This is a genomic window from Flavobacterium cerinum, from assembly GCF_004028155.1.
GTDB lineage: Bacteria > Bacteroidota > Bacteroidia > Flavobacteriales > Flavobacteriaceae > Flavobacterium > Flavobacterium cerinum.
The window spans coordinates 115,343-162,684 of record NZ_SBII01000011.1 but is presented as its reverse complement, the minus strand read 5'-3'; the positions used below and the strand labels follow the sequence as shown (position 1 = coordinate 162,684).

General features: G+C 37.7%; 36 protein-coding genes and 1 pseudogene (1 of these 37 cut by a window edge). 16 read left to right on the top strand and 21 right to left on the bottom strand.

Features of this window, described 5'->3' with window-relative positions; translation table 11 throughout:
* On the bottom strand, window positions 1-4,921 hold a 4,921-nt coding region (locus tag EPI11_RS15090; RefSeq protein ID WP_128390810.1), incomplete at its 3' end, for a choice-of-anchor L domain-containing protein.
* Between the two features lie 246 nt (window positions 4,922-5,167).
* On the opposite strand from EPI11_RS15090, the gene EPI11_RS15085 reads away from it, so the two are divergent.
* On the top strand, window positions 5,168-6,064 hold the full coding sequence (locus EPI11_RS15085) for a NifU family protein (RefSeq protein WP_128390809.1): 897 nt from the start codon (window positions 5,168-5,170) through the stop codon (window positions 6,062-6,064).
* A gap of 29 nt (window positions 6,065-6,093) precedes the next feature.
* Here EPI11_RS15085 and EPI11_RS15080 read toward each other — a convergent pair whose 3' ends face one another.
* Window positions 6,094-8,907: an AsmA family protein gene (locus EPI11_RS15080; protein WP_128390808.1), complete on the bottom strand. Its 2,814-nt coding sequence runs from the start codon at window positions 8,905-8,907 to the stop codon at window positions 6,094-6,096.
* Window positions 8,908-9,037: 130 nt separating this feature from the next.
* Here EPI11_RS15080 and EPI11_RS15075 point away from each other — a divergent pair, with 130 nt between their 5' ends.
* Window positions 9,038-11,194: a M3 family metallopeptidase gene (locus tag EPI11_RS15075; protein ID WP_128390807.1), complete on the top strand. Its 2,157-nt coding sequence runs from the start codon at window positions 9,038-9,040 to the stop codon at window positions 11,192-11,194.
* A gap of 90 nt (window positions 11,195-11,284) precedes the next feature.
* On the opposite strand, the gene EPI11_RS15070 is transcribed toward EPI11_RS15075, so the two are convergent.
* Genes EPI11_RS15070 through EPI11_RS15045 form a run of 6 tightly spaced genes read right to left on the bottom strand, consistent with a single transcriptional unit; the run spans window position 11,285 to window position 16,258 of the window.
* Window positions 11,285-11,647 carry a nuclear transport factor 2 family protein gene (locus EPI11_RS15070; RefSeq protein ID WP_241657642.1) on the bottom strand — a complete coding sequence of 121 codons (363 nt, stop codon included), beginning with the start codon at window positions 11,645-11,647 and terminating at the stop codon, window positions 11,285-11,287.
* Window positions 11,648-11,650: 3 nt separating this feature from the next.
* Window positions 11,651-12,682 carry a pseudouridine synthase gene (locus EPI11_RS15065; protein WP_128390806.1) on the bottom strand — a complete coding sequence of 344 codons (1,032 nt, stop codon included), beginning with the start codon at window positions 12,680-12,682 and terminating at the stop codon, window positions 11,651-11,653.
* Window positions 12,683-12,711: 29 nt separating this feature from the next.
* Window positions 12,712-13,632 (bottom strand): geranylgeranylglycerol-phosphate geranylgeranyltransferase, encoded by a 921-nt coding sequence (locus tag EPI11_RS15060; protein WP_128390805.1) that lies wholly within the window; start codon window positions 13,630-13,632, stop codon window positions 12,712-12,714.
* 2 nt (window positions 13,633-13,634) lie between these two features.
* The gene (locus tag EPI11_RS15055; protein ID WP_128390804.1) at window positions 13,635-14,177 is read right to left on the bottom strand and encodes a hypothetical protein; all 543 of its coding nucleotides are present in this window, start codon (window positions 14,175-14,177) and stop codon (window positions 13,635-13,637) included.
* 5 nt (window positions 14,178-14,182) lie between these two features.
* On the bottom strand, window positions 14,183-15,121 hold the full coding sequence (locus EPI11_RS15050) for a mevalonate kinase family protein (protein ID WP_128390803.1): 939 nt from the start codon (window positions 15,119-15,121) through the stop codon (window positions 14,183-14,185).
* 57 nt (window positions 15,122-15,178) lie between these two features.
* Window positions 15,179-16,258 (bottom strand): diphosphomevalonate/mevalonate 3,5-bisphosphate decarboxylase family protein, encoded by a 1,080-nt coding sequence (locus EPI11_RS15045; protein ID WP_128390802.1) that lies wholly within the window; start codon window positions 16,256-16,258, stop codon window positions 15,179-15,181.
* Window positions 16,259-16,451: 193 nt separating this feature from the next.
* Here EPI11_RS15045 and EPI11_RS15040 point away from each other — a divergent pair.
* A pseudogene (locus tag EPI11_RS15040) lies at window positions 16,452-16,910 on the top strand (TspO/MBR family protein).
* Between the two features lie 49 nt (window positions 16,911-16,959).
* Here the strand turns inward: EPI11_RS15040 and EPI11_RS15035 are convergent.
* The 12 genes from EPI11_RS15035 to EPI11_RS14980 all read right to left on the bottom strand — a co-directional run bounded on the left by EPI11_RS15035 (window position 16,960) and on the right by EPI11_RS14980 (window position 31,881).
* A complete protein-coding gene (locus tag EPI11_RS15035) occupies window positions 16,960-18,432 on the bottom strand; it encodes a nicotinate phosphoribosyltransferase (protein WP_128390801.1) in 1,473 nt (490 codons plus the stop codon).
* Between the two features lie 10 nt (window positions 18,433-18,442).
* Window positions 18,443-18,994 (bottom strand): NADAR family protein, encoded by a 552-nt coding sequence (locus EPI11_RS15030; RefSeq protein WP_128390800.1) that lies wholly within the window; start codon window positions 18,992-18,994, stop codon window positions 18,443-18,445.
* Window positions 18,991-19,821 carry a ribose-phosphate diphosphokinase gene (prs, locus tag EPI11_RS15025; protein ID WP_128390799.1) on the bottom strand — a complete coding sequence of 277 codons (831 nt, stop codon included), beginning with the start codon at window positions 19,819-19,821 and terminating at the stop codon, window positions 18,991-18,993. Before prs ends, EPI11_RS15030 begins: the two co-directional genes overlap by 4 nt.
* Before the next feature lie 74 nt (window positions 19,822-19,895).
* On the bottom strand, window positions 19,896-20,582 hold the full coding sequence (locus EPI11_RS15020; RefSeq protein WP_128390798.1) for an NUDIX hydrolase: 687 nt from the start codon (window positions 20,580-20,582) through the stop codon (window positions 19,896-19,898).
* Between the two features lie 265 nt (window positions 20,583-20,847).
* Entirely contained in the window at window positions 20,848-22,074 is a 1,227-nt protein-coding gene (locus EPI11_RS15015) for a BaiN/RdsA family NAD(P)/FAD-dependent oxidoreductase (RefSeq protein WP_128390797.1), read from the bottom strand.
* Window positions 22,071-22,757, bottom strand: coding sequence for a glycerophosphodiester phosphodiesterase (locus tag EPI11_RS15010; RefSeq protein ID WP_128390796.1), 687 nt, complete (start codon window positions 22,755-22,757; stop codon window positions 22,071-22,073). Before EPI11_RS15010 ends, EPI11_RS15015 begins: the two co-directional genes overlap by 4 nt.
* A gap of 145 nt (window positions 22,758-22,902) precedes the next feature.
* On the bottom strand, window positions 22,903-24,336 hold the full coding sequence (locus EPI11_RS15005) for an alpha-amylase family glycosyl hydrolase (protein ID WP_128390795.1): 1,434 nt from the start codon (window positions 24,334-24,336) through the stop codon (window positions 22,903-22,905).
* A 22-nt stretch (window positions 24,337-24,358) separates the two neighbouring features.
* The gene (locus EPI11_RS15000; protein ID WP_128390794.1) at window positions 24,359-26,197 is read right to left on the bottom strand and encodes a glycoside hydrolase family 13 protein; all 1,839 of its coding nucleotides are present in this window, start codon (window positions 26,195-26,197) and stop codon (window positions 24,359-24,361) included.
* A 113-nt stretch (window positions 26,198-26,310) separates the two neighbouring features.
* Window positions 26,311-28,620, bottom strand: coding sequence for a glycoside hydrolase family 65 protein (locus EPI11_RS14995; RefSeq protein ID WP_128390793.1), 2,310 nt, complete (start codon window positions 28,618-28,620; stop codon window positions 26,311-26,313).
* Between the two features lies 1 nt (window position 28,621).
* Entirely contained in the window at window positions 28,622-29,278 is a 657-nt protein-coding gene (pgmB, locus tag EPI11_RS14990; RefSeq protein WP_128390792.1) for a beta-phosphoglucomutase, read from the bottom strand.
* A gap of 11 nt (window positions 29,279-29,289) precedes the next feature.
* The gene (locus EPI11_RS14985) at window positions 29,290-30,648 is read right to left on the bottom strand and encodes an MFS transporter (RefSeq protein WP_128390791.1); all 1,359 of its coding nucleotides are present in this window, start codon (window positions 30,646-30,648) and stop codon (window positions 29,290-29,292) included.
* 201 nt (window positions 30,649-30,849) lie between these two features.
* Complete coding sequence (locus EPI11_RS14980; RefSeq protein WP_128390790.1) at window positions 30,850-31,881, bottom strand: LacI family DNA-binding transcriptional regulator; 1,032 nt, start codon at window positions 31,879-31,881, stop codon at window positions 30,850-30,852.
* A 226-nt stretch (window positions 31,882-32,107) separates the two neighbouring features.
* On the opposite strand from EPI11_RS14980, the gene EPI11_RS14975 reads away from it, so the two are divergent.
* The 13 genes from EPI11_RS14975 (at window position 32,108) to EPI11_RS14915 (ending at window position 46,684) form a co-directional block, all read left to right on the top strand.
* On the top strand, window positions 32,108-35,155 hold the full coding sequence (locus EPI11_RS14975) for a SusC/RagA family TonB-linked outer membrane protein (protein ID WP_241657641.1): 3,048 nt from the start codon (window positions 32,108-32,110) through the stop codon (window positions 35,153-35,155).
* A 13-nt stretch (window positions 35,156-35,168) separates the two neighbouring features.
* On the top strand, window positions 35,169-36,716 hold the full coding sequence (locus EPI11_RS14970) for a RagB/SusD family nutrient uptake outer membrane protein (RefSeq protein ID WP_128390789.1): 1,548 nt from the start codon (window positions 35,169-35,171) through the stop codon (window positions 36,714-36,716).
* An 18-nt stretch (window positions 36,717-36,734) separates the two neighbouring features.
* Complete coding sequence (locus EPI11_RS14965; protein ID WP_128390788.1) at window positions 36,735-37,838, top strand: SusE domain-containing protein; 1,104 nt, start codon at window positions 36,735-36,737, stop codon at window positions 37,836-37,838.
* A gap of 51 nt (window positions 37,839-37,889) precedes the next feature.
* Window positions 37,890-40,748: an alpha-amylase family glycosyl hydrolase gene (locus EPI11_RS14960; protein ID WP_128390787.1), complete on the top strand. Its 2,859-nt coding sequence runs from the start codon at window positions 37,890-37,892 to the stop codon at window positions 40,746-40,748.
* A gap of 188 nt (window positions 40,749-40,936) precedes the next feature.
* Window positions 40,937-41,413, top strand: a complete 477-nt coding sequence (locus EPI11_RS14955; protein WP_128390786.1) for a hypothetical protein — start codon at window positions 40,937-40,939, stop codon at window positions 41,411-41,413.
* 23 nt (window positions 41,414-41,436) lie between these two features.
* Window positions 41,437-41,718, top strand: coding sequence for a hypothetical protein (locus EPI11_RS14950; protein ID WP_128390785.1), 282 nt, complete (start codon window positions 41,437-41,439; stop codon window positions 41,716-41,718).
* 212 nt (window positions 41,719-41,930) lie between these two features.
* Window positions 41,931-42,386, top strand: a complete 456-nt coding sequence (gene rplM, locus EPI11_RS14945) for a 50S ribosomal protein L13 (protein WP_128390784.1) — start codon at window positions 41,931-41,933, stop codon at window positions 42,384-42,386.
* Window positions 42,386-42,772 (top strand): 30S ribosomal protein S9, encoded by a 387-nt coding sequence (gene rpsI / locus EPI11_RS14940; protein WP_128390783.1) that lies wholly within the window; start codon window positions 42,386-42,388, stop codon window positions 42,770-42,772. The genes rplM and rpsI overlap by 1 nt, the downstream gene beginning before the upstream one ends.
* Before the next feature lie 176 nt (window positions 42,773-42,948).
* Complete coding sequence (rpsB, locus tag EPI11_RS14935) at window positions 42,949-43,755, top strand: 30S ribosomal protein S2 (protein ID WP_128390782.1); 807 nt, start codon at window positions 42,949-42,951, stop codon at window positions 43,753-43,755.
* A gap of 102 nt (window positions 43,756-43,857) precedes the next feature.
* Window positions 43,858-44,682 (top strand): translation elongation factor Ts, encoded by an 825-nt coding sequence (gene tsf / locus EPI11_RS14930; RefSeq protein ID WP_128390781.1) that lies wholly within the window; start codon window positions 43,858-43,860, stop codon window positions 44,680-44,682.
* A 99-nt stretch (window positions 44,683-44,781) separates the two neighbouring features.
* On the top strand, window positions 44,782-45,387 hold the full coding sequence (locus EPI11_RS14925) for a hypothetical protein (RefSeq protein WP_128390780.1): 606 nt from the start codon (window positions 44,782-44,784) through the stop codon (window positions 45,385-45,387).
* A gap of 81 nt (window positions 45,388-45,468) precedes the next feature.
* On the top strand, window positions 45,469-46,131 hold the full coding sequence (locus EPI11_RS14920; RefSeq protein WP_128390779.1) for a queuosine precursor transporter: 663 nt from the start codon (window positions 45,469-45,471) through the stop codon (window positions 46,129-46,131).
* The gene (locus tag EPI11_RS14915) at window positions 46,124-46,684 is read left to right on the top strand and encodes a DNA-3-methyladenine glycosylase I (protein WP_128390778.1); all 561 of its coding nucleotides are present in this window, start codon (window positions 46,124-46,126) and stop codon (window positions 46,682-46,684) included. The genes EPI11_RS14920 and EPI11_RS14915 overlap by 8 nt, the downstream gene beginning before the upstream one ends.
* 115 nt (window positions 46,685-46,799) lie before the next feature.
* Here the strand turns inward: EPI11_RS14915 and ahcY are convergent, their stop codons facing one another.
* Window positions 46,800-47,342 carry the 3' end of an adenosylhomocysteinase gene (gene ahcY / locus EPI11_RS14910; protein WP_128390777.1) on the bottom strand. Its footprint extends 774 nt past the window's final position, so the window shows 543 of its 1,317 coding nt (coding positions 775-1,317); the start codon falls outside the window, past its right edge; it ends in the stop codon at window positions 46,800-46,802.

The window sequence follows — 47,342 nt, the reverse complement described above, 5'->3', positions numbered from 1 at the left end:
TAGCCCATACCGTTTGTGTATAAGCAACAGTATTCTGGAAATTCGTTACATCTGTCGTTATTGGAGTAGTACCAAAATCAGCGCCAATCTCGGTAAGGTGATACGTTATCGTTAAACCAGTCTGCCCATTTAAGATCTCATTACCTGCTGTAGTCAGATTGAAAAATGAAAATCCGTCAAAATTATTCGCACAAGCCTCCAAAGGTGTAGCAGGGGAAACAACAGGGGAAGCATTTATAGTTACCGTATAAGCATACTCATCTGTACACAGAACCAAGCCGGCTCCAGTCTGAGCATATATGTAAAATGTTTGTGTAGCCGTAATCTCAGTACCTGCCGGAACAATAACTCCTGCGCCTGCCGGTTGAGTGTAATAAGACCCCACATTTAGAGGCTCTAGTACAAATGAACCACATACCTGCACATTTGCAGGTTTATCGACAACTGGAGAGTTGTAAATAATAACTTCAAAACTATCTTCATCTGTACAAGTGTAAGGTGCAGTACCTTGAGTTGCATAAATGTAAATGGTTTGCGAAACTGAAATTAAAGTTCCAGAAGGAATTTGAGTACCTGTACCTCCTGGTCCGGTATAATAATTACCTGTCGTTAAAACAGGAAGTACGTAGCCTTGAGCACTACAAGCCTCTACATCAGCCACATCAGCCACATCAGGTTGAGACGTTACTATCAATGTTAACTGAGTTACAGCAAAAGCTTGTGCAATAGCATTATTTTGCGCTCTCATCCATACAACTTCAGAAGTACCGTTATAAGTTGTAGGAGCAACAATTTCATTGTCTGATGCTAATGCATCAGCTTGACTATTATAAAAGGTAAAAGTATATTGTGTAGGATCAAGACCCGGAGCCATTTCTGTTATATAAGAAGTAAGATCAAAAATTTCTTCTCCATCAAAAGGAGCAGGTTCACATACGTGCGCTGTGTATGGCTGTAAAATCACATTACAATCCTGAATAACTAACTGGAATGTTTTTACTGTAAAACAATCATTATCATATCCTCTTACGGCTAAGGCAATAGTTTCGCCATTTGTTCCCATATAAGTAGTAGGAGATACAATCGCAGCAACTCCATTCTGTACATCTTCAGCTGAATGATAATAGAACACTTCATAGAAGTCAGGATCTGGCAATGTAGCTAAAACTGCAGCATCATTATTTCTTAAATTAAAAACATGAGGTTGTGTTGGAGTTCCACATACTACTAGATCACTAGGCATACCAATTTCAATTTCAGGACGGAATTCAATTTTAATATCATCAGACAAGAAACAATCAGGAGCAGATGCAAAAGCTGCTAATAAAGTATATGTCCCAGGTTCAGTAACAGCAAGGGTAGGTGTTGAAACAGGGTTACCGGCACCATCTACTATTAATACTCCATCTTTTTTCCAACGTAAAATAAAGTTGGCATTTGCTCCTGTAGATGATTGAAGAAGGTATTCTCCTCCCGGACAAACCGCACCACCGTTAGCGATTGTTAAATCATCTGGAACTTTAGGTTGTCCAATATCAAACGATCCGGCTGCAATAAATACAGCAGTATCAAGAATAGTGTCATTATAATCTCCTACGGCTAACTTAATTCTATAACTATTTCCAGGAACTACAGTTGCAGATGCTTTCATAACTACAGTCTGCCCTATCATATTTATTGCAGAATTTGCAGAATTTGCAACAGTATTAAATTGTGCGAAAAGATTAGGATTGACAGACCCACAAGTTGTATTATAAGTAGTATTTCTTATAGTAAGAACCGAAATAGGCACAGGAGGCGCAGAGTTTGGAATAACAGCAATATTAATGGGAGCTCCACCAGTTGTTAAGTTAGTAAGAATAAAACCAAAAACATCGGCGAAACTACATTGATAGGTACCATATTCATTAGATGCAAAAAGGAAATCAAAACTCATGTTATTTGCAATAGGAACAAAGTCGAACTGTAAAAAGCTTACATCATTTATACTTCCAGTATTACCCTGAGCCTGGCTAATCGCTAATAATTGAGCATCTCCCAAATTAGAAGCTTGACTGCTAAGATCATTCCCTGTATATTTTCCCTGAGAAAAATCAGCATTACCATTTCTTATAATAATACCGTCTTTAATAGGGAAATTAGAATTGTTTTTTTCAAAATATTGAACACCAAAATTACCATTAAAATCACCTGCCTGCCATACAACATTTGATATACCAACGCAATCAAGATTAACAAGCACATCATTTACTAATTCAGGAACAGTATATTGATTTCTTGTTACAGTTACAAATCCAACACTAGGTGTATCTGTATCAGTACAGCCAGGACAAGCCGGTACAGGATCTGGTGTAACACTTTCTACAATAACTTTATTAATTAGCGGCCCAACAAATGATGGATAATTTTCAGGCACAAAAATAACAACCGTATATTGTATGCTCTCACCGGCAGCTAATACAGGTATAGTATTATTTAAAGCTCCCGATCCTCCAGTATTATTACCACTCCATGTCATTAAATCAACTCCAAAAGGCTTATTATCTTTTACGAGAATATTATGAGCATCACTTGGACCCGGGTTTGTTATTGTAATTGTATATGTTACCTGTTCATTAGCAACATAATGTGTTTGACCGTTGGTCTTTAAAGTAACAAGATTCGCTAATGGTTTAGGTGTTGCAGTATGTGTACAAGCTGTACAAGCCGGATTTGGATCTGGCGTGGTACTCGTTACAGCAACCTGATTCACAATATTAGCCGTTGTACTAAAATTGCTTGGCACAGGTATTTTTAATGTATACGTTACTGTTTCACCAACCGGAAGCGATGCGATAACATCGGTTAAATTTCCTGTCCCGCTTGTTCCGTTACTACCAGTCCATGTTGCAGTTGCAGGTGCTAATCCAGCAGGAATAACATCTGTAACAGAAACATTTTGAGCAGCTGTTGGTCCCTGGTTGTTAACCGTTATCGTATAAATTGCGTCAAGACCTGCTGTGTAAGTTGCACCTTGATTAAGTGTTTTTACAACAACTAAATCTGCAGAAGCAACATTATTATCTGTATCACTTGCAGAATTGTTTGTTGTAACTGGATCTGGAGTTACACTTGCTGCTGTGGCCGTACTGGTTAAAGCACCGGTGTGACCTGCAGGAACGCCCAAAGTAACAGTATATGTTACTGTAGCACCCATTGCAAGCGAAGGTATAGTATTATTCAAGGCAGTATTTGTACCCGATGAACCATTACTTCCTGTCCAGAAAAATGCAGTAATACCGGCTGGTATAGCATTAGCCACAACAACATTGGCTGCCGCTTGCGGACCGTTATTAGTAACTGTTACTGTATAAACAGAATTAGTACCCGGTGTATAAATATCAGTATTGTCAGTATTTGTTATAACAACATCAGCATTAGGAGTAGGATCTGCATCTACATCAATACATTGACTGCAAGTTGGGTTAGAGTCATTATCACTGGTCATTACAGTTGTACTAACAAGATCGCCTTCGTAGGCAGCAGGTACCTGAAGCGTAATCGTGTAAGTTACCGAAGCACCAGGTGCAAGAGAAGGAATTGTATTATCTAAAGCAATATTAGTACCTGTTGATGTATTACTGCCTACCCACGAAAAAGAAGTAATTCCGGCAGGGATAGCATTAGTTACATGTACATTTAACGCAGGATTTAAACCTGTGTTTGTTACCGTTACAGTATATACAGATGTACCACCAGCTGTATAAGTGGTTTGTCCATTTGTATTTACCACAACAACATCAGTAGCAGTTGCCGGATTAACATCGGTATCTATACATGTTGTACAGCCCGGATTTGGGTCCGGGTTATCTGCTGTAACTATTGTTTGACTGGTTATCGCAGGACTATTATAGCCTGCAGGAACACCAAGTGTTATTGTATAAGTAATTGTTTGGCCTACTGCTAAGGTAGGTATAGTATTAGCCAAACCAACATTAGTTCCTGTCGAACCATTGCTGCCTGTCCATGAAAATGCTGTGATTCCGGCAGGAATTGCATTATTTACTACTACATTGGTAGCTATAGCAGGACCATTATTTGTAACAGTAACCGTATATACTGAGTTAGCACCCGCAGTGTACATAAACTGACCGTCAGTATTTACAACAACAATATCTGCATTAAGTGCAGAAGTGTCAATATCTATACATTTAGCACAGCCCGGTACCGGATCTATTCCAACAAACGACGCTGATGCCTGACTTGTTAAAGGGCCAGTAAAACCTAAAGGCACATCTACCGTTATTGTATAAGTGACTGTTTGACCTACAGCCAAAGTATTTATAGTATTTGCTAAATTAACATTTGTACCAGATGAGCCATTACTACCTGTCCAGGAAAAACCTGTAATACCTGCAGGAATTACATTTGAAACATTAACCTTATCAGCTGCTTCAGGACCATTATTTTTCACAGTAACCGTATATACAGACTGTGTACCTGGAGTATAAGTTGTTTTATTATCTGTATTTACGACTTCAATATCTGCACGATGATCATAGGTTACCACTACATTATCAATAGGACCTGTGTAACCATCAGGAATCTTAATATTGATAGTATAAGTTATGGTTTGATTAACTGCTAACACCGGAGTGGTATTATCCATATCAAAATTCATACCTGATGAACCATTACTACCTGTCCACCAAAACTTCTGGATACCTGGAGGTATAGGCAATATAAAGGCAGGTCTTGCATAAAAAACTCTGACATTCGCTGCAGGCAGCGGGCCATTGTTTGTTACCATAACCGACCAGGTTAATGTTTCCCCATCAACATAAGCATTGGTAGGGTTTGTACTGAAAACAGAAATGTTTGACTGCGCATAAGAACTTAACATTCCTAGTAGCAAAAACAATGTGAGTAATAGTTTTCTCATATAGCAAAATTTAAATACGATCAAAACGTTAAATAATAGTAAACAAATATGTTAATTAAAAAAGCCAAATATAAATATTCATAGATACTAATCCGTTAAAATTTAAAAAAATCACAAAATCATCACATAATTATGATTTTAGTAATTCATAAAGTAAACAGCTTAAGACAGTAACAGATAGAATGATAATTCCCCTACCCTGTTTTTAAGATATTTTTATACTAATTTTGCATAAAATTAGAAATCATGGAAAGTATAACTATAAAGTCTACACAAAACCCATCTATTATAAAATTCGAATTCAGCGATTTCATTGCTAAAAACAATAATTATGAATTTAAGAATATAGATGAAACTGCAAATTCACCACTTGCAAAACAATTATTCTATCTGCCATTTGTAAAAACAGTTTATATTTCGGGCAATTTTATAGCTCTTGAAAAATATTCAATCGTAGAATGGGAAGATGTTCAGGATGATGTTGCTTCACAAATAGAAGAATTCGTCAACAAAGGCGGACAAATTGTTATTGAAGAAGAAAGCAAGAAAAAACAGCCTTCAACTATTTATGTTGAAGCTACACCTAACCCGTCTGTTTTAAAATTTGTTTCCAATAAGATCTTAACGAAGACGCCTGCCGAATTTAAGAACATCGACGAAACGATTGCCTCTCCCCTTGCTAAGGAATTGTTTAAATTCCCGTTTGTAAAAGAAGTTTTTATGGATGAAAACTACATCTCTATTACAAAATATGCTGTTACCGAATGGGATGAAGTTACTGCAGAAGTAAGAAGTTTTATCAAAGTATACATCGAGAATGGTAATACCGTAATAGATGAATCTCTTGTTCAGCAAATGCCGCAAAACGAAAAAAACCAGGAAGCTTATTTTGATTCACTTGACACAACATCACAGCGCATCATTAATATTCTTGAAGAGTATGTTAAGCCTGCCGTTCAGGCCGATGGTGGTAATATTGCTTTTGAATCGTATGATGAGACCGACAAACGCGTTAAAGTAATTCTTCAGGGTGCTTGCAGCGGATGTCCATCATCTACCTTTACATTAAAAAGCGGCATCGAGAACATGCTTAAAGACATGCTTAATGACAACGACATTAAGGTTGAAGCGGTAAACGCTTAAAAACAAAAACCGGCAATAGCCGGTTTTTTTTATTCTTTCTTTTCAGGCTCTTCCATTCTGGTTTCTTTCTTTATAACCTGATTGGTTTTCTCATTATACTCGGCTTCATCTATTTTATCACCGGTTTTACTGAATATCTTTATTTTTGGATTTTCCTGACTTCCAGTAACCACAATAGGCACACCTATTATTCCTAACGGAGGCAATCCAAGACGTATTCTTATATCAAGTAATCCATCAAAACTGGTTGTGCCTTTTATTTTGGGCCTGAAACCCGCTACTTTAAACACAAACTCTTCAATATGGATAAGGTTACGATCTATTGTTGTTTTTATATCAATATCTTTCATATCCGGATTTTTAAGACCGTCTGACCCCATTTTATCACCTACACCTCCAAAGAGTTTAAGTCCGGATACTTTAACATCCCTAACATTCACTGTTCCGCCTCCTGAAAGGGATGGATAAATAGGCCCCATGTTTCCATCAAGGTCTCCTTTTAATTTATAATCTACAGATATTATGCCTTCAGCCTTACCAGCAGAGGTTACCAATTCACGGAATAAAGGTATTTCTTTATATGCTCTTTTTACATTAAAATCTTTTGCTGTAAAATGTGCCGTAAAGTTGGCTGCCATAGGCGATTCATCATCGTAAGAAGCATCAAGCCCTACTCTACAGTCTATAATATTAAAATTACCATTTTGCAGGTGTAATTTACCTTTCTCAACACTTACTTTACCTCCAAGATTATTAAGTACAAGTCCGTTATATTCGACCTTATCGGCGTTTGCAGTTAATGACACATTAAGATTAGTAGGCAGTACCACCACCCCACTCATCTTTGGATGGGTTTCTTTTGCCTCTTCAACAGCAGGCTTCATGTCTTTGTTCTCTCCTTCTTTAAGCGCCATGAACTCATCAACATTGATAAGTTTCGACTTAACATTAAAACTACCCTTTAGTGTCGCTTTAGGTTCAAAGAAATAATTGATCGTATTTAAAAGATAACCATTTATCGCAAAATCTGATTTACCGTAGGCCGCATCAAATTTCTCAAACTTCAGCTTCTCATTATGAAAAGTAAAGTCACCTTCATGTATATAAAATGGTTTCGGGAAAAATTCCGATGTAGTTTTAATATCTTTTATAAGAAGCGTTCCTTTATTATTAAGTTTACTATATTGTCCGCTTGTGGCATAACTCTGCCTTCCTTTAAGTGAAAGATCTGCCTTAGCATAACCAGTCACTTCAAGCCCCTTTTGAGCAAACACTTTATAGATACGGCCAATATTCAGCTCCCCCTTTATTTTAGCATCATAATCCACATCTTCAAAATTAGAAACCGTAGCATTTACATATACCGGATTTCCTTCAAAAACAAAGGATGCCGGACTCACAACGATCTTAATATCATCAAATGTTCCTTTATCATTTTGCACATTTGCCACAAACATAATATCGGTTATAGGGTTTGGATAATGACTCGTTTTAAACCACCCATTCTGCAAATTCACCCCACCTTTAGTTTTTGGGAATAATTTTTTATCTGCATTATAAACACCATCAGCAACAATATCAGTTTTAAGAATTCCTTTTAGGTCTAAATTTTGCAGTCCTAATGTATTATCCAATTCCTTTAGATCCAGCGAACCTTTTATCTGGGCTTTAACCGCCATTTCGCTAAATCCTTTTATCTTAACAAATGCATTGAAAAAGTCTTTATTACCTAACCTGAAATCAAATTTTTTCAAGTCAACATTCAGTTTTTCAATATCCAGCCCCGGCATCATAGCATTAAGATCCATCTGAAGATTAGACATCGACACTGGAGCTTCTTTATAATTAATAAAACCATCTTTCACTGTAAAGTGAAAGCCTAGATCGGGCTGTTGATTTGTGGCAGCATTATATCTTCCTTTAAATGTAAAAAGCAGATCACTCTTACCTTCTATCTTAGTATTGTCCATCCAGGTGAGATACTGCGGAGGAAGTGCCGAGAATATATCTTTAAACTTAGTATTTGTAGAAGCTGCTTTCAAGTCAATATTATACCCTTCTTTAAGCATGGTAAACACTCCTGTAAATTCTACCGGAAGCCTGTTAATACGCAACTCATTCTTTTTTAATATAAACGATAAGGCATTGGTATTAATACGCGTAATAAGATCAGCGTGTATTTCTTTTTTCTCAAGGTAAGGTACCTTGTCATAGTAAAAATCGACAGCATCGATTTGAGCATCGGTACGCAGGTCAAAAACATCTTCGCTAAGATTGCCCCTGCCCACATAATTAAAGCCTTTAGCTTCTACAAAGGTCTTTGCCGATTTATCATTGTATTTTATATGGCAGTTTTTAAGATCTACCCTATCCAAACGAATAGCCGGACCGGTGGCAAGTGTATCTTTCGGCTGATTATCCTCAGAAATGTATACGTTATAGTTGGCCTGTCCGTTTTCATCAACTATTACATTGATAAGTGCATCAGAAACATAGATCTCATCGATCTTGATCTCATTATCAAATATCAGGCGTTTAAGGTTAATCCCAAAGGCCACTTCTTCTGCACTTAATAAAATTTCATCTTTAAATGGAGCTGATCCTTTCAATGATAATTTATCAAGGGAAACAGTAAGTGATGGGAAATGAGTAAAAAAGGAAAGTTTGGAGTTCGTGAAGTTGAGCTCTCCGTCTAGGCTTTTATTAGCAAACACCTTTACCTGCTGGGCAATAGTACCAGGAAAAACAAGTGGTATAAGAAACATTAACAGCAATATTGATGCTATAGCAATACCCCCCCATTTTAAAATACCCAAGCCTATTTTTTTGACCGGTGCTTTCATGATTTCAATATTTAAAACAGTACAAAAGTAGGCTTTTCCTGTTAATTCATTACTATTGTTTAACTTCCTATTTAATATGTTTTGATAATTAGCCAGTTTACGATAACTTTACTTTTTACAGCTTTTAACTATGAAAAATAATTTTATACTCATCCTAACAATTACCAGTACTTTATTTATGTCGTGTAACCAAACTAACAAAGCCGAGGCCATAGGCGAAGACAATCCGCTTTTAGCTGCTTACGATACACCCTATGACGCACCCCCGTTTGATAAAATAGAGAACCACCATTACAAACCGGCAATACTCGAAGCCATAAGGATTAACCAACAGGAAATCGATGCGATTTGTAACATTAAAGACAAGCCGACTTTTGCCAACACAATAGAAGCGCTTGAAAATTCGGGTACATTACTAAACCGTATCACTACCGTATTCTATAATTTAAATTCGGCCAATACAAACGACACATTACAGGCACTGGCACAGGAGTTGGCACCGGAATTATCCAAACACAGTGACAATATTTATCTTAACGAAAAATTATTTGCCCGTGTAAAAACAATATGGGACACCCAACTGGATTTTAAGCTGAATGCAGAGCAGGCAAAACTACTGGAGAAAAAATACAAAGCTTTCATCCGTAGTGGAGCGAATCTTAACAAAGAGCAAAAAGACAGATTAAGAAAGATTAATGAGGAGCTGTCTGTCGTATCGCTAAAATTTGGCGATAATGTACTGGCAGAAAACAATGCTTACCAATTAGTTATCGACAAAAAAGAAGATCTTGCCGGCCTGCCGGAAGAAGTAGTTATAACTGCCGCCGAAGATGCCAAAGCAGCAAACAAAGAAGGCAAGTGGTTGTTTACCCTGCACAATTCGAGTGTAATGCCATTCCTTCAATATGCAAGCAATCGCGAGCTTCGCAAAAAGCTATGGACAGCTTACAAAGATCGTGGAAACAACGGAAACGATTTAGACAATCGTGCCAATGTGGTACTAATGACAAACCTTAGAGCAGAAAAAGCAAAACTATTGGGTTACGACAGCCATGCGGCTTTTATACTTGAAGAGCGAATGGCTAAAAAACCTGCTGCCGTATATGAATTACTAAACGAGCTATGGAAACCTGCTCTTAAAAAAGCAAAAGCTGAAGAAGCAGACATTAAGAAAATGATGCTTGCTGACGGTATAAAAGATGACGTACAGCCGTATGACTGGCGATATTATACAGAAAAAATAAGAAAAGAACGCTATGATCTGGACGAGCAGGAGATCAAACCTTACTTTAGCCTTGAAAACGTACGTAACGGAATTTTTACCGTAACTCAAAACCTGTATGGTTTAAAATTCAAAGAACTTAAAGACGTACCTAAATACCACAACGATGTTACTGTTTGGGAAGTAACCGAAAAAGACGGCAAACACGTAGGGATATTATACATGGATTTCTTCCCTAGAGCTTCTAAAAAAGGAGGCGCCTGGATGACATCCTTCCGCAAGCAGCAAACCCTTAACGGTAAGCGTATCGCGCCGATAATCTCTATTGTGTGCAACTTCTCTAAACCTACAGGCACTAACCCTGCCCTATTGACTTTTGATGAGACGACAACCTTCTTCCATGAATTTGGACATGCCCTTCACGGATTATTAAGTAATGTAACTTACGAGAGCCTGTCAGGTACAAGCGTACCTACCGATTTTGTAGAACTGCCTTCGCAGATCATGGAAAACTGGGCTGCAGAACCGGAAGTATTAAAAATGTATGCCAAACATTACAAAACAGGTGAAGTTATCCCGGATGCGCTTATTAAAAAACTACAGGAATCTGCAACTTTCGATCAGGGGTTTGCTACTGTAGAATATCTGGCTGCTACTTACCTGGATCTGGATTACCATACCCGTAACCAGCCTTTAACAGAGAGTGTAATTCCGTTTGAAGAAGCTTCCATGAACAAGCTGGGACTTATAAAATCGATCATACCAAGATACAGAAGCACGTATTACAACCATATTTTCAATGGAGGATATTCTGCCGGATACTACAGTTATATATGGTCTGGTGTATTGGATACAGATGCCTTTGATGCTTTTAAATCCAAATCGTTATTTGACCCTGCAACAGCAAAATCATTCCGTACCAACATCCTTGAAAAAGGAGGCACTATTGATGCGATGCAGATGTACAAAAACTTCCGTGGAGCAGAGCCATCTATCCAGCCGCTTTTAAGAAAAAGAGGATTAGACAAAAAAGAAGTCATTTTAGATGACCGAATTAAAGGATAATCTCCATAAAGTATATTTACAAAAAAGCCTGATATCACTATCAGGCTTTTTTTATTTATGTCAGTTACTAGGAAACCTTAGCAATTGTCTTTATCCGTGAAAAACACGGGATGCTACTATCTTTCCATCTTTAACCTCAAGTACTTCGGCTACGTGCATGTCTTCTTCTCCCTGCACAGTGCGCGTATATTCCATGAATACACGGTACTCATTTGCAGTAAGCGTCTTTACATTATAGTGAAGCGTCGGAAGCCTGTCAAAAGCATCCTGCCACCACACCCGCATTGCCTCCCTGCCTTTTACAAGACCATGGGTTTCCGGCTGGCGGATTTTAAGTTTCGGACTAAAATGTTCGGCATCCTCAGTGTAAAGATTTAGCAGTTTATCCAGTTGTTTTGCATTAAATGCTTCAAACCATTGCATAGCAATGTACTGTATATCTCTCGGCTGCAAAACTTATATATTCTTAAGGTTGATTATTTCCTGTTCTGTTAGGTATCTGTAGTTACCTCGTGGTAAGTTTTTCTTAGTAAGACCTGCAAACGATACACGGTCTACTTTTAAAACATCATACCTGTAATGTTCAAAAATAGCACGTACCACTTTTACGTTTGGTGTTCTAAGTTTAATACCGATCTCTGTTTTTGCTTCTCCTTCAATGTAGCTTATCTCGTCTATAAATAGTTTGTGACCATCTAACATTACGCCGGCAGCAATTTTTTCAAGATCCTCATATTTCAGGTTTTTGTCTAGCGACACCTGGTATATTTTAAATGATTTCTGGTTAGGCAATGAAAATTTCCTTACCATATCAGTATCATTCGTGAATATCAACAATCCTGTAGTATTCTTATCCATCCTGCCTATTGGCTGAATTTTACCTTTTGCAGCACCACGCACAAGTTCAATAACATTACGCATGTCATTTTCATCTTCGCCCGATGTGGTAAAGTTTTTAGGCTTGTTAAGAAGTATGTATTCTTTTTTCTCCGGTGTAATCATAACACCATCAAAATCTACTTTATCGTTAATGCTTACAACATGGCCCATTTCGGTAACCACTTTGCCATTTACTTTTACATTACCCGACTGAATGTAGATATCTGCATCCCTACGGGAGCACATTCCCGAGTTTGCAATGTATTTATTTAAACGAAGCTCGTCTTCTCCTTTTTGTCTTTTAGGTTGTTTTTTTGCTGCAGGTTTTTTCTCAAAAGCAGGTTTTGCTCTTGGGTAACCATCTTTTTTAGCAAAAGTATCCTGACCTTTTTTAGGTGGAGCTGGTTTACGTGGTTTTGCAGAAGGGCCGGCTTTTGGAGCTTCAGCTGCTGGTTTTTCAGAAGCCGAAGGCTTGTCAAAAGATTTTGGCTTAGACGTAGCACCTGGTTTCCTTGCTTTATTTAAAGGCTTAGAAGGGCCGCTGCTTTTCTTTCTGTCACTTCCGCCTCTTCCTGAAGCACTGCCTTTCTTACTGTTACCGTTATTCATTTTTAATCAAATATTTTTGCAAAGATAGCTTAAATCATGGACAAAAGTTTCCTACCATGTACTAAAACAGACGGATCTATAAGTACAATGCAAAAAACGCCTGCTACAATAAGGAACTTTAAAATATTATGAAGCATCAAATACTCCTTTTGAGTTTCGGCTTTCCATAGTAAAATCAGGAAATAAATAATAACAATCATCCCTCCATACAGGTACATATCCATATAACCTACATCATACACTTCGATAAGTAAAAACACCGGTATTATAGTAAGGAATGTTAATCCCGTAATAATTATTTTAGATGTTTGCTCACCAAACATTACAGGTATCGTGCGGTAATCAGCCACAAGATCACCTTTAATATTCTCAAGGTCTTTAATAAGTTCACGGGTAAGGATCAAAAGGTATAAAAAAGTAGCATGTGCGAAAATCACCTGATAGAAATTCTTATAATACATAAGAATACCAAAGAAAGGTAAAACCGCCAAAAATGCCGCCGTAAGATTACCTACTAACGGATATTTTTTCAGCTTGTGCGAATAAAACCATATCAGGAAAATATAAGCCGAAAAGAACAATGCCGCCCTCCAGGACACCATAAAGGCAAGCAGGGTAACTAAAATATTCAATCCAAAATATACATTAAGCTTGGTTTGCTGACTTACAAGTCTGTCGAGCATAGATTTTTCAGGACGGTTGATAAGGTCCTTTTGTGCATCGTAAAAGCTATTAATGATATAACCCGATGCTATTGTCAGCGAAGATGCCAATACAATAAGAAACAAGTTAGGATCACACAATACATCGAGCGCCCTACGCTCCGGAGCCAGGATAAAAATAGCCGACAAATATTGGGCTAAAGCTATAATAGGAATATTATAACCGCGAACCACAGAAAACAGGCTGAGAATCTTCATCATAACCAAACGTGTTTTCCTTGATGTCATAACTATGCCTTTTTATCTTTTAACTTACCTCCCAACAGTATTATTGTAAAGGTCATAAAGATAAATACAATTATATTTAAACAGAAAACAGAAATAACCTCTGTATTGAAAACCGCTTTTGCAACAGTGCTAATATTTTCAGTCTTTACAAAAAGTAAGAACCATGATGAAGGCAGGATAAGCATCAGAATAGAAAGTGTTATCCGGGCAGGTTTTTTCATGTATAACTTCTTTAACCAGAAAAGCTGGGTAAGCAGCAAATACATTAACGGAGAAAAGAATAAATAAAGGAAATATTCTATCCCCGGTCCCTGACCCGAAGCATTCTTAGCAGTAAACACTGTTAAGTTGCCTGAAATTGCCAGAATAAAATATAAAATACCTGATATCCTTACCAGCTGCACAGCTGACAATATAAAAAGGTCTTTTACTTCGATACTTTTAAGCCCAGATGTTTTTATAAGGGTAAGTATAGGTATAATAACGCCAAAACCTACAAATATAGACTTTAGTATAATATTTAAAATTTCGGTGATACTATGCATAATTATTAAAACTGGTAAACTACCTCCAGTTTATGTCCTTGCAGTGATTGTTTCGCTTTTTCAATATCTTCTGTAAAACCTAAAATGTAACCACCCCCACCGGAGCCGCAAAGCTTTAGGTAGTAATCGTTACTTTCAATACCTTTTTGCCACAATTCATGAAACTGTTCCGGAATCATAGGCTTAAAGTTATTAAGCACTACTTTAGAAAGTTTCTTTGTGTTAGAGAATAAAGATTTCATATCGCCATGCAGGAAGTTCTCCACACAGGCATCTGTATATTTTGCAAATTCTTTCTTGAACATATCGCGAAAACCTTTCTCCTTAAGGTTTTCCATAAAAATGGAAACCATTGGAGCCGTTTCGCCTACAATACCTGAATCCAGTAAAAATACAGCTCCTTTACCATCGACACTCTGACTTGGTATACCCGTAGCTTCGATATTATCCTGAGAATTGATCAGAATAGGAATACTCAGGTAACTGTTTAATGGGTCTAATCCTGAACTCTTACCGTGGAAAAATGATTCCATCTGCCCAAAGATCTTCTTTAACTGAAGTAACTTCTCACGGGTAAGGTTTTCAAGAATCGTAATTTTATTATTTGCATAACGGTCATATATTGCAGCGACTAAAGCACCGCTACTCCCCACACCATATCCCTGCGGAATGGTCGAGTCAAAATACATACCTTCTTCCACATGCTGCTTAAGGGTAACCATATCAAATGTTACCAGCTCAGGCTGCTCCTGCTGTAAGGTTTCCAAATAAGTTGTAAAACGCTTAAGACTGGCGTTAGATTTAACAGCTTCGTCAGATGTATTCTGGCCTGTTTTAAGGGCTCCGTTGTAAAAATTGTAGGGAATTGACAATCCTTTAGAATCTTTAATGATCCCATATTCTCCGAAGAGTAATATTTTCGAGTAAAATAAAGGTCCTTTCATTGAGGATATTTTTATTAAAGGTACGTAAAAATCGGCAAATGTTAAAAAATAGTGTACTTAATTGAGCTTTGCCGCACCTGTACCAATTTTGTCGCAAAGGTACTGACTGTTTTGGCAAAAGCCAACTAATTCATTCTTAATAAAATCTAAAACTTTACTACTAACGTTTTCGGGATAAAGAACATGTACATTAGCCCCGGCATCGAGCGTAAAACACACAGGTGTATTGGTGTCACTTCTAAACTTCCAAATCCTGTTTATAATCTCCAGTGTATTAGGTTTCATCAATATAAAATAAGGCATCGATGTCATCATCATGGCATGCAGGGTAAGGGCTTCACTCTCGGTAATTTTTATAAATGTTTCGAGATCACCACTGCTAAGTGCTGCTTTCATTGCCGAAAGATTTTCGTGTGCCTGTGCAAAACGCTGTTCCGCAAACGGATGTCCATGCATAAGGTCATGCCCAACGGTACTGCTTACCTGCTTCTCCCCTTTATCAACCAATAAAATTGTATCCTGGTAATCGCTGAATACCTCATGAGCTCCTTCAAACGGAATTCCGTATAAATTAGAACTGCCATCTGTAGCAGCATGTTCACCCCAAATTACAACTTTACCTTTTACACTTCGACCCGCACTACCTGAACCTAATCGTGCCAAAAAAGATGCTTTTTGGTAAAAATGCTCTTCGCTCATTTGTGGGTTAAGCTGTTTTTCAAGGCTCATTAAATTCATAGCCAATGCCGCCATACCCGAGGCAGACGACGCTATACCAGAACTGTGCGGAAATGTATTTTGAGTATCTATCGTAAAATGATAGTCTTTTAAAAACGGAAGGTATTGTACAATCCTCTCGAAAAACTTCTCGATCTTAGGACGAAAACTTTCTTTAGACTGTCCTTCAAAAAGCAGGTCAAAAGAAAAACTACCATTATTTTCTCTCTTTTCGAAAGACAGTTTGGTAATGGTTTTACAATTATTGAGCGTAAAGCTTATGGAAGGATTTGCAGGAACCTGATTTTCTTTTTTACCCCAGTATTTCACAAGGGCGATATTGCTGGGCGCACTCCATTCAAAACTGCCGTTTTGAACCGTTTGTGTATATTCTGAAGGAATAAAATCCTTTTCGGACATAGTGTATAATTTTACTGCAAAGATAACTTTTATTTTCAGACCCAAATCACTTCCATCAGATCAAAGCATACAGCAAATCTTCTGTTCCCTTTATATTAATCTGCATGGAGCTATTATAATTTTAGGCTTATTTTAAAACTTTCTTTGTTAACTTTGAAGCATGGAAAAGTCGCACATCTCTAAGACCACAAAAATGATGGTAATGATGGTAACCTGTGTTGTGATAGGTTATATCTCCGGTATTGTAACCCGTGACAGTGTCGATACCTGGTATGTTACTCTTGTAAAACCGGTATTTAACCCACCCAACTGGATTTTTGCTCCAATGTGGACCCTCCTATATATCCTTATGGGTATTGCCGCCGGATTGGTTTGGGACAAAATAGAAACCCAACGGGAAACTGTAAGAAGGGCGCTAATCTATTTTGCAATACAACTTGCATTAAATGCTCTATGGTCTATTCTTTTCTTCGGACTTCACAATCCGATGCTTGCCCTTATATAGATCATTCTTTTATGGCTGATGATATATGAAACCTTTGTGCAGTTCAATAAAGTGAATAAAATTGCGGGATACCTGTTCATCCCTTACATTTTATGGGTAACATTTGCCTTAGTACTTAATGCATCTATATGGTGGTTAAACCGATAATACATAAATCCTCTTGCAATAAAAAAGCCCCTTAAAGGGGCTTTTTTATTTAGTTAGCTAAAGTGTTACTTGTTATTTTAACTCTCTCACGAATTTCTGTTAACGAATGTTCCAGTAAAAGTTTTCCATCACGGAATACCTCCTGTAATTCTCCTTTTTGCTCTTCTTCCCAACTCACTCCATCGACAAGTTTATAGACACCATTTTCAAGTTCGATTTTCATCAACCCTTTTGCCGATTTCTTAGTTCCGTCATCTGTAATTGGATCTTTAAATATTGCCCTGCCTTCACCATTTACTTCACCATAGGTCGCTTTCATGGCAAAACCAAAAGTGTCACGGGTATTATACTGATAAGTAAATGATCCTATTCCTAAAACCACATTGGTAGATGCGAAACCTTTTTGTTTTAGCCTTTCACAAATTTTCGCAGCGCGCTCTACTGTAATACTATCACCGTAAATAGCTCCAATTTGCGAAATCAGCTCTTTATATCCTTTGGCATTTACCGTACCTCCAAATGTGTCCCAAAGCAATTCTATAACTCCTTTTCGTTCTTCTTCATTTTTTCCATCAGGATTACCACAAATAATATCAACAGGATCACCACTATCTGGGCGCACAACCACTTTACCCTCTCTACCCGCAATTTCATTTTTAAGGCGTGGCAAATAATTTGTCAGTACTTTCCACAAATCCCATGTGTCAGAAACGATAGATACAATCCCTTTAGGATACACCTCACATATTAGCCTTCTAAACGTTTCATATTCTCCTTCGGTAGTACCCATGCACATCACAGAATGTTCGGTAGCAGGAACAGAACCTGCAACCAGTTCTGTATCAGAATCCGCATTGTAATATTCCTCCAAAAAATCTATCGCTGGGATAGTATCAGTTCCCGTAAAACTTAATAAATGTCCAGCTGATGATGTTACTGAAGCCTCTATACCTCCCATTCCGCGCATAGAAAAATCGTGCCCCTGCCAGTTTACAAACTCAGGTACAGAAGAAGTCTGCTCTGCATAATGATCCAATACTTTCCTATACTCCCTGGCTATCGTAGCCGAATTGCAGGGAAGCCATACCACGGCAGAAAGTAGGGTTTCAAAATAATTGGTAAGCCAGAAGAACTCTGGCAAAGTATTATACATCGTGAACATCGGTACCCTCAATGGCACGCTTGAACCTTCAGGCAGCGCCTTAAACACCATTGGAATATAACCTAAATCATGTAATGCTTCAATATGCTGTGTGCCTACTTCGTTTTCGCCCAGATAATTATTTATCCTTCTCGCATATTTTTTAATTACCTCATCTTTTGGCCTGCTAAAAAAATACTGGTCAAAATCCCGAAGTATATATTTCTTTATAAAATACTGTAATCCAAAAAACACCACTTCGTTCACACCTTCTATCCTTGATTTTCTCGGAGTCCAGTTAGAATATACTAATGTTGTACCGTCAGGGTACTGCCTGCGATGGTCTACCTTGTAACCATCTGTTAATAATAATGGGTTCATATTATTGGTTTTATATACTGCGGTTTTCTTTAATTATATCTCTCACTTCCATGAGTGCAAATCCTAAAAGGTTAAGTCCTCTCCATTTTTCAGGATCATTTACTCTTACATCATCTGCTGCCATACCTATACCCCAAATAGCATCAACCGGACTGGCTTCAACAATTACACTGTGTTGAGTACCCAGCAAAAAGGTTTTAAGTTCTTCATTTTGATTAAACTTATGATAATTACCTTCTAAAACAATTTTATATCGATGCTCAAGCCAAACTAAATCTACATAATTCTTCACTTCTCTGCCTAACTTTTTTGTCTCGGCAGGAGAGTTGCATTCTAAAATTCTGGCTGCAGTTTCTGTATCATCAAAAAGCACCGCTTTTTTAGCCATCATCCAGTGTTCGGCCGATTTGTAATTGATTCCGTTAACTTCAAAAGCACTTTCCCACCACTGGCTAAAACAGCTTTTGGTAATGCTATCATCTTTTGAAGACTGATGGCCCCAGAAAAAAATATACTCTTTTGGGTGGCCATCATTAACTAAATTTTCAACAGTATATTTCATAATTGAATTTTAATTTGTTCTACTCTTTCATTATCAAAATCAGTGAAAGAGTTTGTTGTAAATATTTTTTCTAAAGAATCACCAAATACATCAAACCCTTTGTTAAAGATCCCATGACTTACAGCAAGGTATAACCTGCCTGCATTTTTATTTTTAAGTGCTTCGGCAAGACCTATAAAAGTTCCCCCTCCGTCACAAATATCATCAACGATCAGGCAGTCTATTCCTTCTAAATTATCATCGTAAACCTTAAATCCAGATAATTTCCCTGTTTTTACATCCCGGCTCTTGCTACATTCTACTACGTCAACACCTCCAAGGAATTCTGATAATTTGTAAACTTTTTTAAGTGCGCCGCCATCCGGCGAAATTAATTTTACATTTCCTCCGATACGCTTAAGAACCTGTTCTATAAAAATATGATTTGTTATTACTTCACAATTGTTTAATAAAGCTGGCGTAACTTCAGAATGCGGATCGAATACGGTTACTTTTAACAAGCCAAGCCCGTTAATAATATCGGCATAAACTTTTACAGATAACGGTTCTCCCTGCACCATAACCCTGTCCTGTCTTGCGGCAGGAAAATAGGGAATAAATAAATTAATTTTAGTAACCCCCATTCTTCTTAATGCATCTACAGCAAGGCATAATAATCCAAGATGATTAAAGCTATTAAGACGCTGGGTTATGGTTATAGTTTCTTTGGTATCAAAATCTGGTTCGATCTTAATGTGTGGCTCACCTCCAGAAAAAGTAAAACTTTTAAAAGTCAGTGCTTTTCCTACTAATGGAGTAAAATTTGTATCGAGGTTTAATAGTAGCATAATGATTTTGTTTGCGTTATTCTTACACAAATGTAAATCATATTATTTTACCCACAAAACTATTTGTGTGTTTTTTACGCAAATCTAATTTCAAAATGAAAACCTTCTTTATCTAACTGCTTGTATTTCTTTTTATTGAACTTAAAAAACTTAGCAGGACGACCGCCTTTTTTTTCAGAAAAACGATCTGTTTCTTCAACAATTCCAAAACTTAGTATCTTTTTTCTAAAATTACGCCTGTCAATTTCTTTCTCAAGAATAGTACAATATAGGTTTTCTAACTCCGAAAAAAGAAATTCTTCCGGAAGCAGATCAAATCCAATGGGCTGGTAGGTAAGCTTAGCCTTTAAGCGGGCAAGTGCAGTATTCAGTATAAGCTTATGGTCAAATGCCAGCTGTGGCACTTCCTTTATGGCAAACCACTGCACATTATCGGCATCTGTATCGGCTTTTATAAGTGTCTTAGACGAATCTATTAAAACAAAATAAGCCACAGATATTACCCTGTTACGGGAATCTCGATTAATGTCATCCCCAAAAGTATATAGCTGTTCTAAATAATTTACCTCAACATTAGTTTCTTCTTTGAGTTCACGCTTTACAGCATCAATAAGTGCTTCATCATTAAGCACAAGCCCACCAGGCAATGCCCAATAAGCTTCTTCAGTCCCAAACTTTTGTTTAATCAGCAATACATACAATTCGCCGTGCTGATAACCAAACACAACAGCATCTACAGCTATTCTTATATTTTGCAGCATAATAAATCTATAAGCGTAATTAATACACAAATATAATCAACCAAGATGTATTATTCATTATAAACAAAAAAACCTCCCTTTCGGGAGGCCCTTTGCAGAAATTGCAACTAACTAATTTTTTAGAATAATATACAATCCCATACATTAGGATCGTGTATTTTTCATAGCGTGATTTTTATATAGATACCATTTTTCGAAAACGGTTGCGTTAAAAAACCACTTTTTTAAAAATTAACTGCATTATAATCAATAAAAGATTAACCTTCTATATATTTTGCTCTTCAACAATACTTTTTGCTGCTATAAAACCACTTGTCCAAGCATTCTGAAAATTAAATCCACCTGTAATAGCATCAATATTTAATACTTCTCCGGCAAAATAAAGCTTTTCTACACGTTTGCTTTCCATGGTCTTAAAGTTTACTTCTTTAAGATCTACTCCGCCTGCAGTTACAAACTCATCTTTAAAAGTACTTTTGCCATTTACCTGAAACTCTCCATTGGTAAGCTGTGCTGCCAATGCCTGCAATTGATTTCGGGTAAGATCTGCCCAACGGGTTTCAATATCAATACCAGAGGCTGTGACTAAACTTTCCCATAACCTGTTAGGAAAATCAAATGGCGATTTTTTGCTTACGGTTTTCTTTGCATGCTCGTGCTTCAGGCTTTTTAGTACCTCATCGCATTCGTCTGCATCCATATCATTCAACCAATTCACCTGCAAAGTGAACTGGTAATTTTTAGTAAACAATTCTCTCGCTCCCCATGCGGATACCCTTAGTATAGCCGGACCACTCATACCCCAATGGGTAATAAGCAATGGACCAGAAGCTTCCAGTTTAGTACCTTTCACCTTAACCGTTGCAATGGCCGATACACCCATCAGGTCTTTGATCCTGCTGTCTTTAATGTTAAAAGTAAATAGTGATGGTACAGGTGAAACTATAGTATGGCCAAGCTCTTCCAGCATATCCCACATTTTAGGATTACTACCCGTAGCCATAACCAGCTTATCTGCAAGAAAAACTTCTTTATTCGTTTCTATTTTCCAATGACTATCTGCCCTGTAAAGCGATTGTATACTCTCACCCATCAAAATCTGGATACCGAGTTTTTTTGAAGTTTCAAGAAAGCAGTCTATTATGGTTTGCGAACTATCCGTTACCGGAAACATCCTCCCGTCATCTTCAATTTTAAGCTCAACGCCATGGCGTTCAAACCACTCAATAGTATCGCCAGAGCAAAACTGATTAAATGGCCCCTTAAGTTCCTTCTCTCCCCTCGGATAAAATTTCACCAGATCATTTGGTATAAAACAGGCATGGGTCACATTGCAGCGTCCCCCACCTGATATACGCACTTTAGACAGTACCTCTTTCCCTCTTTCAAGAATGGCTACTTTTAATTTAGGATTAGTTTCAGCAATATTAATGGCCGTAAAAAAACCTGCTGCTCCGCCTCCTGCAATAATTACATCAAAACTTTTACTCATAGCCTTTCGGGATAATCTGATATTATGCCGTCTACATTATACGATTTTATACGTTCAATGTCTTCGGTTTCGTTAATGGTCCAGGTATAGACTTTAAAGCCTGCCTGCTGTGCTTTTTTTACATTGCTTTCTGTAAGCAGTGAATAGTGCGGGTGGATGGCTTTCGCCGAAAATTCTTCCGCCCATTCCCATGCCTGCGTTACACTGGCTTGTGTAAGTATACCCAATGGTATATTTTTATTGATATCGCTCATAATGAGCAGTTCTTCACGCTGAAAGCTCGACACTATAAAATTGTCATAACTCCAGCCTCTTTCTTTTACATATTTATCTACAAAGTCTGACACCGGTCTTGCCGTGTGCCTGCCTTTCATCTCAATATTTACAAGGCATTCCTTATTTACAATTGCCAAAACCTCATCCAAAAGCGGAATCGTATGCCCTCCTTCTACCTTTAGTTTTTTCAGTTCAGCCAATGTCATTTTGTGCACTTCGCCACTACCGTTTGTGGTTCGGTCTACCGTGAAATCATGAATAACGACCAGCTCTCCAGTAGCACAAACATGCACATCGAGTTCAATACCATCTGCACCCATTTCCAGAGCTTTTAGAAAAGAAGCCAATGTGTTTTCGGGTAAATGTGCCTTAGCCCCGCGATGCCCTATTTTTAGTATTGCTGCCATAAATAAAGATTTCGGTAAAGATACTTAAATAGATTTGCATCAAATTATAGCAATTACACAAATGCTATAACCTCTCATAAAACAAAAAGCAAACACCTGAATCATCAGATGTTTGCTTTTAAATAACGAAATTTATTTTAGCCGATTATTTCACTAAAACCCAATATTCCCAAGGTTTAAAGCCAAACTTCTGTCCTTTTGCAAGGCTTACCTTTTCTCCGGTCATGTAATTTGAAAAATCACCTTCTGTTTCTACTGTAAATGTTTGAGGCTTGTTAGTAAGGTTAGCTACATAAACAGCTTTACTTCCATCTTTAGCCCTTTCAAAAGCCAGTACACTGGCATCCGCCGATGTAGTAAGCCTTTTATAATCTGCCGGATTTTTACCTCCGTTAAGTGCTGCATTGGTATTCTTTAATGCTCCAAGTTTTTCATACACAGGAAACATTTTACCTTTTTGTCTGGTAATCTCATCTTTCTCAAAGAATTTAAGACGACGGTTAAAGTCATACTCCTGACCTGTATATACCAAAGGTATTCCCGGCATTAGGTAGGTTAGCGCTGCAAATGTTTCGGCAGCATCACCCTGTCTTTCATACTCGGTACCCTGCCATGCATTCTCATCATGGTTAGATGTAAAATTCATCCAGATGTCCTGCTTTTTGTATTCGGTATTATGTTTAGCCACATAAGCATCCCAGTCTTTTACAGTCTTCTTGCCTTTAGCAATATCATTCATGAGGTGGTGAGCATCCCAACCGTAACCCATATCAAATAATCCATTGAACAGGTAAGCTTTAGATGATTCCATAAGCATAAACAAAGGCTTAACCTCTTTTAGCTTCGGGATAGCAAACTGCCAGAATTCTGTAGGCACATTATCGGCCACATCACAACGGAAACCATCAACATTGTGTTCTTTAACCCAGTACAGCATTTCATTTTTCATAGGTTCATACAATACTTTACTCGTATAATCCAAATGTGCTACATCGGTCCAGCCCCAGCTTTTTCCGGTTTCAGGATTAAGCGGATCGGTTACTTCACCTTTAGCATTTTTATGATAGTATTCCGGGTGTTCTGTAATCCATTTATGATCCCATCCTGTATGATTAGCGACCCAGTCCAGGATAACATACATACCGTTATCGTGAGCTGTCTTTACCAATTTCTGGAAATCTGCTTCAGTACCAAGGTCAGGATTAATAGCCGTATAATCTGAAGTAGCATAATAACTGCCCAAATATTTTTCGCGTTCCTTTGGGTCTTTAATATCTTCTACCGAAAGATCTCCTGTAGCTTTCCTGTTTTTTAAAGACACCGGATAGATCGGCATAAGCCAAAGCACTTTAACGCCCAGTTTTTTCAGCTCAGGGATATCTTTAGCAAAAGCATTAAAAGTACCTTCCGGCGAATAGTTACGAATGTTAGCCTCATAGATAACACTGTTTTCCATCATAGCATCGCTAACAGGTGCCAGCGTTTCTGCAACAACTTCAGTTTTTTCTTCCTGTTTTTTATCGTCTTTACAGCTTATAAAAGTGATAAGGCCAACTGCTAAAAGAATCGTTTTTTTCATATTCGATAGTTTTACTATACTGTTATTTCAACTCAAGGATTAAAACCGATTTTGCCTCGATGTTTATTTCGCTCTCCAATCCAACAGATTTCCCTGTCAGCACATCTTTACCAGATTTATGGCTTTTGATATTTTCAGCAAAACGATTGGTTTTAAATGTTCTCGCTTCGTTACTGTTGTTTATTACAACCATAACCGTTTCTTTGTCATTGTACCTAAAGTACACATACACATTATTGTCGGGTAGATAGTGTGTTGTTTTACCGGTATGGATAACCTCAGCACCTTTTCTCCATTTGAATAATTTAGATGTAAAGTCAAAAAACTGTGCCTGCTCGGCTGTTCTTCCCGCTTTTGTAAAGGCATTGTTTTTATCGCCTGCCCATCCACCTGGAAAATCCTGACGGATGTGTGCATCACCTTTACTCTTATCGCCTGCCATACCAATCTCTGACCCATAGTACAATTGCGGAATACCTCTTACCGTAGCAACAAGCGTCATTGCCATTTGGTATTTTTTAAAATCGTTTTTATAGATCTCGTTAAAACGACCGGTATCATGATTCTCTGCAAAAAGAAGTAGGTTATTAACATCCGGATATAAAAAGTCGTTGGTAAAATTGTCATACACTTTTATCATCCCGTCATTCCATGATGGATTGTTCTCATTAAAAACGGACCCCATAGCATCGTGTAGGGTAAAATCCATTACACTTGGCAGATAAGAATTATAGTTTTGTATCGCAGCAACTTTGCTGTCTTTCTGCCAATAGGCCATTTGGGCCTGATCATGCATCCACACTTCACCTACAATATTAAAATATGGGTATTCATCTGTTATAGCTTTTGTCCATTTTGCAATACCTTCTTTATCGTTATACGAATAGGTATCTACCCGGAAACCTCCCAGATCTGCATACTCAATCCACCAAATGGCATTTTGAGTAATATAATTAAGCACCAACGGATTGCTCTGGTTCAAATCAGGCATAGACGGTACAAACCATCCATCCATACATTGTTTAGTATCTATTTTTGAGGCATTAGGATCAAACTGTGTTGTCATTCTGTAGTTGGACTGTGAGTATCCCGGGAATTGATGAATCCAGTCATAAGCAGGCAGGTCTTTGTACATCCAGTGTTCTGCACCCCAATGATTGGTTACATAATCCATAACCAACTTCATGTCCCTTTTTTTCATTTCTGCCGAAAGGCGCAAATAATCTTCATTTGTACCATAACGCGGGTCTATCCTGTAAACATCGCTTTGGGCATACCCATGATATGAATGCTGTTTGTCGTCATCTTCACACAATGGTGTGTTCCAAATTGCTGTAACACCCAATTCCTGCAGATAATCAAGGTTTCTAATAATTCCTTCTATATCACCTCCATGACGGGCATCAGGAATATTTCTATCTGCTTTTTCTTTTAGGTTTTTATCATTATCATTGGCTGTGTTGCCATTTGCAAACCTGTCCGGCATTATAAGATACATCATGTCTGACGAGTCGAAACTCTTACGGGTTGCCGAATCTTCTTTTCGCTGTTTTAGCGAATATTTTTGTGTAAAGGCTGTCTTCTTTTTGTCTTTAAATGAAAAAGTAAAATCAGATACAGAAATATTTTTAGTATCGATGGTTACAAAAACATAGTTCGAATTTTGTGTCTTTACTACATTTTTAATCACGACATTATTAGAAACAGAAGGCTGATATTTTGCAATATCTTTCCCATAGAACATAATTTGTAATTCGGGATTGTGCATACCGGCCCACCAAAACGGAGGCTCTACTTTTTGTATTTGAGCAAAGACAAAACTGCCCGCTAATAAAAGTAAAAGACTAAATAATTTTTTCATTTTCACTATTTAAAGTCCTGCAATATCTCAAAGTCTTGCAGGTATTATTTCATTACTATGCTAAAATTAAACCTACAAGGTCTTAAAAACCTTGCAGGTTTATCACAAAAAACTTAAACCGTTACCAGTGTATCTGGTTTTACATTTACAGCTTTACCATTTACAAAAACGGTAAGCTCTTCATTGCCTTCCAATGCAAATTTTGTTTCACCCGGAAGTACCGATACTTTTAAAACACGGTTCCTAAAATTGATGCTGAACGAATATCCTTTCCATTGCTCCGGGATTCTTGGTTCAAAATGAAGTGCATCATTTTTCACCCTCATACCGCCAAAACCTTCTACAATACTCATCCAGGTACCTGCCATACTTGTAATGTGGCAGCCTTCTTCTACCTCTTTGTTATAATCATCAAGGTCAAGGCGCGATGTTCTTAAATAGAATGTATATGCCTGCTCCATCCTACCCAGTTTTGCTGCCTGGATAGAATGCACACATGGTGATAACGACGATTCATGTACTGTAAAAGGCTCATAGAAATCAAAATGCTGTTCCAGCTGCTGCTCTGTAAAATGGTCTTCAAAGAAGTAAAAGCCCTGTAGTACATCGGCCTGTTTTATATAAGGTGAACGCAGTATTCTGTCCCACGACCATTTTTGATTTATAGGACGCTGGCTTTTATCAAGATCACTTACCTTGATCAATTCCTTATCCAGGAAACCATCCTGCTGAAGGTATACTCCGTGTTCTTCAGAACGTGGAAAATACATATTGTCAGCAACATTTTTCCACTGCTTTATCTCCTCTCTATTTAAATTGGCTTTTGCCATAACACGGTCATGATCGGCAGTATACTCTCCTTTTACTTTTTCTATTTGCTCTACAGTATAGTCAATACACCATTTAGCAATATAGTTGGTATAAAAGTTATTGTTTACGTTGTTTTCATATTCGTTAGGGCCCGTTACTCCCAATATCACATATTGATTTTTATATGTAGAGAAAGTAGCTCTCTGGTGCCAAAAACGTGAAATGGCGATTAATACTTCAAGCCCTTTTTCCGGTATATAACTGTAATCTCCTGTAAATCGGTAGTAGTTATAAATTGCAAAAGCTATGGCTCCGTTACGGTGAATTTCTTCAAAAGTAATTTCCCATTCGTTATGGCATTCTTCACCATTCATGGTTACCATCGGGTAGAGTGCTGCACCATTAGTAAAGCCTAATTTCACACCATTCTCTATCGCTTTATCTAACTGATTGTAGCGATACGTCAACAAATTTCGCGCTACCTGCTGGTCTTTTGTTGCCATATAGAATGGTATACAGTAGGCCTCAGTATCCCAATACGTACTACCTCCATATTTTTCTCCGGTAAATCCTTTAGGCCCTATATTCAGTCTTGGGTCTTTCCCTAAGTAAGTTTGGTTTAACTGGAAAATATTAAAACGTATGCCCTGCTGTGCTTTTACATCGCCTTCAATGGTAATATCTGCCATTTCCCAAATAGAAGCCCAAGCCTCTTTTTGTTCGTTAAGCAAAATATCATATCCTTTGGCTTTAGCATCGGCAATAACATTTTTAGCAGCAGCAACCAGTTTATTATCATCATGGTTAAGCGAAACGGTATAACCACCAAATTTCTGGATTGATACAATTTCATTCTGCCCTACTTCAACAGTATAAGAAAACAATACTTTATCGGCGGCAACCTCTACATTCCCCGGAAGTATTTGCAAATCTTTACCATTAAGTAAAATGCTGTTGTGCATGTAAGAAGCCACATTAAAATGGGTCTTGAATGTTCTGGAAGTAATAAAAGCTTCGTTTGCATTATGCTGAATATCTAAAGGCTCCCAGAATTTTTCTTCCCAGTTGGCATCTTCGTTTTTCACCCCTGCATCTACATACGGTTTAAATGTAATTTGAGCAGCTCTGTTTAATGGCGTAATTTCATAATTGATAACTCCAAGTTCATCGCTGGTCAGCGAAAGAAAACGTCTCACATTCACTTTCACCTCAGTTCCGTTTTGCAATACTGCTTCAAACGAGCGGTTGTACCAGCCTTCTTTCATATTAAGCTCACGCTTAAAATCACGTACAGCGGTACAAGTATTAAGATCGAATACCTCGTTGTTTATAGTAATATCTATCCCTATCCAGTTTGGAGCATTTAGTACTTTGGCAAAATATTCCGGATATCCGTTTTTCCACCAACCCACTTTTGTTTTATCCGGGTAGTAAATACCCGCAATATAGCTTCCCTGAAAAGTATGCCCCGTGTAGTTTTCTTCAAAGTTGGCACGCTGTCCCATGGCACCGTTGCCTATACTAAATAAACTCTCGGAAGATTTTACTCTTTCTGCATCAAATCCTTCTTCTATTATCGACCAATTATCCGGTACTATATAATCCTGGTTCATTTTATTTCTTAACTAAAGTTTGTAAAAAATCAGTGTGTATTTCTGTAAAATCATTAAAGTTGTATTGGGCTTCATGAAGTGTTTTTGCATCACCAATACCTATACTTATCATTCCTGCAATATTTGCTGCCTGCACTCCTGCTACCGAATCTTCAAATACGATAGCGTCTGAAGCCAATGCACCTACCAGTTGTGCTGCCCTTAAAAAAACTTCGGGATCAGGCTTGGCATTTGTAACATCATTACCATCTACAATGGCATCAAAAAAATGTAATATGCTTACTTTTTCAAGTATAGGCCTGGCATTTTTACTGGCCGAACCTAAGGCAATTTTTTGCCCGTTATCTTTTAAATACTGAAGTACCGGCACTACACCTTCCAGAATTTCATCTTCTTTCATGTTGATAATGTATTCCAGGTAATCTTCATTTTTTTCAAGCAGGTATTGATCTTTCTCTTCCTGCGTAATTTCCTTGCCGCCAAGGCTGAGTATAAGATCAAGTGAACGAATGCGGCTCACTCCTTTTAACTGTTCGTTATGTTCGTGTGTAAACTCTATTCCCAAACGGTTAGCAATTTTCTGCCATGCTAAAAAGTGGTATTTAGCGGTATCGACAATTACTCCGTCCAGGTCGAATATGAATGCTTTATGGCTCATTGAAATATATATTATAGAATTTTAGATGCCGATTTTAAATCGTCTACATCTTTTACTTTTGAAACAAGAAGGGCAGCTATGATAAAGCTTACTCCGCTTGAAAGGATTGCATAAATAGCGTTACCTCCGTAAGCATATTTTACGATAGGACTGCCTATTAATGCATTAACAATTTGAGGGATAACAATAAAGAAATTAAAGATTCCCATGTAAACACCCATTTTTCTTGGTGCAATAGAACCTGCAAGAATAGCATAAGGCATAGAAAGTATACTTGCCCATGCAATACCTACGCCTATCATAGGTAATATTACCCAATACTCGTTTGGCATAACATAAATAGAAAGTAAACTAACCCCACCTATTAAAAGGGAAACAGAGTGTGTTAGCTTTCGTCCAATTTTAAAGGCAATGTAAGGAAGGCAGAATGCGAAGATGGCCGAGACCAGATTGTATACTCCAAAAAGTATCCCTACCCAGTCGCCCGCATTTTGATAAGCCTTGCTTGTAGAGTCTTCTATAGACAAACCATAAATATGATGCGCAATAGCCGGAGTTGTAAATACCCACATTCCAAAAAGGCCAAACCATGAGAAGAACTGAACCCAGCTAAGCTGCCTCATGGTAGAAGGCATTTTTTTAAAGTCGGTAAAAATGTCTGTTAGTTTTGCTTCTTTTACAACTTCGGGTACAATCCCTTCTGCCTTGTCAAACTGTTCAAGTTCTTCAGGTGAGTATTCTTTTGTAGTAAGTAATGTAACAATTATAGTACCCACCAGTATGGCGGCACCTACAATAAATGATAAAGTTAAGTTTAAGGGAACACTGCCATCAACCGATTCGTTTGAGATGCCAAACCAGTTAGTTAGCACATAAGGAAGTGCAGAACCTATCACAGCACCAAAACCAATTAACGCCGTCTGAACACTAAAACCCATGGTTCGCTGATCGGTACGCAGGTTATCGGCAACAAGAGCCCTAAAAGGCTCCATAGCAATATTAAACGAAGCATCCATGATCATTAACATACCTGCACCAACCCAAAGAGCAGGCAAGAATGCGATGAAAATATCGGCTTGCGGCATTAATATCAATCCTACCGAAGCAAGTACGGCACCTATAAGGAAAAAAGGTTTTCTTCTGCCAAAACGAGTCCAGGTGTTATCGCTGTAATGACCTATTATGGGCTGAACAATAAGGCCCATTAACGGGGCTATGATCCAGAACCATGAAAGCTCATGTACATCTGCACCAAAAATTTGGAGAATTCTGCTGGCATTGGCATTTTGCAAAGCAAAACCCATTTGTATCCCCAGGAATCCGAAACTCATGTTCCAAATTTCCCAGAAACCTAATTTGCGCTTTTTCATTATCGTAATTTAATGATTATTACTACGATAAGCAGCTATGGCTTATCAAAAACTTACGTTTGAAAGTGAGTTATAAGCTTTGATAATTATAGCAAATATATAGTTTTTTTAATCTGTACGTTTTTTTTAACACAAAAAAATCCGGTAGCTAGACCGGATTTACATTTTTTAAATATCTGATTTTAAACAAATTAAACGCAACTACAACGTTGCCGTAGATTCTCGTTCTACCAGGTGGGTTTCTATCAATTCTATCTTATATTGTTCGTTTTCTTCCTCTTCTTCTTCCATTTCGAGCCTGTCAATAAGCATTTTAGCAGCTGCTCCCCCCATCTTTATTCCGTTTTGACTCACCGTAGTGATCGATGGCGTAGAAAATTCAGATATTATACCATCGGTAAAACCAATAACCGAAATATCATCAGGCACTTTAAGTCCTCTTTTTGTTGCCAGCTTAATACTGGTAACGGCAAAAAGCTCATTTACAGCAAAAATAGCATCGGGCTTATTCTCTTCAAACAACTTTTCTATTTTAGAAGCACTGTTCTCTATATCTTCAATTTTAACGATCATGTTCTCATTTACAGGTATACCATGCTCTTTTAAGGCATTAATATAACCCTCTGTACGCAGCTTGCCTACGCTCACATAATCTACAGTAGTTACCAGTGCAATATTCTTAAAACCTTTAGAGATAAGGAAATCGACAGCATCATAAGCAGCCTGCTGGTCGTCTATAATTACCTTATCACACAGTACATCGTTAGTAATCCTGTCAAACATTACAACCGGCATTCCCTGATTGATAACCTCCGTGATATGGTGAAAATCTTTTTTAAGCTGGGTTTCTTTAGAAAGCGACATAATAAACCCATCGATACTGCCGTTAGCCAGCATTTCCATGTTTATTACTTCTTTGTCGAAAGATTCATTAGAAAGGCATACAATTACGTTATACCCATTCTCGTTTGCCACCTGCTCTATACCGCTAATTACAGTAGCAAAAAAGTGATGAACGATCTCCGGTATTATTATACCTATAGTCTTGGTTTTCTTGTTCTTAAGACTTAGTGCGATATTGTTAGGTCTATAGTTATAAAGCTTTGCAAAAGCCTGAACTTTTTGGCGGGTATCTTCGCTAATTTCAATGCTGTTTCTTAGTGCTTTTGATACCGTAGAAATAGACACATCCAGCTCTCTTGCAATTTGTTTTAAGGTTACTTTTCTCTTCATTTTCAAACACTAAAATATTAATTCTGTACTAAAGGTAGCCGATATTTTTATTAATAGCAATTATCTTACTCAAATACCTCAAAAACTAAAAAGTTTTCAACACGCAAACGTTTTCGGTCGCCTCTGTTTACGAAAACGTTTTTTTAGTAACATTATTTACATAATTTTAACATTGAAAGTGAATTATAAGCGAGTTCGAAACACAAATTTAACCTAAACAACTTGTATGAAAACAATGTATCAAAAGTTATTACTTTTATTGCTGATGATGCCCATAAGTATGCTAGCACAGAGCACCTTACAGGGAACCGTTAGTGATAATACATCCGGGGAACCAATTCCCGGGGTAAATGTAATTGTAGAGGGTACTTCAAACGGTACCTCGACCGACATGGATGGTAACTTTACACTCGCAAATGTTAAAAAAGGCGACCGTATTGTGTTTAGCTACATCGGCTATTCTAACCAATCGGTAGACTACACAGGACAAACTAATTTAAAAGTATCTTTAAATGAAGATTCAACTCAGCTTCAGGAAGTTGTAGTAATAGGATATGGTACAACTACAAAAAAAGATGCAACGGGTGCAGTATCGGTAGTTTCTTCTAAAGACTTTAATAAAGGAGCGATCGGAACCGCCGATCAGTTACTTACAGGCCGCAGCCCTGGGGTAAGGATTACAAACAATGGTGGTCAGCCGGATGCAGCTCCAAATATAAGGATCCGTGGCGGCAGTTCAATTTCTGCACAAAACAATCCTCTTATTGTAATCGATGGTATACCAATGGATTTTGTGAATCCTGCCGGTGTAGGTAATCCTCTATCTATTGTAAACCCTAATGACATTGAATCGTTCACCGTATTAAAAGATGCATCTGCAACAGCTATCTATGGATCAAGAGCTTCGAACGGTGTAATTATTATCACAACTAAAAAAGGAACTTCCGGCGCACCTAAATTTAGTTATTCTGCTAATGTTGCCGTTGGTAAGGCTACAAATAGAGTAAACATGATGGACGGCCCTACTTTCGCTAAATTCATCAGAGAAAATTATGGCAACAGACCGGAAATTGTAAACAAGCTTGGAATTGCAGATCCTGCAAACCCAGGCAACAGAATACTATACAATACAGATTGGCAGGATGCAATCTTAAGAACCTCTATAATGACCGACAATAATTTTAGCGCAAGTGCAAAATTATTTGATGTATTACCAATGAGAGCATCTATTGGCTATATGAGAAACGAAGGTCTTGTTAAAACCAATGATTACGAGCGTTACACCGCATCATTAAAATTTACCCCTACTTTTTTTGACGATCACCTTAAGTTAGATATTAACGCTAAGGGTACAAGAGTACAAAAAAATACTATTGACGAAGCGAGCGTACTTGCAGGATCGCTTAATATGGACCCTACAAAACCTATTTATGCTCCCGGTACTGAAAACAACTTTGGCGGATACTACCAAAACACAACAGAAAGTAATCCTCTTGACTTTGATGGACAATACAACCCTGTAAATCTTTTAATGGAAAGAAGAAGGCCTGAAAATGTTGACAAACTATTAGCAAACATTCAGGCAGACTATAAATTACATTTTTTCCCTGATCTTAGAGTTATCGTTAATGCAGGTATCGAAGGTTCTCGTGCTAGTATGACCGAAAAGTACAGCGATAAAGCATTTGCTACCTATCAGATATCTAACAGTGGCGGATTTGTATTTAATCCCGGGGTAAACTTCAAAGAGACACAACATATAACAAACAAAACATTAGATACTTATCTTGCCTACACAAAAAACCTTAGCGGTTTTGTAACCCGTGTTGATGCACAGGCAGGACACACCTACCAGAGTTTTGTAAACGACGGACACAAAGACAACTACAGATACAACCTGGACACTGGACTAAGAGAAGCAATCGTAAATCCGCAAAACCTTAATAACAGGTATTACAACAAAACCGTTTTAGAATCTTACTTCGGCCGTTTGAATGTTGATCTTGCAGACAAGTACCTTTTAACCTTTACAATGAGGGCAGACGGTTCTTCGTTATTCAGAAAAGACAATCGTTGGGGTTATTTCCCGGCAGCAGCTCTTGCCTGGAGAATTACCGATGAAGATTTCCTTAAAAACAACCAGACACTTACCAACCTTAAACTTCGTTTAGGTTATGGTTTAACAGGTCAGCAGGACATTACACAAGTTGCAGGTTACTACCCTACTTCGGCTTTATTTGATCCGGGAGATGTAAACGGTCAATACCTTCCCGGTTATAACACTTACAACCCTATTGCCTTTAACGATAAACTTAAATGGGAAACCACAACTACTTATAATGTAGGTCTTGATTTTGCTTTCCTTAAAAATGATGTAATTTCAGGTAGTGTTGATGTTTATCAAAGAGACACTAAAGACTTACTGGTAAGAACTTTTGTACCGCCGGGACAATACCTTACTAATGAAATTATCCAGAATGTAGGCACTATGACCAATAAAGGTGTAGAGCTTGACCTTCGTGTAAAACCAATAACTACAGAAGATTTCTCGTGGGAAGTGTTAGGTAATATATCTTACAACCTTGGTGAGATTACAAATCTTAAAGATGTTACGATGATCGAAGCTTCAGAAAGCGGACTTCCCGTACAAACAGGTGTTAAACTTGCCAGACATGCAGTTGGCCAGCAGCCATACTCTGCCTATGTATTTGAGCAGTTATATGATGAAAGCGGGCATCCAATCGTTGGTGCATATAAAGACCGTAACGGTGATGGCGCTATTACTAATGATGATAAGTATTTTGAGGCACTACGCCCCAACTGGACATATGGTTTTAGCACGACTTTTACTTACAAGAATCTAGACCTTACAACAAGTTTCCATGGGCAGATTGGTGGAAAAGTATACAATTCTGTAAAACTTGTAGGCGGATGGAAAGAAAGAGTACTGCCTAACAACTCTAACAGCCTTAACAACGTACTTGATTTTTATGATGGCGCTGCCGATCCGCGTTTTAACACTATTGTAGGTAATGTTCCTTTATCTGATTACTATCTTGAAGATGCTTCGTTCCTGCGTTGTGATAACATAACGCTGGGTTATCGATTTAAAGAAGTAACTAAATATGGATCAATCCGTGTTTATGCAGCAGTAAACAATGCATTTATAATAACAAAATACTCTGGTCAGGATCCCGAAAACTTTAACGCGCTTGATAACAACTTTTATCCGCGTCCAAGACTATACAGTTTTGGTTTAAATTTTGACTTCTAAAAATAAATTGGATATGAAAAAATTAAGTACATCGATAATTCTGGGATTAAGCTCTCTGGCACTGCTGTTTTCTTCATGCAGTGACGAGCTTGATACTAAACCTAAAGTAGAATTATCATTAGAAAATCTTTTAGCCAAAGACCCTAATGCAATAGAAGGATTATTGTCTAAAATGTATGGAACCTTTGCCCTATCAGGGAGTAAAGGTCCGGGAAGTTCTGATATCACAGGACCGGATCCGGGTGAAACGGCTTTTTTAAGAAGTATTGTTAACCTGCAGGACTTTACAGGAGATGCGATGAAAAACCGTTGGGGAGATGATGGTCTTGACCAGCTTACCACAACTTCAAGATGGGATGCTAACAATAAATTCTTCAGGTATCTATATGACAGGGTTTATTATATCGTTCCTCAAACTACAAACATTATCCTTGTATTAGACAGGGTAGATGTTGCTAATGAAGAACAAATAGTAAGTGAACTTCGTTTTATAAGAGCATTATCTTACTACTATATGATAGACTGTTTTGGTAAAGGTGTAATTGTTAACGAAGAAAACTACGGAAGTACTAAACCACTGCCTGAATCTACAAGAACAGAACTATTTAACTATATAGAAAAAGAATTGTTAGATATTGAAGGAAAAATAAACGCTACAAATCAATATGGCAGAGCAAACAAATCGGTAGTGCGTATGCTTTTGGCAAAACTATACCTTAACGCTGAAGTATATACAGGTACTAAACGTTACGGCGATGCTCTTACTTTTGTAAACAAAGTAATTACAGAAGGCAACTATAAACTTGCCGACAGTTTTGTAAGCCAGTTCTCTGCAGATAATTATACATCTACAGAAGTTATTTTCCCCCTTATTGCAGATGCATTAACCAGCCAGAGTTATGGTAACACTACTTACTTGATAAATGGCTCTACAAGTACAGAGACGATGAGTATTAATGACTTTGGTGTTGCCGATGCCTGGACGGGACATAGAGCTACAAAAGCATGGTACGGTCTTTTTGGAAATCTTCAAACATCTTCAGATGACAGAGCTAAATTGTTCTGGACAACAGGTCATAACTATGAAATGACTGATTATAAAAAATGGTCTGACGGGTACCCTGCTATTAAATTTAGAAATAACAGTTTTAACGGACCAACAACTATTACCAGTTTTTCAAGTACCGATTTCCCTTTATTCAGACTTGCAGATGCTTACTTAATGTATGCAGAATGTGTAGCCAGAGGAGCCGGAGGTTCGGCATCACAAGCACTGGATTATGTAAATCTTATCAGAGGCAGAGCCCATACAACACTTATAGGAGCTTCAGATCTTACGCTTGATTTTATTCTTGATGAAAGAGCCCGTGAACTAAACTTTGAAGGACACAGAAGAACAGACCTTATTCGTTTTGGTAAATTTACAGGTTCTTCTTACCTATGGCCATGGAAAGGCAACACACTGGACGGAGCATCAATACCAGATACTTACAGTGTTTTCCCTATTCCACAGTCTGCACTACAGGCTAACCTTAATTTAAAACAGAATCCAGGCTACTAACCACCAAAAAATATAAAAATGAAAAAAATACTAAACCTATCAGTTATCTCTTTACTGTTTCTTTCTATAATGTCATGTAGCCGCGATGATGATAAAACTGTTGCTACCGCTGCAGATGCTCCGGTTCTTATATCTCCTCAGGATGGTACTGCTATTGTACTGGATAAAGAATTAAAAGAAAACCCTGCCATAACACTGGTATGGAACCATGGTAACTATGATGTAGCTACAGAAATTACCTACACCATTCAAATGGCCGTAGCGGGTACAGATTTTGCAACTGTTATAGACGCTGGAATCACCAGCAAACGTGTATACTCAATGACAGTAGCCGATCTAAACGATAAAGCACTTAAAGCAGGTTTGAAACCTCTTGAAGCAGCTAAGCTGGATGTAAGGATCGTTTCTTCTTTAGGAGACAACAAAGCAATGCCAATGATTTCAAATGCTATATCTATTACCGTTACTCCTTATAGTGCTGCAGACCCAACACTTTTCCTTGTAGGACAACCTCAGGCTTATTATGGTCCTGATGCATGGAAGCCTGAAACAGGAATAGCGATGAGATACATTGGTGACGGAACTACTAAACTATTTGAAGCGTATGTGAAAGTTGGTGCTGATGACGCACTTAAATTTATTACTGTACAAGGTTCTTGGGATGACGTAAATGCTGTTAATGGTAATTATGGTAAAGCTGATACAGATGGAACGCTTAAAAATGATAATGGTGGTGACATTAAAGTTGCAGCTACAGATGGTGATGGTTTTTATTACATACAGGTAGATTTAGATAACCTTACATACAAATCGGTTAAAATGAACTGGGGCATTATAGGTGCTGCAACACCTGGTGGATGGGACGGAGAAACACCGATGTTATATGATTTTGCAAACAATAAATTCAAGATCACTGCTACTTTAACTGCAGACGAAATGAAATTCAGGGCTAAAAATGCCGGAGATTTTATCTATGCAAGCGAGTGGAAATTCCAGGTTGGTAATGCTGACCCTAAAGTAGCCTATGACAATGGATCAGGAAACTTCACTGTTACGGCAGGAGAACATAACATAGAACTGGAAATTGGTTTTAAAGGTGCCGCAACCCTTACGGGAATATAAATATTAAACTAAAAAGGGCTGTTCATTCAGCCCTTTTATATTTATTCTATTATGAAAAAAATTACACTCTTATTTTTACTGTGTGGTTTGTTTGGCTTTAGTCAGCAGCAAACCATAACCTATAGCATTACACCTGCAAGCTTTCAGGAAAGCACACCAATAACCATCACCGTTAACGGATCCAGTATTAACGAAGCTACATGGGGCATTCCCAACAATGCAATTTATCTTTGGGCGTGGTCGCTGGATACTAATTTTGAGGACAGCCAGGACTGCCCAACAAACGGCAGCTGGATCAGCTCTAACGAGGCTAATAAATTTACTTACAATGCAGGCAGCGATACCTATACCTTAAACGTAACACCTACAGCTTTTTTTAACAGGACAGGTATTGGCCGAATTGGTTTTCTTATAAAAGCCAAAGACGGCAATGGAGATAAAAAATCGCAGGATATAATAGTTAACGTAGGCACTTTCCTTGTTACCCTTACATCTCCGGCACAAAACAGCACTACCATTATCAATTCGGGCGGAAGCCTGAATATCGCAGCGACAAATACAGGCGAAAATGCTTCCTATGTTCTAAAAGCAAACGGTGAAGTAATAAATACAAATACTTCAACAGCAAGTTTTACTTATAATCATACCAATATAACCGAAAACAAGAACTATGAACTTGTGGTTACACAAGGTGCTAATGCGTCTACTAAACTCTTTTCTGTTATAGTAAATCCGGTTACAGTATCCGAGGCAATGCCTGCAGGATTGGAAGACGGAATTAACTATAATGTAGATACTACTAAAGCAACTCTGGTTTTAGATGCTCCCGGAAAAGACTTTATTTATGTAGCCGGAAGTTTTAATAACTGGGCTCCATTATCGGCGCATGCCATGAAAAAAGATCCTGAAACAGGAAAATTCTGGCTGGAATTAACAGGACTTACCGCAAATGAAATATACAGCTATCAATATTGGGTAGTAGACCAAACGCCTATTACAAACTCACCTGCTTTAGTAAAAACCGCCGATCCCTACTCTACTCTGGTATTATCACCGTTTGATGATCAGTACATCCCTTCATCAACCTATCCAAACCTGCCTGCATATCCTACAGGACAGGAAAGAGAAGTTACCGTATTACAAACAGGGCAGGTTGCTTATAACTGGCAGGTAACAAGCTTTACCAAACCTAAAAAAGAAGACCTTGTAATCTATGAAGCTTTGGTCAGGGATTTTGATTCCAACAGGAATTACCAAGATCTGATAGACAAAATGGACTATTTTACTACACTAGGCATTAATGCCTTAGAACTTATGCCTGTAATGGAATTTGAAGGCAATGAGAGCTGGGGTTATAACACCTCTTTTCATTTAGCGAATGATAAGTTCTACGGCCCCTCAGACAAGCTTAAAGAACTGATAGACCTTTGCCACCAAAATGGTATTGCAGTAATACTGGACGTTGCATTAAACCATGCATTTGGACGTAACCCAATGGCCAGAATGTGGATGAATGACCCTGACGGCGACGGATGGGGAGAACCCAGCACCGAGAATCCTTATTTTAATACCGTGGCAAAACACAGTTATAATGTAGGAAACGACTTTAACCACCAACAGCTAAGAACCCAAAACTATGTGAAAAGGGTTGTAAAGCACTGGATAGAAGAATACAAAATAGACGGTTTCCGTTGGGACCTTACCAAAGGTTTCACCCAGAATTGTACCGCTGAAGACGAAGGTTGTACCAATGCATACCAGCAGGACAGGGTAGATATCCTTAAAGAATATGCTGATTACTCATGGAGCCTGGACCCAACACACTATACCATTTTTGAACATTTAGGAAGTGATGCTGAAGAAAAAGAATGGGCAAACTACAAATTTGAAGAAGGCAAAGGTGTTATGTTATGGGGTAAAGTGACCGATGCTTATAACCAATTAACAATGGGCTATGCAGACAATGCTAACATTAGCCGTGTAGGTCATAATGCACATGCCGGATTTTTAGGCAAAAGAGTAGTAGGCTATGCAGAGAGCCATGATGAAGAAAGGCTTATGTATAAAAACCTTCAATATGGTAACGCAGTAAATACCGCTCACAATGTAAAAGACCTTAATGTAGCACTATCAAGAATAAGTGCACAGGGAGCAGTACACTTACTGGTTCCTGGCCCTAAGATGATATGGCATTTTGGTGAACTGGGTTGGGATCTTTCCATCTTCACCTGCAATGACGGAGTAGTTAACGCACCAGGAGGAACAGATGGCGACTGTAAACTAGACACTAAACCACAACCGCAATGGACGAACAACTGGCTTACTACAGTACAGCGAGAAAAGATATACTACGACTGGAAAAGAATGATACAGCTTAAAAAAGATGAAGCTGTATTTGAAGGCAATTATACAATGGCAAATACAAATACATTAACACCAAAAATATATGTATCGGATGCATCATTGCCGTCAACACAATTAAATAGTGTAGTAATTTTAGCCAACTTTTATGTAACTGCGCAAAACATAACACCCGATTTCCCTGCTACAGGAACTTGGTACAACCTTATGAATAATGCTGCTGTTGAAATTACAAACCCTGTAGCTCCAATAAACTTACAACCGGGGGAATTCAGGATATTTGGAAATAAGCAGGTGGTTTTAGGTACAGATAATAATATCTTCCAACAGGTTGCACTCTACCCTAACCCGGCTTCAGACTTGTTTACCCTTAATGTAGCGACTTCAAAAGTAGAAGTATACAGTATAACAGGTCAATTGGTAAAATCGTTTGGCAGCAGTGCGCCGTTTACGGTTTATGATGTTAATGGTCTTAACGCAGGTCTTTACATTGTAAAAGTAACTGACACTGATAATCGCCAAAGCACCATGAAGTTAATCAAGAAATAGTTGAAGTTAGTTATATAGAATTCAAAATAAGACCCGCCATTATGGTGGGTCTTTTGTTATATAAATCATAAAGGTACTGGATAAACAAAGGCTATGTTTTAAATTTAGAATTCGAGAGCTATAACAATTACTGTTACCCTCGGCCTGTCGAAGGGCAATTCATAAAATACCATTATAAATAATTTACCATGAAAAAGACACTACTGATAATAGCCACAGCATTTTTAATGACCATGTGCAGCACTACTAAAACCAGCAAAAGCAGTACTGTCGATACAAAACCGGAAGTACAGTACCGAGACGGTTTTAAATCGGCTTCCGATAAAGAAAAGAATGCTTTATTAAAAAAGCTGAATGCTGCCGATGCAAATTCTTCAATCGTGATATTGACCAAAAATTATAAAGGAGAGAAAATCGTTATATCTAACGAAAAGAAAACACTGGAAACCATTACAGCAATTTCAAATACAAAAAGCGGTTTTGCAGCAGTAACAAGAATAGACAATACCGTAGACACAAAAATATTTGATAACTACACTAAAAAAGAAGTAATCCTTCCTGCAAAAGAAGCCCAAAAACACAAATATATTTATGTCATGAAAAAACCGGGAGCACCAATCCCCTTTCTTATTACCTATAGTAATACATTAAGAACACTGGAATAATGATTATTTTGTATGTTTGATATATGGACATTATTGAAACAATTTTAAAAGATAAAGAACATTATTATGCTTTAGCTCACAGCCATTATAATGCTTCTGATAAAAGTGACTTTATAATAACACCTTCATTAGCAAAGAATAAATCTATATCATTACTTCTCGATCATGAATTCATCTTTACGCCAGCAATCCAGATACAGCTCAATCTGTTTATAGAAAATGGATTGCTTTCGATTGGTACGTATACCCTATATACGGATCAAAGTGAAGAAAATATAATTGATGAATTCCTGGTAATTGTATAATTGATACATTCTTCACAGAGACAAATCATTACAGTCATTAGTGCTTCGTCAATGGTTTGTTTCGTTAAAAATTTAAAGTATCTTTACCGCTCTCATCTTCAAAAAATTATCTGTTTGTAATAATTTTTTATTCCTATTTGAATTTCTCATAAATAGTTGTACTTTTGCAACCCCTTTATTGGGGATGGAATGTTTAATTAAAATTATTTATTGTGAACACATTAAGCTACAAGACAGTTTCGGCTAACAAGGCTACCGCTCAGAAAGAGTGGATCGTTGTAGACGCTGAGGGTCATAATTTGGGCCGATTTGCTTCAAAAGTTGCGATGCTTTTAAGAGGTAAATACAAAACGAATTATACACCGCACGTGGACTGTGGAGATAACGTAGTAGTTATCAACGCAGAAAAGATCAACCTAACAGGTAACAAACTGGATGACAAAACGTACATCCGTCACACAGGTTACCCAGGTGGACAAAGAACTTTAACTGCTAAAGTATTACAGGCAAAAAACCCTGCAATCTTAGTAGAGAAAGCTATTAAAGGAATGCTACCTAAGAACAAACTTGGGGCAGAATTATTCCGTAATTTGAATGTATACGTAGGAACTGAGCACAAACATGATGCACAGAAACCTAAAACCGTTAACCTAAACGACTTAAAGTAATGGCTACTATCCACAAAATCGGTAGAAGAAAAACCGCTGTTGCCCGTGTCTATGTTACAGAAGGAACAGGAAAAATCACGGTAAACAAAAAAGAATTCGCAACTTATTTCCCAACAGCTACTTTACAGTACAAAGTAATGCAGCCTCTTGCAATGACAGAGAACGCAACTAACTTTGATGTAAAAGTAAATGTTTACGGAGGTGGTTCAACAGGACAAGCAGAAGCTGTGAGAATGGCTCTTGCTAGAGTAATGTGCGAAGTTGATGCTGAAAACAGAAGCATCCTGAAGCCAGAAGGCCTATTAACAAGAGATCCAAGAATGGTTGAGCGTAAGAAATTCGGACAGAAGAAAGCGCGTAAAAGATTCCAGTTCTCTAAACGTTAATATGCTGCTATCGGGATTTTCCCGATACAGTTCATTTTTATTATTGAATTTAAAAACAATGTTGTTGTTGCCCGTTGAGGCGGGAGTTAGTTTAGCATCTAAATGCGCAAGGCCGGAATTTTATCGCCACTTGTACATTGCTTATATTACTCAACAGAACGTAAACTATTACAAAAATGGCAAATAAAGTAGAAGTTAAAGACTTACTGGAAGCTGGTGTTCATTTTGGACACATGACCAGAAAATGGGACCCAAACATGGCTCCTTACATCTATATGGAGCGTAATGGAATTCACATTATCAATCTATATAAAACTGCAGCTAAAATTGAAGAGGCTAACGAAGCCCTTAAAAAAATCGCTGCATCAGGCAGAAAAATTCTTTTCGTTGCTACTAAAAAGCAGGCAAAAGATATCGTTGCTGAAAAAGCTGCGGCTGCAAACATGCCATACATCACTGAAAGATGGCCTGGTGGTATGTTAACAAACTTCGTTACTATCCGTAAAGCTGTTAAAAAAATGGCTTCTATTGATAAAATGAAGAAAGACGGTACATTCATGACACTTTCTAAGAAAGAGCGTCTACAAGTAGATCGTCTACGTGCAAAACTTGAGAAAAACTTAGGTTCTATCGCTGACATGACAAGGCTTCCTGCTGCGTTATTCATCGTAGATATCAAAGCTGAACACATCGCAGTAAAAGAAGCTCAAAAATTAAACATTCCGGTTTTCGCAATGGTAGATACTAACTCTGACCCACGTCAGGTAGAGTATGTTATCCCTGCAAATGATGATGCTTCTAAATCTATCGACAAGATTTTATCTTTAGTTACCGGTGCGGTTATCGAAGGTCTTTCTGACAGAAAATCTGATAAAGATGATTTCTCTGCTGAAGGTCAGGAAACTGCTGAAGTAGCTGCTGCTCCTGCTGTTGAAGTTGCTGCTCCTGTTACAGAAGCTCCAACTGCTGCTACAGAAGAATAAAGATAACATTACAATAAAGCCGTTGTGCTGGTACATGTTTACTTTTGTAGCATTATCAACATAACGGCTTATTTTTTTTTATAACTATAAATACAATTCAAAATGGCAAATATTACTGCTGCAGACGTAAATAAACTTAGAACAATTACAGGTGCCGGTATGATGGACTGTAAAAAAGCTCTTGTTGAAGCTGACGGAGATTTTGATAAAGCTATCGAAAACCTTCGTAAAAAAGGACAAAAAGTAGCTGCTAACAGAGCAGACAGAGAATCTTCTGAAGGTGCTGTTATTGCTGTTGTTAACGCTGACAAAACTGCTGGTGTAGTTATCTCTCTTAACTGCGAGACTGACTTCGTTGCAAAAAACGAATCTTTCGTTAAACTTGCTAACGATCTTGCTAACCTTGCTATTAACTTTGATACTAAAGAAGCATTTCTTGCTACTGACTTTAACGGAATTACTGTTGAAGAGAAACTTATTGAGCAAACTGGTGTTATCGGTGAAAAAATCGAGATCGGTTCTTTTGAAAGACTAGAAGGTGCATTTGTTGGTTCTTATATCCACGCTGGTAACAGAATCGCTACTTTAGTAAGCCTTTCTGCTAACGTTGCTGGTGCTGAAGAAGCTTCAAGAAACGTTGCAATGCAAGCTGCTGCAATGGCTCCTATCGCTCTTAACGAAGAAGGTGTTGATTCTGCAATTATAGAAAAAGAAATAGAAATCGCTAAAGATTTACTTCGTCAGGAAGGTAAGCCAGAGGCAATGCTGGAAAATATCGCTAAAGGTAAATTAGGTCGTTTCTTTAAAGACAACACCCTTGTAAACCAAGACTATATTAAAGACAGCAAACTAAGCGTAAGCGAGTACATCAAATCTGTTGATGCTTCACTTACTGTTACAGGTTTCAAAAGAGTTGCACTTGCTTAAGTAACTGCAAACAAATATATAAAACCCCAAATCAGAAATGGTTTGGGGTTTTTCTTTTATCATGAGGTTATGTACATTTGAAAACTAATCAACAAACAAATGAAAAAACTTGCCATTCTACTTCTTTTATCCGTCTTCGGATGCAATAAAAAACCAACAGAGAATAAGATAGAAACACAGCAAACAGACACCGTACAATTTAAACCGGCATACAAAACAGCTGAAGCTATACCTGAAAAGTTATATTCCGAAACAGAAATAGAAATCGACCTACAGGGAAATGGAAATAAAACAAAAGCGTCCCTGCAGCAAATTAAGGAACAAGTTGGAAATCCTCTTGAAGATGGCACTCCGGCAGAATATATTATAAAATTTGATAATGCAAATATTCCTTCACTAAACATAGGATGCTGTGCTGCAAAACTAATTAATGAAGGTGATCTGAATAATGATGGAAATGAAGAGCTATCTATCTACCAGGAACCGATGAATGGTTGCACCTATACCATGACAACCTATACCTTTAAAAACGGGGAATGGAAGCAGCTTATACCTCCTTTTTTAATTCCAACCGCTTGCGAAGAAATCCCTTTAGATGAAATTAAGAAAAGAGTATTTCAGGAAAAAAACAAAATTTATATCTATCAAACTGATATAAATGACGAGAATTTAAAACTCATCAAAACAGAAGCAAAACTGCAATAGCAACAATGTAAAATCGTTTACTTTTAGATTTTTTATTACCCCAAACAAATTGCCTACTTTTGATGTTTTAGATTATTCCTTATGTTTCAATCCAGAAAAGATACCGTCTATGTTATTTTAGCCGGTATATTTATCACAAATGCTGTAGTTGCCGAACTTATTGGCGGCAAGCTTATTCACATTGGCCCATACGTTATGAGTATAGGCATTTTACCATGGCCTGTAGTGTTTATTACCACAGACCTTATTAATGAATACTTTGGCGAAAAAGGTGTCCGCAGGCTTTCTACAATTACCGCATTCCTTATTGCCTACTGCTTTATATTGCTCTTTCTGGCTATGCAGATTCCTGCAGTAAAAGGAATGGGCACAACCGATTCTCAATTTAACGGCGTTTTTGGACAGAGCCTCTGGATTATCGTTGGAAGTATTGCTGCTTTCTTAGTTTCTCAATTAATTGACATAACAATCTTCCACTTTGTAAAGAAGCGCACAGGCAACAAAATGATATGGCTCCGCAGTACAGGATCTACCGTTATCTCTCAGTTTTTTGACAGCTTTATAGTATTAGGTATCGCTTTTTATGCCACAGGCATTATGGACACTGAAACTTATATATCTTCAGGACTTACAGGTTATTTAGTAAAACTAGGGCAGGCTGTGTTACTTACCCCGCTTATCTATTTAGGACATTCACTTATAGAAAAGTACATTCACAACGATAAAAACAAACCCCATGAGTGAGAAATTAAGATGTAAATGGTGCGTAGGCGATGCGCTCTACGAAAAATACCATGACACCGAATGGGGTACTCCTGTGCATGACGACCAAACCCTGTTTGAGTTCCTTTTACTGGAAACGTTTCAGGCCGGATTAAGTTGGATTACGATTCTTAGAAAACGTGAGTCCTTCCGCAATGCTTTTGACAATTTTGATTATAAAAAAATCGCGCAATACGATCAGGAAAAAATAGACGCCTTATTACAGGACGCCGGAATCATCCGTAACCGATTAAAAGTACTTTCTGCCATTAGTAACGCACAAGCGTTCATGAAAGTTCAGGAGGAGTTTGGTTCGTTCTCAAAATACTATTGGAATTTTACCAATGGAAAACAAATAGACAACAAATTCACGTCGATGGCTCAGGTACCTGCCACCACTCCCCTTTCTGACGAGATAAGCAAAGACCTAAAAAAACGCGGATTTAAATTTGTAGGTTCAACCATTATATATGCCAATATGCAGGCAACCGGTATGGTAAACGACCACATTATGGAATGCTGGACGAGAAAATAGATTTTATTAAGATATTAGAAAAACTACATTCAAATCCTATAAAAAACAAAACCCCGCTTTACAGCGAGGGTTTTTTATTTGTAAATGATCTTAACTTCAGAACAAAATCTAAAAATTAGTATCTGTAGTACTCCGGTTTAAATGGACCTTGTACTTCTACACCAATGTAAGCAGCCTGCTCATCATTAAGTGTTTCTAACTCTACACCTAGTTTAGCAAGGTGAAGTGAAGCCACTTTTTCGTCAAGGTGTTTAGGCAGCATGTATACTTTGTTTTCGTAAGCATCACTGTTTGTCCAAAGTTCAAGCTGAGCAAGAGTTTGGTTAGTAAACGAGTTACTCATAACAAAACTAGGGTGTCCAGTAGCACAACCAAGGTTCACAAGACGACCTTCTGCAAGAATAATGATATCTGTACCGTTGATCGTATATTTATCAACCTGAGGCTTAATTTCGATTTTAGATGCACCATGGTTTTTGTTTAACCAAGCCATGTCAATTTCGTTATCGAAGTGACCGATGTTACAAACAACAGTCTTGTCCTTCATTTTTTCGAAATGACGGCCTACCACGATATCTTTGTTACCTGTAGTTGTGATGATAATATCTGCAGTACCGATAACTGTATCCAGTTTTTTAACCTCATAACCATCCATAGC

What these genes read in the sequence shown, in the direction of transcription:
- EPI11_RS15015 (WP_128390797.1), bottom strand. Translation starts at nt 22,074, where the DNA reads ATGAGTAAAAGTTTTGATGTAATTATTGCAGGAGGCGGAGCAGCAGGT.
- EPI11_RS15075 (WP_128390807.1), top strand. Translation starts at nt 9,038, where the DNA reads ATGAAAAATAATTTTATACTCATCCTAACAATTACCAGTACTTTATTT.
- EPI11_RS14970 (WP_128390789.1), top strand. Translation starts at nt 35,169, where the DNA reads ATGAAAAAATTAAGTACATCGATAATTCTGGGATTAAGCTCTCTGGCA.
- EPI11_RS15030 (WP_128390800.1), bottom strand. Translation starts at nt 18,994, where the DNA reads ATGAAATATACTGTTGAAAATTTAGTTAATGATGGCCACCCAAAAGAG.
- EPI11_RS15045 (WP_128390802.1), bottom strand. Translation starts at nt 16,258, where the DNA reads ATGTCCGAAAAGGATTTTATTCCTTCAGAATATACACAAACGGTTCAA.
- EPI11_RS14950 (WP_128390785.1), top strand. Translation starts at nt 41,437, where the DNA reads ATGGACATTATTGAAACAATTTTAAAAGATAAAGAACATTATTATGCT.
- EPI11_RS14960 (WP_128390787.1), top strand. Translation starts at nt 37,890, where the DNA reads ATGAAAAAAATTACACTCTTATTTTTACTGTGTGGTTTGTTTGGCTTT.
- EPI11_RS15085 (WP_128390809.1), top strand. Translation starts at nt 5,168, where the DNA reads ATGGAAAGTATAACTATAAAGTCTACACAAAACCCATCTATTATAAAA.
- EPI11_RS15055 (WP_128390804.1), bottom strand. Translation starts at nt 14,177, where the DNA reads ATGCATAGTATCACCGAAATTTTAAATATTATACTAAAGTCTATATTT.
- EPI11_RS14915 (WP_128390778.1), top strand. Translation starts at nt 46,124, where the DNA reads ATGAGTGAGAAATTAAGATGTAAATGGTGCGTAGGCGATGCGCTCTAC.
- EPI11_RS15010 (WP_128390796.1), bottom strand. Translation starts at nt 22,757, where the DNA reads ATGGCAGCAATACTAAAAATAGGGCATCGCGGGGCTAAGGCACATTTA.
- EPI11_RS14985 (WP_128390791.1), bottom strand. Translation starts at nt 30,648, where the DNA reads ATGAAAAAGCGCAAATTAGGTTTCTGGGAAATTTGGAACATGAGTTTC.
- EPI11_RS14980 (WP_128390790.1), bottom strand. Translation starts at nt 31,881, where the DNA reads ATGAAGAGAAAAGTAACCTTAAAACAAATTGCAAGAGAGCTGGATGTG.
- EPI11_RS15000 (WP_128390794.1), bottom strand. Translation starts at nt 26,197, where the DNA reads ATGAAAAAATTATTTAGTCTTTTACTTTTATTAGCGGGCAGTTTTGTC.
- EPI11_RS14925 (WP_128390780.1), top strand. Translation starts at nt 44,782, where the DNA reads ATGAAAAAACTTGCCATTCTACTTCTTTTATCCGTCTTCGGATGCAAT.
- pgmB (WP_128390792.1), bottom strand. Translation starts at nt 29,278, where the DNA reads ATGAGCCATAAAGCATTCATATTCGACCTGGACGGAGTAATTGTCGAT.
- tsf (WP_128390781.1), top strand. Translation starts at nt 43,858, where the DNA reads ATGGCAAATATTACTGCTGCAGACGTAAATAAACTTAGAACAATTACA.
- rpsI (WP_128390783.1), top strand. Translation starts at nt 42,386, where the DNA reads ATGGCTACTATCCACAAAATCGGTAGAAGAAAAACCGCTGTTGCCCGT.
- EPI11_RS15050 (WP_128390803.1), bottom strand. Translation starts at nt 15,121, where the DNA reads ATGAAAGGACCTTTATTTTACTCGAAAATATTACTCTTCGGAGAATAT.
- prs (WP_128390799.1), bottom strand. Translation starts at nt 19,821, where the DNA reads ATGCTACTATTAAACCTCGATACAAATTTTACTCCATTAGTAGGAAAA.
- EPI11_RS15065 (WP_128390806.1), bottom strand. Translation starts at nt 12,682, where the DNA reads ATGAATAACGGTAACAGTAAGAAAGGCAGTGCTTCAGGAAGAGGCGGA.
- EPI11_RS14920 (WP_128390779.1), top strand. Translation starts at nt 45,469, where the DNA reads ATGTTTCAATCCAGAAAAGATACCGTCTATGTTATTTTAGCCGGTATA.
- rpsB (WP_128390782.1), top strand. Translation starts at nt 42,949, where the DNA reads ATGGCAAATAAAGTAGAAGTTAAAGACTTACTGGAAGCTGGTGTTCAT.
- EPI11_RS14955 (WP_128390786.1), top strand. Translation starts at nt 40,937, where the DNA reads ATGAAAAAGACACTACTGATAATAGCCACAGCATTTTTAATGACCATG.
- EPI11_RS14965 (WP_128390788.1), top strand. Translation starts at nt 36,735, where the DNA reads ATGAAAAAAATACTAAACCTATCAGTTATCTCTTTACTGTTTCTTTCT.
- EPI11_RS15020 (WP_128390798.1), bottom strand. Translation starts at nt 20,582, where the DNA reads ATGCTGCAAAATATAAGAATAGCTGTAGATGCTGTTGTGTTTGGTTAT.
- EPI11_RS15080 (WP_128390808.1), bottom strand. Translation starts at nt 8,907, where the DNA reads ATGAAAGCACCGGTCAAAAAAATAGGCTTGGGTATTTTAAAATGGGGG.
- EPI11_RS14975 (WP_241657641.1), top strand. Translation starts at nt 32,108, where the DNA reads ATGAAAACAATGTATCAAAAGTTATTACTTTTATTGCTGATGATGCCC.
- EPI11_RS15060 (WP_128390805.1), bottom strand. Translation starts at nt 13,632, where the DNA reads ATGACATCAAGGAAAACACGTTTGGTTATGATGAAGATTCTCAGCCTG.
- EPI11_RS15005 (WP_128390795.1), bottom strand. Translation starts at nt 24,336, where the DNA reads ATGAAAAAAACGATTCTTTTAGCAGTTGGCCTTATCACTTTTATAAGC.
- EPI11_RS14995 (WP_128390793.1), bottom strand. Translation starts at nt 28,620, where the DNA reads ATGAACCAGGATTATATAGTACCGGATAATTGGTCGATAATAGAAGAA.
- EPI11_RS15035 (WP_128390801.1), bottom strand. Translation starts at nt 18,432, where the DNA reads ATGAACCCATTATTATTAACAGATGGTTACAAGGTAGACCATCGCAGG.